The sequence below is a fragment of the Streptomyces sp. NPDC096012 genome (assembly GCF_040426375.1).
In the GTDB taxonomy this organism is placed as follows: domain Bacteria; phylum Actinomycetota; class Actinomycetes; order Streptomycetales; family Streptomycetaceae; genus Streptomyces.
This window is the reverse complement of record NZ_JBEOTD010000001.1, coordinates 145,626-202,723: the sequence shown is the minus strand read 5'-3', so window position 1 is coordinate 202,723 and position 57,098 is coordinate 145,626. Positions and strand designations below refer to the sequence as shown.

Below are 57,098 nucleotides of genomic sequence, written 5' to 3'. Positions count from 1 at the left end.
AAGATCGCGGGGGCGTTCGCCGGCGCGATGTGGGAGGCGTGGGGAGTCGGACAGGCGTACGCGGCGGCCGGGACGAACTGACCGGAATCCGGCGCCTCCGGGCCACCCCGCCTATCGTTGTACAGCGCGGCCGCGGCGAACGACGGGGCGGCCGGGGAGGAGCGCCACGATGACCGTCCTTCACGACAGGATCGAGATGGCCGACGCCGACGCGAACACCGAGGCTTTGGACGAACTGTTCGAGCGCCTGGAGCGGATGCCCGTCCCCGAGGGGTTCAAGGTCGAGATCGTCGGGGGCTACGTCTTCAGGGCGCCACAGCGGGACACTCACTGGACCATCATCCGCCGTATCGTGCGGGCGCTGGAGGACAGGTTCGGGATGGACGTCAAGGCCTTCTCCGACGTCCGTATCGACTTCCCGGGCGACGAGAACGGCTTCTGTCCCGACGTCGCCCTGCTCAAGGACACGGCGGAGAAGGACGACACCGGCCACTGGCGTCACCAGGACGTCGAATTCGTCGCCGAGGTCATCTCCAAAGGCACGGCCTTCAACGACTACGGCCCGAAGAAGGCCGCCTACGCGGAGGCAGAGGTCCCCCTCTACCTCATCGCCGACCCCTACCGGGGGCGCTGCTTCATCCACAGCGACCCCAAGGACGGCACCTACACGACCGAGACGCGGGTGGACTTCGGCACCGACCTCGACCTGACCGGCACGGTGCTCGACCTCGTCCTCGCGACCGGCGCCTTCCCACGCGACTAGGCGGGCACCCCGGCCCGGGCCGGGGTGCCTCCCGGCTCGTCCGCGGCGCCTTGCCGGCTCGTCCGGGGCGGCAGCGCGGGGCCCGTTCGGCGTCGGCCTCGACGATCGCCCTTGCCTTGAGCGCACTCCAAGCCGTTGGCTTGAGGACCATGGAGTACACGCAGCTTGGACGCACGGGCCTCAAGGTCAGCCGACTCGTCCTCGGGACGATGAACTTCGGGCCGCAGACGGACGAAGCCGACAGCCACGCGATCATGGACGCGGCGCTGGACGCGGGCATCAACTTCTTCGACACGGCGAACGTCTACGGATGGGGCGAGAACAAGGGGCGCACCGAGTCCATCATCGGGAACTGGTTCGCCAAGGGCGGTGAGCGGCGCGACAAGGTCGTCCTCGCCACCAAGGTCTACGGCAACATGGGCACCGAGGGCGCGCCCTGGCCGAACCACGACAAGCTCTCCGCGCTGAACATCCGGCGAGCGGTGGACGCCAGCCTGAAGCGGCTGCAGACCGACTACATCGATCTCTACCAGTTCCACCACGTCGACCGCAGCACCCCCTTCGAGGAGATCTGGCAGGCGATCGACGTCCTCGTGCAGCAGGGGAAGATCCTTTACGTCGGGTCCTCCAACTTCCCCGGTTACAAGATCGCCCAGGGCAACGAGATCGCGGCCCGCCGCGGCACCATCGGCCTCGTCAGCGAGCAGTGCCTGTACAACCTCGCCGAGCGGCGCGCCGAGATGGAGGTCATCCCGGCCGCGCGGGACTACGGCGTGGGGGTCATCCCGTGGTCGCCGCTGCACGGAGGCGTGCTCGGCGGTGTGATCAAGAAGCAGGTCGAGGGCGGCCGCCGTGCCTCCGGACGGGCCGCCGACGCGCTCGCCGACCCCGCCACCCGGGCCCGGATCCAGTCCTACGAGGATCTGCTCGACAAGCACGGCCTGGAGCCCGGCGAGGTCGCCCTGGCGTGGCTGCTGACCCGGCCCGGCGTGACCGGACCGATCGTCGGCCCGCGCACCGCCGGGCAGCTGGAGTCGGCGCTGCGGGCCGTGGAGCTGGAGCTGGGCGAGGAGCTGCTGACCGGCCTCGACGAGATCTTCCCGGGCCCGGGCCCGTCCCCGGAGGCCTTCGCCTGGTAGACCGACGGCGCCGGAGCCCCGCACCACCGGAGCCCGGCACCACCGGAGCACCGCCGGTACCGGAAGTCCCGCCGGTACCGGCGAGAAGCCCGGTCGGCACCGGCGAGCACGGCGTCCGTGAGGGCGAGGGGAACCGCGCGACCGGCCGCACGGCCCGCGGCCGGGCGGCGGCCGCGGCTCCCCGCCGCTCCTAACGAAGCGCCGAAGCCAGGGCCACCACGACGAACATCAACACAAGCGCACCGGCCATGATCCGGTTCCGGGTTTTCGGGTCCACGTATTCGAGACTAACCGGCCCCGCCCAGTGCCCAGCGGGCGACCGCCTCGTACCGGGGCTGCTCGCCGGGCACACCGGACGTCGGCAGGTTGCTGCGCACCAGCGCCAGGTCGGCCACCTGCCAGGCCGGGCCGGTGAAGTCGCCGAGCAGGTCGACGTAGGGCCGTACGTCGACCGCGTCCCGGCCGCGGGCCAGTGTCAGATGGGCCTTGTAGCGGCGGTGTTCGCCCATCGGCACGCCGGCCTTGCGGGCCGCCGCCTCGGCGCGGTCGGCCAGCAGGCGCATGGCCTCCAGGTCGCCGCGGGCCCCCACCCACAGGGCCTTGCCGTGTCCGAACTGGCCGCCGCCGGACAGGGCCAGCTCGAAGGGGTGGGTACGGTGGGCCGCGCGGGACAGCCGGTCCGACAGGGCGGGCAGGAGGTCGTCGGCGACCTCGCCGTAGAAGGCGAGCGTGAAGTGCCAGCCGGCGCGGGCCGTCCAGCGCAGGCCGTCGGCCCCGGGAAGCCGCCTCAACCGGGCTACCTCGTCGGCCAGTTGACCGATGACGTCCTCCGGGGGCAGCACGGCGGCGAAGAGTCTCATGCCTTCACCTTCGCAGACCGGCCTGGGCATGATGGGGCCCATGACGATCACCATCCGCGCAGGCGGCCCCGACGACGTCCCGCTGATCCTCGGCATGCTCGACAGTTCCGTGGAGTGGCTCGTCTCACAGGGGCGTACCCGGCAGTGGGGCACCGATCCCTGGTCGAAGGACCCGAAGGCGGTGGCGATCGTCGAGCGGTACGCCACCCAGGGCACGCCCTACATAGCCGAGGTGGACGGCGCGCCGGCCGCCACCCTCACCCTGACCGACGCTCCCGGCAGCTACCTGGAGCCCGCCGACGAACCCGAGCGGTACATCCACCTGCTCGCCTCCGACCGCCGGTTCAAGGGCCGGGGCGCGGGTGCCGCACTGCTCGCCCACGCGGCCCGGGTGACCCGGGAGGCGGGGATCTCCCTGCTCCGCGTGGACTGCTACGCGGGCGACGACGGCAAGCTGGTCGCCTACTACGAGCGCAACGGCTTCATCCGGACCGAGCCCTTCCGCCACGGTGCGGACGAGTGGCCGGGCCAGGTGCTGGCCCGGAGGGTCCTGTAGCGGACCCTCCGGGAGGCGCGAAGCGCCCCGAGCCGCCGAAAGCCGCCGGGGCCCTCGACCCTCAGGCCGTCCCCGGCACGGCTCAGGCCGCCGTCGCCATTTCTCCCCGCACGCGCGGGACGAAGCGGACCTGGGGGTGGCCACGGTGCCAGCCCACGGCCAGGCGCAGGTCGCCGATGCGGGCGAGGACCAGGCCGATCGCGGCCGCGGCCACCACGGAGACGATGCCGCCGGTGGCGAAGCCGACCCGGGCGCCGTAGGTGTCGGTGACCCAGCCGACCACCGGTGCGCCCAGCGGCGTACCCCCCATGAACACCATCATGAACAGGGCCATCACCCGGCCGCGCATGGCCGGGTCGGTGGCCATCTGCACGGCCGTGTTCGCGGTGACGTTCACCGTGAGGCCGAAGATCCCGATCGGGACCATGAGCAGCGCGAACAGCCAGTACGACGGCGCCGTCGCGGCCACGGTCTCCAGCGCGCCGAAGGCCAGCGCGGCGGCGGTCAGGACCCGCAGCCGGGCCGTGCCGCGCCGGGCGGCCAGCAGGGCGCCGACCAGTGAGCCGGCCGCCATCAGCGTGTTGAGGAGGCTGTAGCCGCCGGCGCCGACGTGGAAGACGTCGTCCGCGTAGGCCGACAGCCACACCGGGAAGTTGAAGCCGAAGGTGCCGATGAAGCCGACGAGGACGATCGGCCAGATCAGCTCCGGCCGCTTGGCCACGTAGTTCAGGCCCTCCCGCAGCTGGCCCTTGCCGCGCGGCGCCCGCCTGCCGGCGTGCAGTTCGCGGGCGCGCATCAGCAGCAGGCCCGCCATGGGTGCGGCGAAGGACAGGCCGTTGGCGAGGAAGGCCCAGCCGGTGCCCACCCCGGTGATCATGAGACCGGCGACGGCGGGGCCGACCAGACGGGCGGACTGGAAGTTCGCGGAGTTCAGGCTGACCGCGTTCTGCAGCTGCTCGGGGCCGACCATCTCGGAGACGAAGGACTGCCGCGCCGGGTTGTCGATCACCGTGGCGAGGCCGACGGCGAAGGCGGCGACGTAGACGTGCCAGACCTGGACGTGGCCGGAGAGGGTCAGGAAGGCGAGCGCGAGACCGGTGAGGGCCATCGCCGACTGGGTGACCAGCAGCGTGGGCCGCTTGGGCAGGCGGTCCACGAGGACGCCGCCGTAGAGGCCGAACAGGAGCATCGGCAGGAACTGCAGGGCCGTCGTGATGCCGACGGCCGCGGAGGAGCCGGTGAGGCTCAGGACGAGCCAGTCCTGGGCGATGCGCTGCATCCAGGTGCCGGTGTTCGAGACGACCTGGCCGAGGAAGAAGAGGCGGTAGTTCCGGATCCTCAGCGAGCTGAACATCGAGGATCTGCGGGCGGGCGGGGTAGTGGTGGACGGTGCGGGGGCGGAAGTTGCTCCGGATCCCGTACTCAAAAGGGTCGCCTCCTCGAATGGCTTGCTTACAGGTGTGCGAGCTTCTCCAGCACGGGGGCGGCGGCGCGCAGTGTGGCCCACTCGTCCTCGTCGAGCTCCTCGACGAGGCCGGCCAGGAACGCGTTGCGCTTGCGGCGGCTCTCCTCGAGCATGGCCTCGGCCTGCTCGGTCTGGGTGACGACCTTCTGGCGCCGGTCCTCCGGGTGCGGCTCCAGCCGGACCAGCCCCTTGGCCTCGAGCAGCGCGACGATGCGGGTCATCGACGGCGGCTGGACGTGCTCCCGGCGGGCCAGCTCACCGGGGGTGGCGGGACCGCAGCGGAACAGGGTGCCGAGCACCGACATCTCGGTGGGGCTCAGTGACTCGTCGACCCGCTGGTGCTTGAGGCGACGGGACAGCCGCATCACGGCGGAGCGGAGGGCGTTCACGGCGGCAGCGTCGTCGCCATGCGTAAGGTCCGGCATGTTCCTTAGCGTAACTCATTACTCTGACTAAAGACCACCGGGGACGCGCGCGCCGTGCCCGTGCCTTCGGCCATCGAACCCTTTGATCACCCATAAGAGTGAGTCGGCTCCGGAAAGACAGGCATCGGGCGGCCGGATGTGGCGACCCTCATAGCCATGGGGACCAGCGTGCTCAGCCTGCGGATAGACGGGGAGCTGCTCGAAAGGCTCCGGCACCACGCGGCGAGAAGGGGAATGAGCGTGCAGGACTATGTGGTCCGCACGCTCGTACGAGACGACTTCGACGAACGGTTCCAGGCCGCCGTCGAGGAGACGGAGAGGTTCTACGGCGTCCGGTGACGCCCGCCGTCGATCGGCGGGCGCCAGGGGTCGGGCCGGCCGGGCCGGCCGGCCGTTCAGGCCAGCCGGGACGACCGCTCCGGCCGACCGCGACGACCGCTCAGGTCAGCCGCGACGACCGCTCAGGCCGGCCGCGACGACCGCTCAGGTCAGCCGCGACGACCGCTCAGGCCGGCCGCGACGACCGCTCAGGTCAGCCGCGACGACCGCTCGGGCCGGCCGGGCCGATCGCTCAGCCCGGCCGCATCAGCCGCTCGAGTCGGCCGGATCAGGTCAGTCCCAGGGCCGGCATCAGGTAGTAGAAGGCGAAGACCGCCGAGACGACGTACATCGCGACCGGGATCTCCCGGGCCCGTCCGGCGGCCAGGCGCAGCACCGTGAAGGTGATGAAGCCCATGCCGATGCCGTTGGTGATCGAGTAGGTGAACGGCATCATCAGCATCGTGATGAAGGCCGGGATCGCGATGGTGTAGTCCTCCCAGTCGATCTCCTTGATGGAGTTCGACAGGATCAGGAAGCCGACCGCGACCAGCGCCGGGGTGGCCGCCTGGGACGGGACCATCGTGGCGATCGGGGTGAGGAAGAGCGCCAGGGCGAAGAGACCGCCGGTGACTACGTTCGCCAGGCCGGTGCGGGCACCCTCGCCGACGCCCGCCGTGGACTCCACGAACGCGGTGGTGGCCGAGGAGGAGCTGGCGCCGCCGGCCGCGACCGCGAGGCCGTCGACGAAGAGGACCCTGTTGATGCCGGGCATGTAGCCCTGGGCGTCGGTCAGCTTGGCCTCGTCGCTGATGCCCATGATCGTGCCCATCGCGTCGAAGAAGCACGACAGCAGGACCGTGAAGACGAACAGGACGCCGGTGAGCACGCCGACCTTGGAGAAGCCGCCGAAGAGGCTGACCTTGCCGACCAGGCCGAAGTCGGGGGTCGCCAACGGGTTGCCCGGCCACTTCGGGACGGTGAGACCCCAGGACGGGACGGTCGCGACGGCGTTGATGATCAGCGCGAGGACGGTCATGCCGACGATGGAGATCAGGATCGCGCCCGGCACCTTGCGGACCATCAGCGCGAAGGTGAGCAGCACGCCCAGGACGAAGACCAGCACCGGCCAGCCGGTGAGGTGGCCGCCCGTGCCGAGCTGGAGCGGGACGGTGGTCTGGGCGGCGTCCGGCATCCGCGTGACGAAGCCCGAGTCGACCAGGCCGATCAGCATGATGAACAGGCCGATACCGATCGCGATCGCCTTGCGCAGGCCGAACGGCACGGCGTTCATCACGCGCTCGCGCAGGCCCGTGGCGACCAGCAGCATCACCACGAAGCCGGCCAGCACGACCATGCCCATGGCGTCCGGCCAGCTCATCCGGGGTGCCAGCTGGAGCGCGACGACCGAGTTGACGCCCAGGCCGGCGGCGAGCGCGATCGGCACGTTGCCGATGACGCCCATGAGCAGCGTGCTGAACGCGGCCGTCAGCGCCGTGGCGGTCACCAGCTGGCCGTTGTCCAGGTGGTGCCCGTACATGTCCTTCGCGCTGCCGAGGATGATCGGGTTCAGCACGATGATGTACGCCATCGCGAAGAAGGTGGCGAAACCGCCGCGGACCTCACGGGCGAGGGAGCTGCCCCGCTCGGAGATCTTGAAGTAGCGGTCGAACGGGCCGAAGGCCGGCGCACCGCCCGGCCTTTCGGGGGTGGGGACCTTGGCAGGTGCCGAGGTGGACATGCGGGACCTCATCACCAACGGGGTTCCCCCGAGCCTCGTTGGACTTTCATACGAGCGGAAGTGGCCAGAGACAAACGGTTTCAGTATGAACGTATGAGGGCGAGATCGCTATCTCCGCGCGTAGAACCGGTCGCGTCCCGATCGCCTCGTAAGCTGTCCCCCATGACCAAGTGGACCCCGACGCACGAAGCGCCCGAGCCCCTGGAGGGCCCCGTGGTGGCCACCATCACCGGCGGCACGATCGTGTGGTTCGTGCTCTTCCTGGTCCAGCTGCCGTTCTACGGCTGGTTCGCGGACCACGACCGGCAGTGGTGGGTGTGGACCTGTCTGGCCGGGGGCGGACTCGGGCTGATCGGCATCTGGTACGTCCGCAGGCGCGACGCGGCGATCAAGCGGGACGCCGCCCTGGAGTCGGTGCGGGCCAAGTAGCCGTGGTCGGCAGGCGTACCGGCCGTAGCGGCCGTACGACCGGCGCATGACCCCGTTCCTCCCCCTCTCCTCCCCAGGTCGGAACCCGACCCGGACTTCCCGGCTCTCGGCAGGTGAAGGCGCAGATCCACACGTAACGTCGGATACATGTCGCACATCGACGCGGGCGCCGAGCTGGACCCCGTGCATCCCGTGCCCCTGCCCAAGGCGCCGGCCACCGGGCTGACCCTCGCCGAGGTCGCGGAGCGCGTGGCGCGCGGGCAGGTCAACGACGTGCCGGTGCGCAGCAGCCGGTCGCTGGGGGAGATCGTCCGTGCGAACGTCTTCACCCGGTTCAACGCGATCATCGGTGTGCTCTGGGTCGTCATGCTGTTCGTCGCGCCGATCCAGGACAGTCTCTTCGGCTTCGTGATCCTCGCCAACACCGGGATCGGCATCATCCAGGAGTGGCGCGCCAAGCAGACCCTGGACTCGCTGGCGGTGATCGGGGAGTCCCGGCCGACGGTCCGCCGGGACGGGGTCACGACCGAGGTGCCCACCAGCGAGATCGTGCTGGACGACCTCATCGAGGTCGGCCCCGGCGACAAGATCGTCGTCGACGGAGTGTGCGCGGAGGCCGACGGCCTGGAGATCGACGAGTCGCTGCTCACCGGTGAGGCCGACCCGGTCGTCAAACGCCCCGGCGACCCGGTCATGTCCGGCAGTTTCGTGGTCGCGGGCGGCGGTGCCTTCGAGGCCACCAAGGTGGGCCGCGAGGCCTACGCCGCCCAGCTCGCCGAGGAGGCCTCCCGCTTCACCCTCGTCCACTCCGAGCTGCGCACCGGCATCTCCACGATCCTGAAGTACGTCACCTGGATGATGGTGCCGGCCGCGATCGGCCTGGTCGTCACCCAGCTCGTGGTGAAGAACAACGGGCTGAAGGACGCGGTGGCCCGCACGGTCGGCGGGATCATCCCGATGGTCCCGGAGGGGCTGGTCCTGCTCACCTCCGTCGCGTTCGCCATCGGGGTCATCCGGCTGGGCCGCAAGCAGTGCCTCGTGCAGGAGCTGCCGGCCATCGAGGGCCTGGCCCGCGTCGACACCGTCTGCCTGGACAAGACCGGCACGCTCACCGAGGGCGGCATGGACGTCACCGGTCTGCGGCCGCTGAACGGGGCCGACGAGTCGTACGTGCGCCGGGTGCTCGGCGCCCTCGGCGAGTCCGACCCGCGCCCCAACGCCTCCCTCCAGGCCATCATCGACGCCTACCCCGACAGCGAGGACTGGCGCTGCGTCGAGTCGCTCCCCTTCTCCTCCGCGCGCAAGTACAGCGGGGCGGCGTTCAGCGAGGGCGACGGTGAGACCAGCGCCTGGCTGCTGGGCGCACCGGACGTCCTCCTCTCCGACGGCGACCCGGCCCTGGCCGAAACCGAGCGCCTCAACGAAGCGGGCCTCAGGGTCCTGCTGCTGGCCCGCGCGCACCGCGACCTGGACGACCCGGAACCGGCCAGGGGCGCCCGCCCGACCGCCCTCGTCGTCCTGGAGCAGCGGCTGCGGCCGGACGCCTCCGACACGCTGCGCTACTTCGCGGACCAGAAGGTCAACGCGAAGGTGATCTCCGGCGACAACGCGGTGTCGGTCGGCGCGGTCGCCGGCAAGCTGGGCCTCGCCGGTGCGGTGGTGGACGCGCGGCAGCTGCCGGCGGAGCGGGCCGGGATGGCGCGGGCGATGGCCGAGGCGACGGTGTTCGGGCGGGTCACGCCGCAGCAGAAGCGGGAGATGGTCGGCGCGCTCCAGTCCGACGGGCACACGGTCGCGATGACCGGCGACGGCGTGAACGACGTGCTCGCGCTCAAGGACGCCGACATCGGCGTGGCCATGGGCTCGGGTTCGGAGGCGACCCGCGCGGTGGCACAGATCGTGCTGCTCGACAACAGCTTCGCGAGCCTGCCGGCGGTGGTGGGCGAGGGCCGCCGGGTGATCGGCAACATCACGCGCGTGGCGACCCTGTTCCTCGTGAAGACGGTCTACTCGGTGCTGCTGGCCGTGCTGGTGGTGTGCTGGCAGGTCGAATACCCCTTCCTGCCCCGGCACCTGACCCTGCTGTCCACCCTCACCATCGGCATCCCGGCCTTCTTCCTGGCGCTGGCCCCGAACAGGGAGCGGGCCAGACCGCACTTCGTCCGCCGGGTCATGCGGTACTCGGTCCCGGGCGGAGTGGTGGCCGGGGTGGCGACCTTCGTGACGTACCTGATCGCCCGCCACCACTACACCGGCCCCGGCCAGCTGGACGCGGAGACCAGCGCGGCCACCCTGACCCTGTTCCTGGTCTCCATGTGGGTCCTGGCGATCATCGCCCGCCCCTACACCTGGTGGCGGGTGGCCCTGGTGGCCGCGATGGCCGCCGCGTTCGTGGTCGTCCTGGTGGTACCGGCCCTGCAGAGCTTCTTCGCGCTCAAGCTGGTCGGCGTGACGATGCCGTGGACGGCGGTCGGGGTGGCGGTGGTGGCGGCGGCCGCCCTGGAGTTCGGGTGGAGGTGGGTCGACCGCCGCTTTTCCGACTAGCGCCGGGATCAGACCACGGGCCACATGGACTTGCCGGGCGCCAGGCCCCCCTTGCCGTTGCCCGCGTACAGGCTCAGCTCGCCGTTGACCTCCATGTAGGCGAAGTCGTCGTTGCCGTCGCCGTTGAAGTCGCCGGACAGCACCGGCCGGTAGCTGGTGAAGTCGTCCTTGGGCCACATCGACCGGGCCTTGTCAAAGGTGCCGTCGGCCTTGCCCGGGTAGAGGCCCAGGGTCCCATCGGACGCGACCGCGGCGATGTCCTCCCAGCCGTCGCCGTTGAAGTCACCCGTGGCGATGTGCTCCTTCTTCCAGGTCTTGTCCGGCCACATCGACTTCTTCTGGTTGACCAAATTGCCGTCCGCGTCCCGCTTGAAGCTGTAGAGGGAGCCGTCGCCCCACTGGACGAGCAGGGTGTCACGACCCTTGACGGAACTGTGCAGGACGGCGGCCGGACCGGCGTCCTTCCAGGCCGGGTCCGTCCAGAGCCTGTGCCTCGTCCACCGGCTCACCGGCCTCGGCCGCGGTATCTCCCGCCGTGAGACGAGGAGCAACGTGCCGTCCTCCAAGACCTCGACGATCTCCGGCCCGGCGACGGCGGGGTCGAAGTCACCCGCGAGGATCGCCCGCGCCGAATCGCCGCCGATGCCGGCCAGCTGGGTGCCGAACTGCAGCGTGCCGTCCGGGCGGGCGTAGAACACCTGGACCGACCCGTCCTGCATGGCGGACACGACGTCCGTGCGGCCGTCGCCGTTGAAGTCGGCGGCCGACATCGCGCCCCGCGTGGACTTCTGATGAGTGATCATGCGTACCCGCTGGACCCAGTCCGCGATGTCGTCCACCCGCGTGGCCACGGCTCCGGTGCGCGTCTCGTCAGTGTTGATGCAGCCGCCGCCCCAGGAGCGGGTGACCACGGCCGTCACGTCACCGTGCGCGTCCAGCACCGGCCCGCCCGCGTCCCCCGGGCACACCGCACCGCCGGATGCGGGCGAGAGCGCGAGCGTCGCGGCGCCGACGCCGTCCACGCCGAAGGTGTCGGAATGCGCCTTCAGCGGGGCCCACTCCGTCTTGGTGCGGCCGTACCCGACCACCGTGAGCTGCTGGCCCTGCGTCGGTGCCGTTGTGGTCACCTTGGCCTCGGAGATGTCCGGGAAGGGGCCCGCCAGCGGGTTCTCGACCTTGTCCGGGTCGTCGATGCGCGCCATGACCAGGTCGCGATCAGGGTGCGGGACCAGTTGCAGCACCTGCTGCTTCTCCTGCGCCGCGGTCGCGGTGGGCGTCAGACCATCGGCGCTCACCAGCGTCGGATACGGCGGCTTGCCCGCCTTCGGCTTCGTCGCGTGCTGCGGGTCGGCCGCGAAGCAGCTGGCCGAGGTGAGCACCCACTGGGCGTCGACCAACGTGCCGGAGCAGGCGCGTTCGTTGTCCTTGCCGAAGTCGACGTGCAGCTTCACGGTGAACTTGTCGCCGTCGTCCGGGATCTGGTCGCCTACGACGGACTGGGCGGGCGAGGCGCCTAGGAGCCCGGCGGCGAGACCCGCCGCCAGAGTCCCGGCGACCCACGCTGTGCGCTTCCGGCTCGAACGGGAATGTGTCACGTTTCCTCGAATCACAAGACGTGCCCTGCGGGTGCAGAGGCCGGTGGGGCCCGTGCGGGCGTGTCACGCACGGGAGGGGGAACCGTCAGCCGGTCACGCGGAGTTCGACCAGCACCGACCGAGCGCCACCGACGGTGCCCTCGCCCACGGACTCGAAGCCGCCCTTGGCGACGTTGACCGTCGTGGTCTTCCCGTCGGCGGTGAGGTTGGCGCTGACCGGATGGTCGGCGGCCTCCACGGCGAAGACACGTGGGAGTTCGAGGGTGAGGCGACCGGTCTTGGCCGTGGCCCTGAAGCAGTAGGTGCCCTGCCGGCCAGTGGAGTCGTCCTTGACGGTGAGCACCCGGATCTGCTGGGCCGCCTGGTCGCAGTCGGCGAGCAGGATGTGCCCGTCGCCCTTCTTCAGCTTGATGCCCTTCTCGGCCAGCACGCGGTCGGCCCCCGGATACCCGTAGTCCTCGACCGCGACGGGCGGGGCCGAGTCGGACGGCGTGGGGGGCGGGTCGTCGGCCGCGGCCACGGACACACCCGTGAGCGTGGCTATACCGGCCACGCATGCGGACACCACTGTTTTTCGGGCACGGAAAGGCACTGGGGAGCCCCTTCAGGAAGTTTTTCTCGAAAAAGAGATGACCTCAATTGCGGGCATGCCGGCAGCACGGAAGATGTCGCAAAACAGCCCCCCGCAATCAAAAGAAGAAGGGCACAAAAAGGCCCAGCTTGAGACGCTGCTGGTCAGGCAGCGGAAAAGACAGGCCACAGGTTAGTCAAAGACAGATCATGCGTCAACGCGGGATCTTCACGCTTCCCCCAACGAACAGTCATGACTGAGGGTGCAGTTGCCTACATACGCGTACGAACCGGGCCATCGGTCCCCAGGACGCTCCACCGCTTCCATTCCTCGGTGAAATCCGATTAGTTGGGCAAAGATGCAGGACGCTACGCTGCCTTACTCCACACTCGGCGACTCGCATTCGGGGGCGTCGCCGATGACCGAGACAGGTGTTCAGTGAATCGAAGAACTGACCAGTTCGATAGCACCGGAAAAGTGACGCGTCTAATACGCCGAACGGCATTCACCCTGCTTCCTCTGGCCCTCACCGCCGGCCTGCTGGGCACGGCACCGACGGTGGCGGCAGCACCCGACGGCGGGGGTGTCCGGGCGGTCCCGGCGGCGCAGACCGGCGCCGAGCAGCGCGGCCTCGTGATCGACTACTGGAAGGAGGGCGGTCCCGGCGTCAAGGCCGCCGCCGAGGCGGCACTCACCGGCAGCGACGCCGACGTCCAGGCCTTCCTGGCCGAGGCCGACGACCTCTCCTTCCAGGATGAACGGGTCACCGCCGCCCAACTCGCCTCCGTCGGTGGCCCAGAGCTGCTGACGGCCGCCCGCCAGGCGCTGTCCGGAACGCCGGACGAGCTGCACGACTTCCTGGACGACGGCTGGGAAGACCCCATGGAGCAGGACAACCGGGTCCGGGTCGCCCAGATCGTCGACACCTCGGGCCCCAACGTGCAGAGTGCCGGCCGGGCGGCTCTCGCCGGCAGCGCCGACGACGTACAGAAGTTCCTCACCGAGGGCCGCTACACCCAGCAGGACGAGGACGAGCGGGTCCAGCTCGTCCAGATCGTCAGTGTGGGCGGGACCAACGTCCGGGCCGCCGGGCGCCTGGCGCTGAGCGGCACCACCGCGGACATCCACGAGTTCCTGGAGGTCGGTCAGTTCGTCGCCCGGGACAAGGACGAGGAACACGCCTCGGTCGCGGAGCTCGCCGAGCAGGCGAAGGAAGCGGGCCGGCAGGCCGCCAAGGCGACCGCTGCCGCCCAGGCCGAGTCCGCCAAGGCGGTCAAGGCCGCAGAGCTCGCCAAGAGCGCCGCCCTGGACGCCCAGGAGGAGGCGAAGGCCGCCAAGAACGACACGAACAAGGCCGCGCGCGCCGCCAAACGAGCCGCCACGGCGGCGTCACAGGCCGCGGCCTCCGCACAGCAGGCGATCGCCGCGGCCAACGCCGCGAACGACTCGGCGCGCGTCGCCGCCAACGCCGCCGCGCAGGCGGCGGCAGCCGCCGCCGGTGCCTCCCAGGCCGCGGCCCGCGCCCGCAACGCCGCGGCCGACGCCGCGGTGGACGCCAAGAACGCGAGCGCGGCGCGCAAGGCCGCGGAAGCCGCCGACAAGGCGGCCAAGGGTGCCGACGAGGCCTCCAAGGCCGCGGATCAGGCGGCCAAGGCCGCCGATGCCGCCGGTGACGCCGCCCATTCGGCGGCGAGCGCGGGCGACAACGCCAAGGCGGCGGCCGCCGCGGCCGACGAGGCGGGCAGCTACGCGGGCCAGTCGAGCGCCGAGGCCGCCGAAGCGCGTGCCGCCGCCGCGGCCGCCCGACGCCACGCCGCGGAGGCCAACCGCGCCGCCGCGGAGGCCGAGGCGCTGGCACGCAAGGCGGCGAAGGCCGCCCGGGAGGCCCGGGACGCCGCCACGTCCGCCGCCACCCACGCCCGGAACGCGGGCAAGGCCGCGAAGGAGGCGGCCGAACAGGCCGGCAACGCGGCCACGGCCGCGACGAAGTCCACCCAGCAGGCCAACGCCGCGACCGAGGCGGCGGACGCGGCCACGGCCGCTGTGTCCAAGGCACAGCAGATCCACGCGCTGGCTCGCGAGGTCGAGGCCGCCGAGCTGCTGGCCCGCACCAACGCCGGCATCGAACGCGCACGGGACGACAAGGACCAGGACGACGCCCGCACCGCCGCGCGGGCGGCGCTGGAGAAGGCCGCGAAGGACCGGCAGGCCGAGCGGGACCGTCTGGTGGCCGAGGCGGCCGGCTCCGGGGCCGATCTGGGCGCCGTCGCCCGCAAGGGCCGGGCGCTGGCCGTACGCGTGATGAAGGGCGGCACCGCCTGGGGCCGGGGGGCGGCCGAAGCCGCGCTCGGCGGGACCGACGAGGTGGTCATCGGCTACCTGCGCGACGGCTGGGACACCGCCGAGCAGCAGGACCAGCGGTCCTACGTGGAACGCCTGGCCGAGGAGAGCGAGAACAAGGCGGTTCGGGACGCGGCCGAGACCGCGCTCGAGGGTGACGCCGACGCGGTCCGCGCGTTCGTGGACGACGGTCAGTACCAGGTGGCCGGCGAGAGCATGCGCGTCGCCGTCGCCCAGGTGCTCGACGGAGCCGGCCCCGTGGTCACCGACGCCGGCCGCAAGGCCCTCGCCACCGGGGACCCGAAGAAATACAGCGAGTTCCTGCTCACCACGCAGCCCACCGCGCGGACCCAGGACGAGCGGGTCCGGGCGGCCCAGCTGATCGACGGCGGAACGCCCGAGGTGAAGTCGGCCGCGCGGATCGCCCTGGAGGGATCGCCGCAGGCCCTGCACGCCTTCATCGTCTCCGGGCAGTACCAGGCGCTGCGCAAGGACCAGTTGTCCGCCACCCATGTGGCCCAGGTGCAGAAGCTGATCGCGGACGCGGCGAAGGTCGCCGCCACCGCGCGGCAGGACGCCGCCACGGCCCAGAAGGTGGCCGCGACCGCCCGTAAGGCGGACATCGACGCCAAGAACTGGGCCAAGGCGGCGACCGCGGCCGAGGGCGAGGCACTGGACTCCGCCCACAAGGCCGACCAGTACGCCAAGGATGCCGAGAAGTCGGCGTCACAGGCCGCCGCGTCCGCGAGGACGGCCCGCGACGCCGCCAACCGCGCCGACCGCGACGCCTCGGACGCGGCCAGGTCGGCGGCGGACGCCACGTTGTCCTCGGAGGCCGCCCAGGTGGCCGCGTCGAACGCCTCCTACTACTCCGACCAGGCGTGGAAGTCCTCCGTCGCGGCGGGTAAGGACGCCGACGCCGCGATGAAGGCAGCGGTCGACGCGTTCAAGGTCTCGGTGCGCAAGTACCGTGAGGAGGCCGAGGTGCGGCGCAAGGCGGCCGTGGAGGCCAAGGAGAAGGCGAAGAACGACCCCGGCGCGCGGGCCCGTGAGTTGTACCGCTGTGGCCAGGCCGTGGTCCCCTGCGACCCGGTGGACTTTGCCCGCTGGTGTCAACACCAGGAGATCTACTGCGACATCCTGGCCCACAGCAAGGAGTTCAGCGACGCGGCCGAGCAGCTGTGGAATCTGGAGAAGGAGCTGCTGGGTCTCGGCCAGTACGAGGCCTGTATGGAGAAGAAGGACTTCGACTCCTGCAGCGGTCTCGTGGTGGACGCCCTGCTCAAGAGCAAGTTCAAGGTGCTGGACCGGGCCTACGAGGAACTGAAGCTCCTCAAGCGCGGCTGCAAGCTGGTCTCCAAGGTCTCCTTCGCGCGCCCCGCCGCGTTCCGGACCTCGGTCCGGGCCGCCGCCGGGAGCAACCCCGCCAAGTGCCTGGACGGCCTGAAGGACCACGACGTCTACGACCCCGTGACCGGCAACCGGATCACCGACATCGACCTCTTCGAGGGCGGTGTGATGTGGGAGCTGAAGTCGGCGATCTACGCTGACGACAAGTGGCTCGACGACAAGGTCGACAAGAAGCTCGCCGCATACCTGAAGTGCCGGGATCTGCTCCCCGGCTACGAGGGCGCGCCCATCGGCTTCCGCTTCACGCGGTCGGGGATGGACCCGCGCTTCCGCACGGCCTTGGAGCAGCGGTTCAAGGAGCTGCGGGAGAAGCACCCCGGCCTCGACCTCAGACTGGAGATTGCGGATTGAGTTACCCGTTCGAGTACGGCGACGACACGCTCTGGGACGCGGGATACCACAGCGGGCAGTTGTACCGGGCCCTCGCCGAGGGTGCGGCCGGGCTGCTGGAGGTGCCGTCGGGGCTGACCCCGGCCCCCCAGGGCGGCTGCACGGTGGACGGTGCGGAGTTCCAGGCCTTCACGCAGCGCTTGTACGACCTGCACGCCGACAGTTCCGCGGCAGTGCTGCGGGACCTTGCCCACGGCCTGCTCGTCACTTCGCTGGTCCTGCTGGACCGGACGGGCGGAGGGATCGCCGTACGGCCGCAGGACACGGCGGCCCTCGACGCGGCGAAGGCGGCGCTTGCCCGGACCATGGCGTCGTAGGAGCCGGAGGACCGTGACACGACCGGGGGCCGCTGCGGACGGCGGCCCCCGGTCTCGTGTGCGGCGGTCGGGTCCTACTGCACGTCGACGTAGTCGGCCGTGGAGTTGACCGTCGACGTGGTGGAGACGCCCGCGTAGCTGTAGCGGTAGTAGCCGTCGGAGCCGGCCGTCACCGTGGTCTTCAGGGCGCCCGTGGAGGACGACTTGATGGTCTTGACGGTGGTGTAGGTGGTGCTGCCCTTCTTGCAGAACTGCAGCTTGACCGACTGGGCGGAGAAGGCGATGTAGCTGCCGTGCTGCCAGTCGGCGCGGGTCAGCTTGCCGCTGACGGTGAGGGTCTTGCCCTTCTTCACCGGCTCGGGGGTGGCGTCGGCGGTGAGCTTGGCGGCGCGGAGGACCGGGATGGTGCCGAGGTCGTTCTGCCAGGTCTCGGAACCGTGGGAGTCGACGGCGAGGCCGCCCTCCTTCCAGGTTCCGGCGTCCGCGTTGTACAGCTCGCCGGCCGGGATGGAGATGCTCGCCGTGCAGGTGGCGTGGGTGGTGTCGACGTTCTTGCAGGTGCCCGGGTCGTCGCTGACGACCTCGGTGTCGGGGCTCTTCGCCGAGGTGCCGCGGTAGAGGACCGGGCCGGTCTCGACGTTCGTCATGGAGAGCGAGGAGGGGTGCGTGACGGTGTAGGTCGCCGTCACCTTGACCGTGGACGTCGCACCGATGGTGATCGCCTTGCCGCTGTTGACCTTCATGGCGGAGAAGGTGACGTTCGGCGTCGTGCCGGCCGCGTGGGCGGCGGGGACGACGAAGGCGGAGAGGGCCAGGGCGCCGGAGACGGCGGCCACGGTGGCACGTATGCGCATGTGCGCTCCCTTGGAGGGAGAAGTGATCGGAGTCGGTCGACTCAGGCGATCAGATCCATGAGGGGGGCACGGGGTTGTACGGCGAGGGCCGCGAGGTCCAGTTTTGGGTCGCGCATTACCAGGTCATGGCAGAAGTGAGAGGAAACGTTCCGGCTCCGGGTGCCGTACGAGCTCCTGGAGCCGGAGAGGTGCCGTGCCGCTTACCTCGCGTCGGCATACCTCACGTCGCCGGGGCTTGGGGGACGAGTTGTCTCAGTCCTGGCGATCAGCGCCGTTCAGTCGCGTGGTGCGCTGTCGATGGTGTCGGGGGTCGTGGCCGGGTCATGGAGCAGTTCCAGCACACGCCGCGGATCTGGGTGTTTGCCGGTTCCCGCACGGCTGACGGTGAAGATGGTCCGGGAGACGGGATGGACCAGTGGGTGCAGGCTGAGGGACTCGGTGGTGCCCGGCAGTGCCATACGGGGAACGAGGGCGGCACCCGCTCCTGCGGCCACCAGGGCCGTCAACACGGAGAATTCGCTGCTGCGGGCCCTGATGTCTGGGACGAAACCGGCCGCGCCGCAGGCACGTTGGATCATCTCGTAGCAGGAGGTATCCGGCCCCGGGCTCAGCCACGGCAGATGCGCTGTCCGGGACAGGTCCGCCGACTGCCCGGCCGCCAGACCCAGCGCGTCGGCCTGGTGGGGGTGCAGGGCGAGCAGCACCGGTTCCTCCATGAGGACGGCTTGCTCGCAGGCGGCGGGGAGGCTTCGCGGCAGCACGGTGTAGCCCTGGGCGGGACTGCGGCGTGGTGACACACACCAGCCCAGGTCCGCGCGTCGTCAGCTTTGAGTTATGACCGACGCAGCAGCGCCCGCTCCCCAGGAGCCCTCGCCCGTCCAGGCCGACGTCCGGGTGATGGGCGCGCGCGAGCACAATCTCAAGGACGCGGACCTGACGGTCCCGCGCGACGCAACGGTGGTCTTCACCGGCGTCTCGGGGTCGGACAAGTCTTCCCTCGCCTTCGGCACCCTCTACGCGCAGTCGCAGCGGCGCTACTTGGAGTCGGTGGCCCCGTATGCCAGGCGTCTGATCGACCAGGCCGGCGTCCCCGGTGTCGGCTCGATTACCGGGACGCCTCCGGCCGTCGCCCTGCAGCAGCAGCGCGGAGTTTTCGGGAGGTCCCGCCCTCAGTCGAACCAGCGGTCCCGGGCCAGCTCCTCCGTCCGGGACGGGTCCTCCAGCAGGGCGGCGACCTCGAAGCGGCGCGGCCACTGTCCCGCCGCCCAGGCCAGACCCGCGGCGACCCCCTCCAGCGTGGCCGCGTGCAGCACACCGTCGCCGGTCAGCCGCCAGTCGATCTCGACGCCGTCCACGACCAGTTCCCCGTGCTCGACGTAGGTCCGCGGCGTACGCGGCCCGAGCAGGACCCGCACCGGGTCCGGTACGCCGTGCTCGGTGCCCTCGGAGTGCACCTCGCCGGTGACGGACTCGCTCAGCCGCCGCACCTGGAACAGCTCGGCCAGTTCGGCGGCCCGGGACGGCCGCACCGGCAGCAGCGGCACCCCGGAGGTGAACGGCAGCAGATCGGGCGAGTCGACCACGACCGCGTCGGCGGCGTCCACGACCCGGGTCCGGCCGTCGACGACGGCGCGCAGCTCCTCCGGCAGGGTCACCCGCTCCGGGTCCAGCTCGGCCAGCGCGCCGTACAGGCCGTGCAGTTGGGCCGGGGTGACCGGCCGCTCCGGGTCGGCCAGCCGGTCCAGCAGTTCGGCGGCGCCGCCGGGCTCGTCCAGCAGGGCGGCCACGGAGGTCCGCACTCCGAGCGCCCGCAGCACCTGCTCGTCCTCGAAACCGGTGGCGTCGGCCTCCTCGTACAGGCCGCGCAGCAGCGGGTCACCGCCGGCGGCGAGCAGGCCGGCCGGGCGCCGGCCGTCCAGCACCGGGTGCCCGCGCAGCCACCACGCGGTGTACGGCCGTACGACCTCGTGCGTGCCGTCGGGCAGCAGGACGCGCACGGGCTGGGTGAGGGCGTCGCGCAGCGGTGGGCGGGCGAGCAGCGTGAGCGCCTCGGGCCAGTGCTCGTCGTCCACCAGGTCGAGGTCGCGGACGGCGACGAGTTCGGTGGCGACCGGCGGCACCGGAGTGTCCGGGAACCGGTCGAGGACGTCCTCGCACCACACGTCCACGGCGTCCAGCAGACCCGCGTCGTCCGGCTCGGCGAAGTCGCCCTCGCGGGGCTCCAGTTCGTCCGGGTCGAGGACGACGTCGGTGGCGCGGACCAGTGCGAACCCGGCGAGCACCCCGCAGGCGGTCAGCGGTTGTTCGCCCCACTTCGCCGCCAGGTCCTCGTCGACGGCGGCCAGTTCACCCTCGCGGATCACCCGGGCGAAGGGGCTGCCGGGGAAGACCAGTTCACCCGCCGGGGCGAGTTCGCCGTCCTCGTCGGGCAGGGCGAGGGCGCCCAGCCACGGCTCGTCACCGGGCTCCAGGCCGGCGTCCCGGACGAGCGTCAGCACGGTGTCGGCCAGTTCCTCCGCGTCGGGGGCGTCCTCCTCCCACAGCGCCCCGCCCTCGTCGTCCAGCGAGGCGGCGACGGCGGCCCGCACCTGCGGGGTGGTGAGCACCGCCCGCGGGCTCGCGGGCAGCGCGCCCAGCTTCTCCAGCAGCCGGTGCGCGGCGTCCGCGTGCGCGATCTTCAGCCCGAGCCGCCCGAGGACGTCCGGGTCGAGCGGGGAGGCGTCCGGGGTGGGCAGCAGCACCTGCCGCGGTCCGATGGCGGTCCGGCCGTCCGCGAGCGGCACCGGCAGCCCGGAGAGCCGGTCGGGGTCGACTCCGGCGAGGCTGTCGTACAGCCGCCACCACCAGTCGGCGTCCTTCTCCAGGCCGGCGAGCCGGTCGATGGCGTCGGCGAGCGGGAGCCGGGCGACCCCGAGGCCGCGCAGCTCGGCGCGGCGTTCCAGACCGGCGGGGAGCAGGGTGGGCAGCACCTCGGCGAGCACCCGCACGGTGTCCGCGCCGGCCCCCTCCACGATCTCCGCGTCCCTGGGCCGCAGCGCGTCGGGCAGCTCCTCGTCGCCCCCGGGATCGACCGCCGGGGGCAGGAAGGCGGTACGGGGCAGCCGCTCCAGGATCGCCTGGCGCAGCGCTCCGTCGAGTTCGCCCCTGCCCAGCGGACCGGGCACCAGGTCGACGGCCCCGTCCGTCACCGGCCGCCAGCCGGCGAGCAGTTCGGTGTAGGCGTCGGCCGCGCGCTGCACCAGGAAGTCGGTGAGCGGTCCGGGCGCCGCGTGCCGGCGGGTGGTGTCGAGGGGGAAGGAGGCGATGAGCAGGGCGGGCACCCCGAGCGGCTCGTCGCTGGGCGTGGGCGCGTGCAGGACGGGGGCGCTGCGCGGCCGCATCGGCCGCCCGCCCTCGTCCTCCGGTACGGCCCAGGTCACCGACCAGTGGGGGCGCAGCCGCTCCTCCACCGGCCGGTCGGCGAGCAGTTCGGGGGTGAGCGGCCCGTCGGCGGCGGCGGTGCGCCAGCGGGTGGTGCCGTCCCGCGAGTCCTCCACGACGGTGACGGCGCCGTCGGCACGGCGGCGCAGCGTGCGCGCGTCCGCGTCCCCGACCTCGACGACGACCTCGGCGAGGCCCGGCAGGGCGAGGAGCAGCGTGTCGTCGACGGCGTCGAGCAGCCGCTCGGCGAGGTCGGTGGCGGCCGCGTCCCGCAGGGGGAGGATGACGGCGGTGTCGTACGGGTCGGGGGCGGTGCCCTCGGCGGCGAACGGGAGACGCAGGAGCGGCACGTGTCCGTCCCGGCGGCGGACCTCGTCGCCGAGTCCGGGGCTGTGCCTGGCGGTCTCGGCGGCCTGCTCCCGCGCCTCGGTCAGGGACCAGCGGACCCCGCCGTGCCGGCCCACGATCGCGGGCTCGTCGGTGACGGAGAGCACGGCGGCGAAGCCGACGCCGAACCGGCCGACGGCCCCCTGGGTGCTCTCGCCGTCCCGCTTGGCGGAGGCGCGCAGCGTGGACAGCGACTCGACACCGGTGGCGTCCAGCGGAGCACCGGTGTTCGCGGCGACCAGCACGCCGTCACGGAGGGTGAGCCGCAGCCGGCCGGGCACCCGCGCGCGGGCGGCCGCGTCGGCGGCGTTCTGGGCCAACTCGACCACGAGCCGGTCCCGGTAGCCGCCGAGGACCAGGTCCTCCTCGGCGTTGGCGTCCTCGCGGAAGCGGGCGGGACTGGTGGCCCAGGCGTCGAGGACGCCGCGGCGCAGACGGGCGGTGCCGAAGGGGTCGGCGCCCTCTGCCGCCGGCCGCACGTACTTGCTGCTCACGTTCACTCTCCTCGTCTCCGTGGGGACGAAGGTACAGCGCGGGCGGGCGGCAGGCCGAAGGGGCGTGGTGGCCGTCCGGCCGCAGGTCATCAGTGGGCGCGGTGCGGGTAAGCGGTACGAGCCCGATCTCTTCGCACGAAAGGGGCGCTGTCCCATGGCCCGGACACAGGACGTCGTCGAGCTGATCCTCCAGGACCACCGGCGTATGGAGGACCTCTTCCGCCGGATGCGCAGCGTGGAGGCGGACCGCGCCGGCGCGCTGGCCGAGTTCGCGGACCTCCTGGTCGCGCACGCGCAGGCCGAGGAGAGCGAGGTCTATCCCGCCCTCAAGCGGTACAAGGACATCGACGACGAGGAGGTCGAGCACGGCGAGCACGAGCACGACGAGGGCAACAAGGCCCTGCTGGAGCTGCTGCAGGTGCGGGACGTGGGCTCCGAGGAGTGGGACGAGAAGCTGGAGGAACTGGTGGAGGCCGTCAACCACCACGCCGACGAGGAGGAACGCACCATCCTCAACGGCGCGCGCGAGAACGTGGCGATGAGCCGGCGCGAGGAGCTGGGGGCGGCGTTCCTGGAGGAGCGTGAACGCCAGCTGAAGGCCGGCTGCGGCTCGATCGAGAACGTGCGCCGCATCGTCGGGTCCTGATCGTCGGGTCCCGATCGTCGCGCCGGGCCGGGCCGGGCCGGGCGAGGCGCGGGCCGGGGGTTCCGGTCGTCACGTGGGCCGGGCAGGGGGCGAGCACCGCGCCCTGCCCGGCCCACGGGCGCCCGCCGCCGTCAACGTCCCGGTCCAAGGGCGTCCGCCGCCGTCAGCGTCCCGGCCCACGGGCGCCCGCCGCCGTCAGGGTCCCGGCCCGCAGGCGCCCACCTCCCTCAGCGTCCCGGCCCGCAGGCACCCGCCGCCGTCAGGGTCCCGGCCCGCAGGCGCCCACCTCCCTCCGCGTCCCGGCCCGCAGACGCCCACCGCCGTCAGGGTCCCGGCCCCGGGTCCGGCTGTACGGCGCGGCCCAGGCCCGCGCGGGCCGCTTCCAGTTGGGCGGCGAACGCGATGCCCAGGAACAGCGCGACGCCCGTCAGGTTGGCCCACAGCAGCAGGGCGACGAAGGCGGTCAGTGGCCCGTACACGGCGCCGAAGGACCCGCTGCGGGAGACGTAGAGGGCGAGCAGCCAGGTCGCGGTGACCCACAGCACCAGGTGGACGGCGGAGCCGAACGCCAGCCAGGTGTACCCGGGCTGGTCCCGGCGCGGCGACCAGCGGAAGACGGCGGCGGAGGCGACCCAGGCGAGCGCCGTTCCGACCGGCACCCGCAGGGCGCCCCACCACCCCCCGGGGCCGGGCCGGCCCAGTGCCTCGGTCGTCGCGGCGCCGACGGCCTCGCCCGCGACCAGGACGAGGAAGCCCAGCACCATCGGAATGCCCGCGGCGAAGGCGAGGAGCACCGCCCTGCCGTACTTGCGCGGGAAGGGCCGGTCCCGTTCGATGCCGTAGATGCGGTTGGCGCCCCGCTCGACCTGGCCCATCGCGGAGGCCAGGTTGAGGACGGAGAAGGCCAGCCCCAGGCAGAGCGCGACCTTCCCCCACGCGTCGGAACCGGCGGTGCGGCGGGTGCCGCGCAGCGCGTCCTGGATCACGTCCCCGCCGGCGCCCGGCGCGATCCTGCTCAGGGTCAGCTCGATGACGCGCCCCGCGCTCTCGGTGTGGGCGGCCGTGGCGAGGCCGACGAGCGCGATGACGAACGGCACCATGCCCAGCACGATCTGGAAGCCGAGGGCCCGCGCGTTGGTGAAGCCGTCGGCGTAGCGGAACCGGGAGAAGGCGTCGAGCAGCAGCCGCGCGCCCCCGTAGCGCCGCAGCGCCGCGAAGGCCTCGTCGCCGGACAGCTCGTCCCCGATCATGTCCCGCGTCTGCGGAACGTGTACCACCGTGCCCATCGTCCGCTGCCCCCCTCACCTGCCCGTGGTCACCTGTGTGCGGCCCGCCGTCACCGCGGCTCCGGGTGGGTGCCGGGGCCGTCGCCCGGACCGGCCAGCGGCGTCGGCGACAGGGCGGTGGGTTCCTCGCCCGGCTCCAGCAGCGTGTCCGCCGCACCGACGATCAGCGGATCCGGGGTGCCCACCGCGCCGCGGTCCTTGGCCGGATAGTCGAAGCGGTCGAGGAGGCTGCGCATCGCCTCCAGCCGGCCGCGCCGCTTGTCGTTGTTCTTCACGACCGTCCACGGCGCGTACGGCGTGTCCGTGGCCCGGAACATGTCGACCTTGGCCGCGGTGTAGTCGTCCCAGCGGTCGAGGGAGGCCAGGTCGGTCGGGGAGAGCTTCCAGTGGCGCACCGGGTCGACCTGGCGGATCGCGAACCGGGTGCGCTGCTCGGCCCGGGACACCGAGAACCAGAACTTCACCAGCAGGACGCCGTCGTCGGTGAGCAGCCGCTCGAACAGCGGGGCCTGCCCGAGGAACTGCCGGTACTCGGCCTCCGTGCAGAACCCCATGACCCGCTCGACGCCCGCCCGGTTGTACCAGGAGCGGTCGAAGAAGACGATCTCGCCGCGGGCCGGCAGCTCCGTCACGTACCGCTGGAAGTACCACTGTCCCGCCTCGCGCTCGGTCGGCTTCTCCAGCGCCACCACGCGGGCCCCGCGGGGGTTGAGCCGCTCGGTGAACCGCTTGATGGTGCCGCCCTTGCCGGCCGCGTCCCGCCCCTCGCAGACCACGACGAGCCGCCGGCCGGTGTCCTTCACCCAGCGCTGCAGCTTGAGCAGCTCGATCTGGAGGATCCGCTTCGTCCGCTCGTACTCGCGCCGGCCGAGCGTGCGGTCGTAGGGGTGGTTCTCCCGCCAGGTCTCGATCGGCCGGCCACCGGCGTCCAGGAGTATCGGCCGCTCCGGCTGCCGGTCGTCCACCTCCAGCCCGTGCAGCAGACGGCTCTCCTGCACCGGGCCGCCGGCCTCCGCGTCCCACGTCACCTGCTCGTGCTCGGCCACCGCACCTCTTCCGCCTCGCCGGGGCCACCCCGCCGGGCCCCGCCGTGTCCCCCTCCACGTGCCCGCCCCGGGCGGACCCAGTCCCGGGGCCCGCCCGACCGGCGACCGCGACCCGCGGGCCCTGTACGGTCTCTACGGTCGTTTCCGCCCGTACGTGCGAGACAGGAAGGCGATCACGTGGCCGAACTGCGGCTTGGACCACTGCTGAGGTACACCGACGACTCGTGCGCGACCGTGTGGGTCGAGGCGAGCCGGCCCTGCACGGCACGGGTGCGCTGCTCGAACGGCGCGGGCGGCACCGCCCCCACCTTCCAGGTGTCCGGGCACCACTACGCGCTCGTCACGGTGACCGGACTCGAACCGGGCACCTCACCGTCGTACGAGGTGTTCCTGGACGACACCCCGGTCTGGCCGCTGCCCGACTCGCCTTTCCCGCCCTCCGTCATCCGGGCGCCCGCCTCGGGCGACGGTGTCCGCGTGACCTTCGGCTCCTGCCGCTGGGCGGCGCCCCCGGCCGACGGCAAGGACCCGGTCGGCGCGGACGCCCTCGACACCCTCGCCGTCCGGCTGGCGGCCGACCCCGACGCCGAACGCCCCGACGTCCTGCTCCTGCTGGGCGACCAGGTGTACGCGGACGAGACCTCCGAGGAGACCCGGCGCTGGCTGGCCGGACGCCGCGACCTCGACCGGGCACCCGGGGCCCAGGTCACCGACTACGAGGAGTACTGCCGGCTCTACTACGAGTCCTGGCTCGACCCCGAGATCCGCTGGCTGCTGTCCACCGTGCCCAGCTTCATGATCTTCGACGACCACGACATCGTGGACGACTGGAACACCTCCGCCGCCTGGCTCGCCGACATGCGCGCCACCGACTGGTGGCAGGAGCGGCTGATGAGCGGCCTGATGTCCTACTGGGTCCACCAGCACCTGGGCAACCTCTCCCCCGCCGAACTGGCCGACGACCCCACCTGGGCCGCCGTCCACGCCACCGCGGACGGCACCGACGCGGTGCGCGCCCTGGCCGAGCGGGCCGACGCCGACTCCGCCCCGGTCCGCTTCAGCTACCGGCGCGACTTCGGCCGGGTCCGGGTCGTCATGGTGGACTCCCGGGCCGCCCGGGTCCTGGCCGAGGACCACCGCGCCATGCTCGACCCGGGCGAGGCCGGCTGGCTGCGCGAGCAGGTGCTGTCCGGCCCGGGCTCCTACGACCACCTGCTGCTCGGCACCTCCCTGCCCTGGCTGCTGCCGCACCTGGTGCACGACACCGAGACCTGGGACGCGGCCCTGTGCGCCGGGGAGCGCGGCACCCGCTGGGCCCGCTTCGGCGAGTACCTGCGGCGCCGGGCCGATCTGGAGCACTGGGCGGCCTTCCCGCGCTCCTTCGCCGACCTCGCCGCGGTGATAGCCGAGGCCGGCTCGGCGCCGGATGCCCCCGCGAGCGTGTGCGTCCTGTCCGGCGACGTGCACCACGGCTACGTCGCGCGGGCGTCCTGGCCCTCCGGCGGCCCCGGCATCCCCGTCGTCCAGCTCACCTGCTCGCCGGTGCACAACTCCGTGCCGCTGATGATGCGGGTCGGCTTCCGCCTCGGCTGGAGCGCGCCGGCCCGCGCGCTGGGCCGGCTGCTCGCCCGCCACGGCCGCTGCGAGCGGCCTCCGGTCACCTGGCGCAAGCGGGGCGGCCCGTGGTTCGGCAACCAGCTCATGACCCTGACCCTGCGCGCCCGCGCGGCCCACCTCCGCCTGGAACGGACGGGCCCGGACACGGCGTTGCACACCGTGCACGAAGCCGAGCTGACCGCCGGGTAGTTCAGCGCCGGGCGGCGTACCCCACGAACTCCGCCCAGGTCCCGGGACCGACGGTGAGGACGGCTCCGCCGGTCTGCTTGGAGTCGCGGATGTGGATGGTGGTGGGGGTGGGGGCGATCTCCAGGCAGGAGTCGCCTTCATTGCCGTCGCTGTAGCTGCTCTTGAACCAGTTCAGGGCTACTTCGACGCAGGAGTCGCCGTCGGGACCACTGCTGTGGCTGCTCTTGAACCAGCGGATCATGTTTCTCCCAGCAGGTGCTCAATGAGGGCCAGCGACTCTCCAGGGGGGAGGGCCTGCGCCCGGATGGTGCCATACCGCAACTCCAGGACGCGCAGCTCCCGCAGGTTCGAAACGGTACGACCGCTGAACGCGCCGTCGGACCGCCCGACGGCCGTGCCGTCCTCGAACTTGAGCACCTCGATCCTTCCGCTCATGCCCGGGTGAGGAGCGCTGTCCATCGGCATCACCTGAAGCGTGACGTTGTTGAACTGCCCGATATGCATCAGGCGTTCGAGCTGCTGTTGCCGCACCATTGTGCCTCCGACTCTGCGGCGCAGCGTCGCCTCTTCCAGGACGAAGCTCAGCGCAGGCGCGGGCGTGCGCTCGAAAATGGACTGCCGAGCCATGCGAGCGGCCACCCTTCGCTCCAGATCCCTCGGCGGGTATGCGGGCTGCCAGCACTCCAGCAGAGCACGCGAGTAGTCGGGGATCTGCAGGAGACCGTGAATGTTGCTGGCCTCGTACACGCCGATCTCGACCGCCTTCGCCTCCAGCGCCGCCAGATCCCGAACCTTCTTCGGATACCGGACCTTCTCCACGTCCTCCTTCATCGCGGAGAGCAACCCGCCCGCGCGCAGGACCTTGTCCGCCTTGTCCAGGTACTCGGGGCGGGGGATCCGCTTGCCGCCCTCCACCTTGTAGACCAGGTCCTCGCCGTAGCCGACGGCCTTGCCGAAGTCGGCCGCCCGCATCCCCACCGCCTCGCGCCGCAGCTTCAGCTGGCGGCCCACCGTGGCGATGACGGCGATCCCCCAGTCGTCGTCCGGGTCGACCTCCCACCCCGGCTCCTCCTCCTCCTCGCTCACACCGCGCCCCCTTCGCCGACAGTCCGGACAGCGCCGGACAAACGCCGGACAGTGACCGTACGCAACCATCTCGTCACTGTTCACGGTAGGCACGCACGGCCACGCTGAGTGATGTGAACCAGGAAATCTCCACCCCCGTCCCGAACGTGACCGTGCACCTGTCCCCCACGCCCCGGGGAGCCCGTCTGGCCCGCCTGCTGGCGACGGAGCAACTGCGTGCGTGGGGGCTGCCGTTGGACCCGGCGGCGCTGATCGTGGCGGAACTCGCCGCCAACGCGGCCACGCACGGCCGGGCCACGGGACGGGACTTCCGGCTGACGCTCTACGTCGTCGCCGAGACGCTGCGCATCGAGGTCACCGACACCCGGGGTGACCGGAACCCGGTTTCCGGGCGACCGGCACCGGACGCGGAGACCGGGCGGGGCCTGCTCCTCGTGGACGCGCTGGCCGACCGCTGGGGGACCGCACCGGGGCCGGCGCCGCGCAAAACGGTGTGGGCGGAAGTCCGCGTCGGACCGTCACCCGGGACTCCGTGCTCCGGGACTCCGTGCTCCGGCCGCTCGGGCGGTCCACCCCAAGAACTTCCTGGTGAAAGAACCCCACCGAACCCCACCCCGCCCTCCCGCGGTGGCAAGCTCACCCGCGAGGGTGAATATGCCAACTCGGCTTGCATTACGACCCGTTGCGCGCTCTACGCTCGGCACGAAAGCGAAGCCACCGCACAAATGCGGCGGCCCCCGGCCGGGACTAGCGATCCCGATCGAGGGCCTGACCCCCTGGGAAGCAGGAACTTCCCGAGGGCTTGACCACCAAGGAACAGAACTCCCCGATGGCCTGACCACCAAGGAACGAAACTCCCCGATGGCCGAGAAGAACCCTAGCGCTCCCCTGCGCTCCCGGTCCCGCATTGCCGGGAACAACCACCCGAACCGGCGGTCCCGCACCGCCGGGGTGGTCCACGAGAACTCCCGCCTCGCCGCCAACTTCACGGTGGTCGGCAACGAACTGCTCCAGCATCCGGAGCTGTCCTGCCTGGCCATCGGCCTGGGCGCGTACATCCAGTCGCTGCCCACCGGCGCCCCCGTCGACATCAAGACGCTCTCCACCCGCTTCACCGAGGGAGCGATCCGGGTGGCCCGGGCGCTGCGGGAACTGGAGGCGGCCGGCTACCTGCGCCGCGACCGCGTCCGCACATCCGACGGCCGTATCGTCACCGTCACGGTCTCCCGCAACCAGCCGGGCCGCCGCACGCGGGCCGACGCCCCCGCCGCCGAACCGCAGCCGGACCCACACCCGGACCCGCAGCCCCCTCAGCGGCCACATCTGCCTCCGCCGTCCCCCTCGGGGGCTGGACACCCGCACCTGCCACCCCACGCACAGCCGCCGACCTCGCAAGCACACCTGCCAGCCCACGCACAGCCGCCCACCTCGCAAGCACACCTGCCAGCCCACGCACAGCCGCCCACCTCGCAAGCACACCTGCCAGCCCACGCACAGCCGCCCACCTCGCAAGCACACCTGCCAGCCCACGCACAGCCGCCCGCGCCCTCGCAACCGCGGAGAACGTCGCAACCGCCGGGCCCTGCGCAGTCACCGCCCCGCCCGCGGAAGGCCCCGCGCAAACCGCTGCCCCCGGTGCCGCAGCCGTCCTGCCCCGCCCCGAAGCTGCTCCAGCTCGCCACGGAGCTGCTCGCGGATCTGCGCCGCCGCGACTGCCGCCTGCTGCTCAGCGAGACCGACGCGGCGCACTTGGCCCCCGGCGTCGGCGCCTGGCTGGAGAGAGACCTGAGCCCGGCCGACGTACGCCGTGCGCTGACGGCGGACCTGCCGACCGAGCCGCTGGTCCGCCCGGCAGCCCTCCTGGCCCACCGCCTGGCGGTGGGACTGCCACCGCTGCCCCCGTACCGGGCACCGGCGCCCCCACCCCCCGTCCGGCACCCGCTCCACGAGTGCGACGGCTGCGACCGCCCGTTCCGCGGCCCCGCCCCCGGCCGCTGCCGCGACTGCCGATCCGATCTCGGCGAGGCCGCCTAGCAGGAAAGCGGCGATCCTCCGGGCACGGCGAGGACGTGACCATCGCGGACCGGACCACCTCCACGGCCGGTCTGCCGCTCCACGAGTGAGCCGGCCCCCGGCGGGAGGGCCGGTTCGTCAGGAGTGGCCCAGTTCCGCCGTCGTCTCGTCGTCGGTCTCCGGGACCGAGCCCGAGTCGCGCGCCGGGCGGAGCGGGAAGGGGTCGACGCGGGTCTCGTCGATGACCGGCTGGGCCGGCTGCGGGGGCTTCGGCATGACCGCGGCCTCCGAGTGGGCGCCGCAGCCGTAGGAAAGGGAGACCACGCGGCCGTCCGCCGGGGAGAACTCGTTGGCGCAGATGCCGAAGGCCTGGCCGAGGGAGCCGCCGATCGGGGTGAGGAAGCCGCAGGTGGCGCAGGTGGCCGGCGCCGCCTGGGCCATCGGGGTCTGGGAGCCGAAGGACTCCTCCCAGCGGTCCGCGGCGACGTGCAGGCCGTACCGGGACAGGACCCGGGCACGGCGCATGCCCAGTTCCTCGGCCACCGAGGCGATCGAGCCCCGGGACGGGACCACCGGCTGGTGGGCGGGGGTGCCCGCGGTGACGTCGGCGTCCTCCGCCTCCGCCAGCTCCGCCAGCTCCCCGGAGACCGGTGAGTCCGGCGCCGGCTCGTCCTCGCCGGTGTAGCCCGGCTCCAGGCGCAGGTCGTCCTGGTCGGTGGGGAGCAGATCGCCGGGGCCGAGGTCGCCGGGGCGCAGCCGCTCGCTCCACGGCACCCACTCGGGGGCCAGGAGGGCGTCGGAACCGGGGAGGAGGACGACCTCGTCGAGCGTGACGAGCTTGGCGCGCGAGGCGCGGGCCACCGTCACCGCCCAGCGCCAGCCCCGGTAGCCCATGTCCTTGCACTCGAAGTAGTGCGTGACGACGCGGTCGCCCTCCGACACCAGGCCGGCGTGCTCGCCGACCACGCCGGGGGCGGCGGCCTCCTCGGCGGCGGTGCGGGCGAGATCGACCGCCTCGGCGCACAGACGGTCGGGGGTGCGGCTTCGCGTGGTCGCTGCGCTCACAGGTATCGCTTCTCTCCTACGCCGTCTCATCGAGTGCGGCTGCCTCCGGCGGGTTGGCGGACGGAGCGGACCGGGGGACCGCATCGACGTCTGCTTCCGCGCGCTCGGGCGCACCTCTGCCATCCATTCTGCGTTATGGCTGAGATACGCACGCTACACCGAACGAGATTCGTTACCGCTACGTGGCAGGTTTTCCCGCCCGGCAGCCCGCCACGCCCGGCGCCCGGGTGAGGGCTCCGCCGGGCGCGGCGCCCCGGGAACACAGCGCGTCATCGGCTTCGGTCCGCCGCCACACGTGTTGTAACCGCACTATCGACCGCCTTCTCGGGGCACTATGAACGTCGTGGCAGCCCCGGACAAGGCGAGTGGTCGTGGCGGCGGTGCGGCTCGCGTGGGCGACACCGTCCGCTCCGTCGGGCGTGCCCTGCACTTTCCGGTCACCGGCACCGCGCGGGGCATCCGCAAGGCCACGCACGCGAACGGCGCGGGCGAGTCGGGCCTGGGCAAGCTGATCGAACTGCACGCGGTGAACGGCGCGGGCGACGTGATGATCACCGTGGCGCTCGCGTCCACGGTGTTCTTCTCGGTCCCCACCGACGAGGCGCGCGGGCGGGTCGCCCTCTACCTGGCGATCACGATGGCGCCCTTCACCGTCCTCGCCCCCGTCATCGGCCCGCTCCTGGACCGGCTGCCGCACGGGCGGCGCGCCGCCATGGCCGCGGCGATGCTGGCACGGGCGCTGCTCGCGCTGATCATCTCGGGTGCCGTGGCGAGCGGGAGCCTGGAGCTGTACCCGGCCGCGCTGGGCGTGCTGGTGGCGTCCAAGGCCTACGGGGTGGTGCGCAGTGCCGTCGTGCCGCGACTGCTGCCGCCCCGGTTCTCGCTCGTGAAGGCCAACTCCCGGGTCACCCTGGCCGGCCTGCTGGCCACGGGTGCCGCCGCGCCGATCGCGGCGGGACTGCACGCCGTCGGTGACCCCTGGCCCCTGTACGGCGCCTTCGTGATCTTCGTCGGGGGCACGGTCCTGTCGTTCTCGCTGCCGCCCGAGGTGGACTCGGCGGGGGGCGAGGACGTGGCGCTCCTCGCGGCCGACGCGGAGCATCTGCACGGGCGGCGCCGCAAGGAGGCCAGGCGGCCGGGGCTGCGGACGGTGGGGCCCGCCGTCACGCACGCGCTGGGCGCCAACGCGGCTCTGCGCTGCCTGTCCGGGTTCCTGATCTTCTTCCTGGCCTTCCTGCTGCGCGAGCACCCGCTGACCGGGGAGAGCGCGGCGGTCTCGCTGGGGATAGTGGGGGTCGCGGCCGGTGCGGGCAACGCGCTCGGCACGGCCGTGGGGGCATGGCTGAGATCACGCGCCCCGGAGGTCATCATCGTGACGATGGTGGCGGTGGTGCTGTGCGTGGCGGTGGTGGCCGCGCTGTTCTTCGGCGCCTTCCTGGTGGCGGTCCTGGCCGCGGTGGCCGGGTTCGCGCAGGCGCTGGCGAAGCTGGCGCTGGACGCGCTGATCCAGCGGGACGTGCCGGAGCTGGTGCGCACCTCGGCGTTCGCACGCTCGGAGACGCTGCTGCAGATGGCCTGGGTGTTCGGTGGCGCCGTCGGCATCGTGATGCCGCTCAACGGCTCCCTCGGTCTCACGGTGGGCGCCGCGTTCGTGGCCGTCGGCTGGCTGTCCACCCTGAAGGGGCTCCTCGCCTCGGCCCGCCACGGCGGCCGGTCCCAGGCCCGAGTGGCCTGACGGGCGCGATGCCGGGGCTCCTCGCCTCGGCCCGGCAGGGCGGCCAGCACCGGGCCCGAGTGACCTGACGGGCGCGATGCCGGGGCTCCTCGCCTCGGCCCGGCAGGGCGGCCAGCACCGGGCCCGAGTGACCTGACGGGCGCGGCGCCGGGGCTCCTCGCCTCGCCCGGCACGGCGGCCGTTCCGGGCCCGGGTGGCCCGACGGGCGCGGTGCCCGGCCCCGCGCCACCGGCCCGGCCGGTCCGACGCGGGGTGCGCGGCCCCCGCGCCGGGGGCACGCCCGGCCCGCCGGACGGGGCCCGGCCCCCGTGCGACGGGCACGGCTGGCGTAACGAACCGGGCACGCCGCACCCCACGTGGGCGGACGGCTCCGGGCGCCCGATAGCCTTCCGTCATGACCACGCTGCCCCGCGGCGAAGCCGCTGATGCACACAAGGGTGTGCGACGCCGCCGCGCCGTCGCCGCCGCCGGCGCCGTTTCCGCCGGACTGCTCGTCCTGTCCGCCTGCGACAAGCCGACGCCCGTCGCGACCGTCACCGTCGGCCGTGACTCGGTCAACTCCGAGGCGATCTGCTACAACGACGGCAAGGCGCTGGACACCAAGTCGCTGACGGAGTGCGCCAAGAAGGCCGAGTCCGCCAAGACCATCAAGGTCGACCAGGACGAGACGGTCCGCTTCGGCGTCGACCCCAAGATCGCGGACGCCGGCTGGACGATCCTCGTGAACGGCCGCCAGTTCACCGACACCAGCAAGAAGACCTACCGCACGATCCCGGGCAGCGCGTTCTTCAACGAGCAGTACGGCACCCAGGGCGCCACCAACACGGTCCTGATCCAGATGGGCAGCAACCCGGCCAAGGGTGTGTGGTCCTTCAAGCTCAAGAAGGCCTGACCACGAATTCCCCACGCGTCCTCGTGGCCACCGCGGTCCCCGCCGAACGGGACGCGGTGGCAAGGGCGTTCCCGGAGGCCGCCGAGGACGTGCGGCTGCCGGGCGCCCTGCTCCGCCGCACGGCGGCGGGCTGCGACCTGCTCGCCGCCGGAGTCGGGCCGGCCCTCGCCGCCGCCTCCACCGCCGCCGCCCTGACCGCCGCCGCGCTGGCCGGCACACCGTACGGCCTGGTCGTCTCGGCCGGGATCGGCGGTGGCTTCGCACCCGGGGCACCCCTCGGGTCGCTCGTCGTCGCCGACGCGATCACCGTGGCCGACCTGGGTGCCGAGAGCGCCGACGGCTTCCTGCCGGTCACCGAACTGGGCTTCGGGACCGTCACCCACCTGCCCCCGCCGTCGCTCGTGCGCATCGCGTCCGAGGCCACCGGCGCCCTCACCGGCACCGTGCTGACCGTCTCCACCGTCACCGGCACCGCCGCCCGGGCCGCCGAGCTGACCGCCCGGCACCCCGGCGCGCTCGCCGAGGGCATGGAGGGGTTCGGCGTGGCCGAGGCCGCCACCGCGCACGGGGTGCCCGTGCTGGAGGTCCGCGCGGTCTCCAACCCGGTCGGCCCGCGCGACCGTGCCGCCTGGCGCGTCGGCGACGCCCTCACCGCCCTGACCGAGGCCTTCGGGAAGCTCGCGCCCGCATTGGAGAGTTGGACATCGGTATGACGACCAGTGAGCAGCAGACCCTGCAGATCGCGTTCTCACCCTGCCCGAACGACACCTTCGTCTTCGACGCCCTCGCCCACGGCCGCGTCCCCGACGCGCCCGCGCTGGACGTGACCTTCGCCGACATCGACATCACCAACGGCATGGCCGAGCGCGGCGAGTACGACGTGCTGAAGGTGTCGTACGCCGTCCTGCCGTACGTCCTCGACGAGTACGCGCTGCTGCCGTGCGGCGGTGCGCTGGGCCGGGGGTGCGGGCCGCTCGTGCTGACGCGGGAGCCGGGTGCCGATCTCTCCGGCCGCACGGTGGCGGTCCCGAGCGAGAAGTCGACCGCCTACCTGCTGTTCCGGCTCTGGGCCGCGGACACCCTGCCCGACGACGTCGGCGAGGTCGTCGTCATGCCGTTCCACGAGATCATGCCGGCCGTGCAGGACGGCAAGGTGGACGCCGGACTGGTCATCCACGAGGCCCGCTTCACGTACCGGAACTACGGCCTGCACAAGCTCGCGGACATGGGTGAGCACTGGGAGCGGACCACCGGCCTGCCGATCCCGCTGGGCGCGATCATCGCCAGGCGCTCGCTGGGCGCCGAGGCGCTGGCCGGACTCGCCGAGGCCGTCCGGGCCTCCGTACGGGCGGCCTGGGACGATCCCGAGGCCTCCCGGCCGTACGTCATGGCGCACGCGCAGGAGATGGACCCGGCCGTCGCCGACCAGCACATCGGCCTGTACGTCAACGAGTTCACCGCGGGCCTGGGCGAGGACGGTTACGCCGCCGTCCGCGGGCTGCTGACCCGTGCGGCGGCCGAGGGGCTCGTGCCCGCCCTCGGCCCTACGGCGCTCGCTTTTCCGTAGGGCCCGGGACGCGTCCGTTCCCCGGAGGCGGGGTCAGACGTCCAACTGGTCGGCGACCGCGCGGAGCAGGCCGGCGATCTTCTTGCCGGAGACCTTGTCGGGATAGCGGCCCTTCTCGAGCATGGGCGTGATGTTCTCGAGGAGGGTCGTCAGGTCCTGCACGATCGAGGCCAGCTCGTCCGGCTTCTTGCGCTGGGCTGCGGCGACCGAGGGCGTCGGGTCGAGCACGGTCACGGACAGGGCCTGGTCGCCGCGCTGACCGGCGACGACACCGAACTCCACACGCTGTCCCGGCTTGAGCACGTCGACTCCGGCGGGGAGAACCGAGGAATGGACGAAGACGTCACCGCCGTCGTCGCGGGAGAGAAAGCCGAAGCCCTTCTCACTGTTGAACCACTTGACCTTGCCAGTCGGCAAAGCACACACTCCCTCGATCCGTCCCGGACTGGCCGGACGCCTGTTGAACTGCCGTTGAGACAGCCTACCGGGGGTCTCTCCAGGGAGACATGCCTTAAAACGACAGTGAGCTCCTGTCTGTGTCGACAGAGGCTCAAAGTGATGGGGGAAGTGTCAGGCGCTACCCGATGTGCCGGCAGGGAGTCGCGCGGGAGACTTGAAGAGCCTTGACAATGGCACTTCTCCACTCTCCCCCTCGGCCTGACGAGCCTTGGCCACGAAGAGCAGATCCTCAGTGACGACGGCAGGACGTCCACCAGGCAGCGACAGCCACAGAGGGGTGCCGGAAGGGCCGGCCAGGGAGTCAAGGACTTCCAGAAGGGGCTATCAGATGACCGCTGGGAGGCACTCGGGCAACTTCACTCAGGGAGCCATCGAGGGGGCGCGGCCACGAAGCCGTCGAGGGAGGGCCGGGCAGCGTCCTGGCTGGACGCAGCCCGGTACCGCACGGCGCGAGATTCCCGGCCGCGGTGGACCTTGCTCCTGAGGAATAGCAGGACCTTTTCTTTGTACCTCACTACTTTTACAGCGCCTCAAGCCCTTTCAGGACTGCCGGAACATCATCCGCACCCAATTCCCTCGATTCAGGGCTGATCCAGTGCGCCGGTACGTTATGGCCAGTCAGTAGCCGGCCCATCTTCTCTTCCTTGTTGAGCTTCAGCTCTTGCGTCATGGCCTGAATGTCCCCAAGGTCCATGATGATACCCAGTCCCGCATTCGGAATCGCATCACTCCACACCCAGACCTTCACCTGATAGCCCCGGAGGAATTCTCTACGGTCTTCCTGGTCTTTGACTGCCCAGACTTCCCCGTACTTCTTACCCGTATCCCACAGGGCAGGGCTCAACCGTTGCGCCTCTTGCCTTTCCAGAAGGGAGCGCCACAATGACCGCAGCGAGCAGCACCGGAAAGCAGACTCTTGGCACCTGTACGGCTTTCCGCCCCCTCAGCCTTGGGGGCGGGCTTGATCCGGTCCACCAGATATTCCCACTGCTCCATTGACGCCAGGGGGTTCGCGGGGAGGATCACCGGCTCCCCCTGGTCATCCAAGACAGCCTCACCCTTGTACGTGTAGATACCGGGAACCCAAGAGGAGCGGATGAATTTGTTGACGATGGTGGACTGCCATCGAGTCCCCTTGGTTTCCTCACCTTTCAGCTTCCGCAGGTGGTCTCCCCAGGTGAGCAGGCCACGGCCGTTGAAGTCTCGCGCAATCCGGTGTGTGGAGTGACCCTCACTGATTCGCCGGAAGATCTCTTCCACGATGGGGTGGAAGTCCTGGTCAATCTCCAGGACCTTCCTCTTGCCACCCTCTACGGCCTTGATGCGGTAGCCGGTAGGCGGAGCACCCGTGAGCCATGAACGGTTCTCCAGACGGCTCTGTACGCCGTTGAGGATGCGTGCCTGGATCGTGTCCCACTCGGCCTCGGCGAAGACGGCAGTCATGCGAGCCATCATCTTGCCCTGGGGAGTCGAGAGGTCGAAGCCCTCTTCCACACAGACGATGAACTTCCCGTTTTCCTGCGCCCACTCCAACAGTTCATTGAAGTGCGTTGAGCGACGGGTGAGCCTGTCCATCCTGGCTGCAATGATCACGTCGAACTCGTCAGCTCGGGACGTGAGCCACTTCCCCAGTTCGGGCCGCTTGAAGGGCGACATGGAGCCCGAGACGTCCGCGTCCTCCGCCTCCCCCACCAGGACGCCGGACACGTGTGGAGAGCTGACATGGTGTCGGATCACGCCACGCTGCCACTCGATGGACGTGGAACCGTCCGAGTCGGCAGACAGTCGGAGACAGCCGAGGTAGCGCAGGCCAGGTGTCATGACGGCGAGGTTAGCGAGGTATGTGTGCCTGGCCAGCTGACTTCACTTTGTCGTCAGGCACGCCTCGTCCTCGTACCCGTCGGGAAAACCGCTCGCAAACGGCTCCTCACAGCACTGGAGCGGGTCGGCCGTGGCCCGCCCCATACCGAGCGCCAACAAGCGCTGACGGTCTTCGCACGGGTGACAAGACGTCCCCCGGTCGTTCTCCCGCGCGGGGAACTACCCTGGTCCGGTGCCCGACAACACCCAAACGAATTCCGCCGCGCCCGGTGACCGGCTGATCCGCGCCGGTGCCGTCGTCTTCTTCATCGGAGCCGCGGCCACGCTCGTCACAGTGGCTCCGCTGTTCTTCGGCGCGAAGCCATTTCCGACCTACATGTTCGGCTTGAGCATGCTCATGGCGGTGGGGTTCCTCATCGCCGGGGCGGGAGTCCTCCGCTCGATCTCCGCGGGCCGCCGCCAGGCGGGGGGCCCGGGGGAGGGGGTTGGGCGTTAGGCGTTGGGCGGGGGCTGCCGGGCGTTAGGCGTTGGGCGGGGGCTGCCTGGCCTTAGGCGTGTGGCGGGGGCTGCCGAGCGTTGCCCGGTACGACGTCAGGGGCGGGGGTGCCGCCCGGTGCGGCGTCAGGGGCGGGGGTGCCGCCCGGTGCGGCGTCAGGGGCGGGAGTGCCGCCCGGTGCGGCGTCAGGGGCGGGGAGTGCCGGGGGCCAGGCGTTGGGCGGGGGTGCCGCCCGGTGCGGCGTCAGGGGCGGGGGGCCGGGAGGTACTCGGTCAGCCAGTCGGGGAAGGCGTCGAGGTCGTCCAGTACGACGTCGGCTCCGGCCGCGCGCAGTTCGTCGGCGGGGCAGGGTCCGGTCGCCACGGCCACCGACAGCGCGCCCGCCGCGCGGGCTCCGCGCACGTCACCGGTGTGGTCGCCGACGTACACGGTGGCGCCGTACTCGCGCAGCGCCTGCGCCTTGCCCTCGGCCCACAGGTCGCCGACGACCACGTCCGGCTCGATGCCGAGGTGGGACAGGTGCAGCTTGGCGTTCGGCTCGTACTTGGCCGTGACGACCAGCGTGCGTCCGCCGGCCGCCCGCACCGCGTCCATCGCCTCGGCGGCGCCGGCCATCGCGGGGCTCGCGGCAACGGCGATCGCCGGGTACATCTGCCGGTACAGGTCGGCCATCGCCGGGACGTGCTCGGCCGGGAACCAGTTGATCAGCTCGTCCGCGAGCGGCGGGCCCAGCCGGGTCACGGCGAGATCGGCGTCGATGTAGGTGCTCGTCCGCTCCGACAGGGCCAGGTAGCAGGCACGGATACCCGGCCGGGAGTCTATGAGGGTCATGTCGAGGTCGAACCCGACGGTGAGCGAGGCGGCAGAGGTCATACCGCCCATTGTGCGGGGCGGCTCCGCCGGGGGGGCCGGGGGTGGGCCCGGTGGGTGCTCGGCTCCGCCGGGGGGCCGGGAGTGGGTCCGGTGCGTGTTCGGCTCCGCCGGGGGGCCGGGGAGCCCGGTGCCTGTTCGGCTGCGGCTCCGTCGGGAGCCGAGGGGTGGGCCCGGTGCGTGTTCGGCTGCGGATGCGTGGCGGCTGGTCGCGCAGTTCCCCCCGCCCCTGGGTGGGACCGGACCACGCCGACTGGATCGGCACCGCAGGCGCCCCGAAGGGGCGCGGGGAACTGCGCGAGAGGCCACCACCGACCCGCACCCGAACACACACCACAACCACCCCCAAAGGGGCGCGGGGAACTGCGCGAACGACCACCACCGACCCGCACCCGAACACACACCACAACCACCCCCAAAGGGGCGCGGGGAACTGCGCGAACGACCACGACGGACCCGCAGTCGGAGACGGGCGGCCGGTAGCCGGTGGTGTCATCTGCGTTGGGAGCGCCACGCCAGGTACAGCGCCGACGCGACCGCCGCCCCCCTGACGACCCACGGCCAGGTCTCGGCGACGGCCTCCGACATGTGCCCCTGGGCGATCGGTTCGCCCCAGCGCCCGTCGTTGCGGCCCCACAGCCATACCACCCCGGCCGCGACCGCCGTGCCGGGCAGCACCATCACCGCCCACTTGGTCTCCGCGGCCGTCAGCCGCCGCGAACCGTAGGCGATCAGCCACCCCAGGAGCAGCGCGAACCAGTTGCCGAGCACCGCGCCGGCGACCAGCGCGGCGGCGGCCAGCAGCAGGAGCGGGTTGGACCAGCCCGCGGCGGGCCTCGGCAGCAGACGGCGCGCGGGAGTCTTCGCCGCAGCCGGAGCCAGATCGGCAGCCGCAGCCCCAGCCGCAGTCGGGTCCGCGGCCCCCGCGGCAGCGACCGCGCGTCGGCCGAACAGGCGACGGCGCACCGCGGGGCCCGCCGCCGGCGCCGCCTCGGCCGGTCCCCCCGCCGCCGACTCCACGGCGCTCCCCTCTTCCGCCTCCTTCGGCGGCCGCCTGAGCAGCTCGGGGATCTCCACACCCCCGACGAACCCGGGCACCGAGTCGATCTCGCCGAGGGAAGCGCCCGAGCCGAAGGGACCGCCGCTCACCCGCCACCAGTCGGTCGGTACGGCGCCGTCCCCCAGTTCGTGCGCGGGGGCGAGGTGCGGCGGGGAGGGCGCGGCGCGCGGGGCCGGGGGTTCGGGCTCGGCCGGGCGCGGCCGGGGCACGACCCGGCGCAGCCCCTTGGGCCGTTCCTCCTCCGGAGGCCGCTTCCGGGGCGCGGGCTGCACGGGTACGGCTGCCGTGGGCGGCCGCGGGCCGCGGCCGCCGTCCGCGGGGCCGCCCGCCGCCTCGACGACCTCGTCCGGACTGCCCAGGTGGTCCAGGATGCGGCGGACCGCGGCGGGCGAGTCCACGGTCGCCTTGGCCCGGCGCCGGTCGATCTCGTCGCGCAACTGCGACACGAGCCGCATCCGCGTGGCCGACGGCAACTGCCGCTGGTGAGCGACGTCCCCGACGCGGCTCAGATACTCGTAGACGACCTGGTCGCTCTCGATCCCCACGGAACCCCTCCGGGGTGCACGCCGACTGATACCCCGCCAAGGACGGTACCGCGTGTCCCCGACCCCCCGAAGCCGGTACACCGCCCCGCCCACCACCCACACCCGACGACCGCCCACCCCGTCACCCCGACCAACCGGACCGCCAACCCCCCGAAGCCGGTACACCGCCCCGCCCACCGCCCACCGCCCACACCCGCCGACCACCCACCCCGTCACCCGGACCAACCGGACCCGCCGACCACCCACCCGGTTCGCCCCGACCAACCGGACCCACCGACCACCCACCCCATCGCCCCGACCACCCACACCCCCCGACCACCCACCCGGTTCGCCCCGACCAACCGGACCCACCGACCACCCACCCCATCGCCCCGACCACCCGCACCCACCGACCACCCACCCGGTCGCCCCGACCACCCGCACCCACCGACCGCCCCGCGCACCGGGTCCGGACGGGCGGGGATGTCCGCTACCGTTGGCCGGATGAGCCCCGAGGCCCACTCAGCCCCCCGCTCCCTCGCGGAAGCGCTCCGTGCCAGGGACGACGCCTCCCTGGGCGCGTTGCTGCGCAGCCGCCCGGATCTCATCACCCCCGTCCCCACCGACCTCACCCAGCTCGCCACCCGGGCCGGTACCCGCGCCTCGGTGCTGCGGGCCCTGGAGCGGCTGGACCGGTTCGCGCTGCAGACGGCGGAGGCGCTGGCCGTGGCCCCGGACCCGGCGCCGTACGGCACGCTGCTCGGGCTGATGGCCGGGGACGGCGGGGACCCGGCGGTCGCCGCCGCGCTGCCGCGCGCCGTCGGCACCCTGCGGGAACAGGCGCTGGTGTGGGGCGACGACGACCGGCTGCGGCTCGTGCGCACCGCCCGGGAACTGCTCGCCCCGTCGCCGCAGCACCCTTCACCGACCGGCCTCGGGCCGACCGTGCAGGAGGCCACCTCGGGCATGTCGCCGGGCCGGATCCAGGAGATCGTGACGACGGCCGGGCTGCCCTCGACGCACGACTCGGTGTCCGCCGTGGCCGCGCTCACCGCGCTGTTCACCAGCCGGAAGAAGATGGCCGCCCTGCTCGCCGGCGCCCCGGAGGCCGCGCGGGAGGTGCTGTCCCGGCTGGTGTGGGGGCCGCCGTACGGCCAGGTGACCCCGGACCCGGCCGCGCATCTGCGCTGGCTGCTCGACCGGGGCCTGTTGTTGCCGACCGGTCCCGGCACGGTCGTACTGCCCCGCGAGGTCGCCCTGCACCTGCGCGAGGGCCGCGCCCACCGGACGACCGAGCCGCTGCCGCCCGCCGTGAGCGCGGCCGCGGCCCACAGTCCGCAGCTGGTGGACGCGACGGCGGCCGGGCAGGCCTACACCGCCCTCGCCACCGTGGAGGAACTGCTGAAGGACTGGGACGAGGGCGGTCCGGCCGTACTGCGGGCCGGAGGGCTGAGCGTGCGGGACCTCAAGCGGACCGCCGTGGCCCTGGACGTGTCGGAGCCGGTCGCCGCCTTCTGGGTCGAGCTGGCCTACGCGGCCGGTCTGCTCGCCTCCGACGGCGAGGCCGACGAGCGGTACGCGGCCACCCCCGCCTACGACGAGTGGCGGGAGCGGCCCGCCGCCGAGCGCTGGGCCCACCTCGCGGAGGCCTGGCTCGCGGGCACCCGCACACCGGGGCTGGTCGGCGGCCGGGACGCGAAGGACCGCACGCTCTCGGCGCTCGGTCCCGGTCTGGACCGCTCGGCCGCGCCCGAGGTACGGCACCGGGTGCTGACCCTGCTGGCCGGGCTGCCGCAGGGCACCGCCCCCGACACCGAGTCGGTGCTGGCCCGGCTGCGCTGGGAACGGCCGCTGCGCGGTCCGCAGCGCGACGAGGACCTGCGGATCCGGCTGGCCCGCTGGACCCTGTCGGAGGCCGAACTGCTGGGCGTGACCGGCCGCGGCGCCCTGTCCGCCCCCGCCCGCGCACTCCTGGGCACACCACCGGCACCGGCGACACCGGCGGTCTCCGCCGATTCCGGGCGCGGGCCCGGGAAGGGGGCGGGGACCGGGTCCGCCACGACCGGCTCGCCCACGGCCGCCACGCCCACGACGGGCTCCCGCGCGACCGGCCCCACGGCCCCAGGCCCCGCGACCGGCCCCACGTCCGCAGGCCCCGCGACCGGTCTCGCCGAGCCCGTCGGGCCCGGTGACAAGCTGCCGGTGCACCATCACCGGCCGCCCGCGTCGCACGCGGTCCTCTCCCCCGCCGAGCAGGCGAAGGCCACGGCCGCCGCGGTCCGGCTGCTCGCACCGCTGCTCCCCGAGCCGCTGGACCACGTCCTGCTGCAGGCCGACCTGACGGCGGTGGCCCCGGGCCCGCTGCAGCGCCCGCTCGCGGACGTGCTGGGTGTGCTCGCCGAGGTGGAGTCCAAGGGCGGGGCGACGGTCTACCGCTTCACCCCGGCCTCGGTGCGCCGCGCGCTGGACGCCGGCCGGACCGCCGCCGAACTGCACGCGTTCCTGACCCAGCACTCCCGCACCCCGGTGCCGCAGCCGCTGGCGTACCTGATCGACGACGTGGCCCGCCGGCACGGGCATCTGCGGGTGGGCGCGGCCTCGGCGTACGTGCGCTGCGACGACGACGCGCTGCTGAACGAGATCGTCGCCGACAAGCGGTCCGCCGCGCTGGGCCTGCGCCGCCTCGCCCCGACCGTGCTCGCCGCCCGGTCCGACCCGGCCTCGCTGCTGGAGGGGCTGCGTGCGATGGGCTACGCGCCGGCCGCCGAGTCCGCCGAGGGCGACGTCCTGATCACCCGGGCGCACGCCCACCGCACCCCGCCGCGCACCGCCCCCGACCCGGTGCCCGACGGGCCGCCGCCGCCCGACGGCACGCTCCTCGGGGCGGCGATCCGCGCGATCCGGGCCGGTGATCTGGCCGCCACCACCCCGCGCAAGACCACCGGCACGGTCCTGGCCGGCGGTGAACTGCCCCGCACCTCCTCCGCGGAGACGCTGGCCACCGTGCAGGCCGCCGTCCTCACCGGCGAGTCCCTGTGGATCGGCTACGTCAACGCCGAGGGCTCCGCGAGCCAGCGCGTCATCGCCCCGGTCCGGGTGGAGGGCGGCTTCGTGACGGCGTACGACCACACGGCCGACGAGGTCCGCACCTATCCCCTGCACCGGATCACCGGGGTGGCGGAGCTGGCGGACGACTGAGGCCGCTTCGGCGGCCCCCTCCTGATCATCCGCCGGTAGGGCACACTGGAGGTTTGGCCGTGCCGAAGGGAAGTACATAGGTGAACGGACCACTGATCGTCCAGTCCGACAAGACTCTGCTCCTGGAAGTGGACCACGAGCAGGCCGACGCGTGCCGCCGGGCCATCGCGCCGTTCGCCGAGCTGGAGCGGGCGCCCGAGCACATCCACACCTACCGGGTCACGCCGCTGGGCCTGTGGAACGCTCGCGCGGCCGGGCACGACGCCGAGCAGGTCGTGGACGCCCTGGTGGAGTTCAGCCGCTACCCCGTGCCGCACGCGCTGCTCGTGGACATCGCCGAGACGATGGACCGCTACGGCCGCCTGACCCTCTCCAAGCACCCCGCGCACGGTCTGGTGCTGACCACCACCGACCGGCCGGTGCTGGAGGAGGTCCTGAAGTCCAAGCGGATCGCCCCGCTGGTCGGTACGCGGATCGATCCGGACAGCGTCGCCGTGCACCCCTCCGAGCGCGGGCAGATCAAGCAGGTGCTGCTCAAGCTGGGCTGGCCGGCCGAGGACCTCGCCGGTTACGTGGACGGTGAGGCGCACCCGATCGAGCTGCTGGAGGACGGCTGGAGCCTGCGGCCGTACCAGAAGCAGGCCGTGGAGAACTTCTGGCACGGCGGCAGCGGCGTCGTCGTGCTGCCCTGCGGCGCCGGCAAGACGCTGGTCGGCGCGGGCTCGATGGCGCAGGCGAAGGCGACCACGCTCATCCTGGTGACCAACACCGTCTCCGCGCGGCAGTGGAAGCACGAGCTGGTGAAGCGGACCTCGCTCACCGAGGACGAGATCGGCGAGTACAGCGGGACGAAGAAGGAGATCCGGCCCGTCACCATCGCCACCTACCAGGTCCTCACCACCAAGCGGAAGGGCGTCTACCCGCACCTGGAGCTGTTCGACTCCCGGGACTGGGGCCTGATCGTCTACGACGAGGTGCATCTGCTGCCGGCGCCCGTCTTCAAGTTCACCGCCGACCTCCAGGCGCGGCGCAGGCTCGGTCTGACGGCCACCCTGGTGCGCGAGGACGGCCGCGAGTCGGACGTGTTCTCGCTGATCGGGCCCAAGCGGTTCGACGCTCCGTGGAAGGAGATCGAGGCGCAGGGCTACATCGCGCCCGCCGACTGCGTCGAGGTGCGGGTGAACCTCACCGAGTCCGAGCGGCTCGCCTACGCCACCGCGGAGACCGAGGAGAAGTACCGCTTCTGCGCCACGACCGCCACCAAGCGGAAGGTCACGGAGGCCATCGTCCGCCGGTTCGCCGGGCAGCAGATCCTGGTCATCGGCCAGTACATCGACCAGCTCGACGAGCTGGGCGAGCATCTGAACGCCCCGGTGATCAAGGGCGAGACGTCCAACGCGCAGCGCGAGAAGCTCTTCGAGGCCTTCCGCCAGGGCGAGATCAGCGTGCTCGTCGTCTCCAAGGTCGCCAACTTCTCCATCGACCTGCCCGAGGCCACGGTCGCCGTCCAGGTGTCCGGGACCTTCGGCTCCCGCCAGGAGGAGGCCCAGCGGCTGGGCCGGGTGCTGCGCCCGAAGGCCGACGGCCACCAGGCCCACTTCTACTCGGTGGTCGCCCGCGACACGCTCGACCAGGACTTCGCCGCCCACCGCCAGCGCTTCCTGGCCGAGCAGGGCTACGCCTACCGGATCGTGGACGCGGACGAGATCCTGGCCGAGGGCACGGGCTGACGCGCCCGGCGGCCGAGGACCGGCGCCCCCGCCAGCAGTGCGAGCCCGAGCAGCGCGTACGGCGACGCCAGGGGCTGCTGCCACCACGGGAAGTGCAGGTCGCGGTCGCCCTGGTGGGGCAGCAGCCAGAAGGTGCGGGCCGTGAACGCCGTGGCCGTCAGGGCGGCCAGGCGGATCCGGCCCTCACCGAGGAGTACGGCGATCAGCGGCACGCACCACACCCAGTGGTGGGACCAGCTGATCGGGGAGATCAGCAGGGCGGTGAACGCGGTGAGCGGGATGCCGTGCCGGTCCTCGCCGGCGCGTACCGCCAGCCACAGGCCCGCCGCGCCGACGGCCGCCGCCGGGAGCGCCCAGGCGAGGCCGGGCGCGGGGTCGCGGAGGGCCCGGGCGAGCAGTCCCTGCAGGGACTGGTTGTCGACGATCCACACCTTGCCCACCCGGCCGGTCTCGTACAGCCGCCGGGTCCAGAAGTCGGCGCTCGCCGCGGGGAGCAGCAGGCCGCCGAGCACGGCGGTGCCCGCGCAGGCCGCCGCCGCCGTGAGCGCTTCCCGTCGGCGTCCGGTGAGGAACAGGTAGGGCACGAACACGGCCGGGGTGAGCTTGATGCCGGCCGCGATGCCGAGGGCCACGCCCTTGCCGCGGGCGGTCGGGGGCCGGGTGAGGTCCCACAGGACCAGGCAGGTCAGGGCGAGGTTGATCTGGCCGAACAGCAGGGTCTGGAAGACGGGTTCGAGCCAGAGGGACAGGGCCGCGGCCGCGCAGAGCAGGGGCGTCGGCAGGGGGGTGCTCGGGGCGGACCGGAGGGTGGGCCCGGCGGACAAGGGGGTGGGCCCTGCGGCCAGGGGGGTGCTCGGGGCGGCCAGGGGGGCGGGCCGGGCGGCCAGGCGGGCCGAGAGGGCGATCAGCAGGACGAGCAGGAGCGTGTTGCCCGCGAGGAAGGCCGCCTTCAGCGCCGGGACGGGCAGCCAGGTGGCCGGGACGAACAGGATCGCCGCGAAGGGCGGGTAGGTCGCGGGCAGCTGCCACCGGGTGACGGTGAAGCCGTAGAGATCGTGGCCGTGGGCCACGGCCGCGCCCTCGGCCCGGTAGACGAGCAGGTCGGCCATGGGCGGGTGGCGGACGGCGCACAGTGTGACGAAGGTGAGGAGCGAGGCGAAGGAGAAGACGAGGAGGAGGGCTGCCGTCCGTTTCCGCACGGAGGCGACCCTATGCCGTCACCTGCGGCGTACGCCCGCTTCCTCGCCGTACTCCCCCAGGATGACGACGCCGAACGCCGCCTGCGCGAACACCTTGATGGCCCGCAGGGCGTTGCCGACGACGTGGGGGTGGGGCCCGTCGACGGCCGTGGCACCGGTCGGGGGACGGACGGGGGCTGGGTGGATGGTTGCTGCGCTCATGTCTCCATGGTGGAACTTCGGGCACGCGTCCGGCATCGGTCCGGGGGGTCGTTTTCGATGGGCGCCGGGTAGGCCTCGGGACGGACCCCGGCCCCTACGCCGGGCGTGCCCTTCCCCTAGGGGACGAGGCCGGGCGACCAGGTGCCGGACACGTGGAGCACGTGGGTGCCGACGCGTGGAGGGCGCGGGTGGTGGCGGACGCGTGGCAGACCGGGCACGAGGAGGCCCACGAGGGGGCCGCGGAAAACGCGTTGGCTCCTGCCCGGGCCCCTGCCCTAGAATCTCCGCTCTTGCCCGCCTCCCCTCAGGGAGTGCCGCCGCCCGGACGGAAACCGGGCGGCCCCGTCATGCGCCGTCATGCCCTGTCATGGAAGAGCAGCTCCGGAGGCACCCCCTTGTCCACCCCCGCCCACGGCCCGCTGACCGACCCGCCCGCCGGGCGAGCGCCGGCCGATCCGCTCACCGAGCAGACGGCGACCGACTCGCTCATCGGGCAAGCGCCGGCCGACCCGCTCGCCGGGCGAGCGCCGGCCGATCCCCTCGCCGATCCGCTGGCCCGGGAACGTGCGCACCTCGCCTCCTCCCGCGCCGCCCTGCGCGCCATGCGCGAGGACGTGGAGGCGCTGGACATCAAGGACGTCACCGCGAACTGGGTCAACGCCGAGGTGCTCGCCCGGCAGATCGACGACCGCATCAAGGCGCTGGCCGACCTCAGCGACACCCCCCTGTTCTTCGGGCGGCTGGACTACCTGCACGCGCCGGGCGCCGAACAGGCCGAGGGAGCCGACGGGGAGAGGTTCTACATCGGGCGGCGGCATGTGCACGACGGCGACGGCGACCCCATGGTCATCGACTGGCGTGCGCCGGTCTCGCAGCCGTTCTACCGGGCCTCCAGGAAGGACCCCATGGACGTGGGGCTGCGCCGCCGCTTCGGCTACACCGGTGGCGACCTGACCGCCTACGAGGACGAGCACCTGTCCGACCCGGAGGATCCGGCGGCGGCCACCGCCGGCAAGCTGCTCCAGCGGGAGATCGAGCGGCCGCGCGTCGGCCCGATGCGGGACATCGTCGCCACCATCCAGCCCGAGCAGGACGAGATCGTCCGCTCCGGTCTGTCCGGCACGGTCTGCGTGCAGGGCGGTCCGGGCACCGGGAAGACCGCCGTCGGCCTGCACCGGGTCGCCTATCTGCTCTACGCCCACCGGGAGCGGCTCGCCCGCACGGGCACGCTCGTCATCGGCCCGAACAAGTCCTTCCTGCACTACATCGAGCAGGTGCTGCCCGCGCTCGGCGAGCTGTCCGTGCGGCAGGCCACCGTGGACGACCTGGTCGGGCAGGTGGAGGTGCGTGGCGCGGACGAGGCGGCCGCCGCGGTGGTCAAGGGCGACGCCCGGATGGCCGAGGTGCTGCGCCGGGCCCTGTACTCCCACGTGCGCCTGCCCACCGAGCCGGTCGTCGTGGTGCGCGGCTCGCGGCGCTGGCGGGTGCCGGCGTACGAACTGGAGCGGCTGGTGGGCGAGTTGCTGGAGCGGGACATCCGCTACGGCGCCGCGCGCGAGGCCCTGCCGCAGCGGATCGCGCACGCGGTGCTGGTGCAGATGGAGCGGGCCGGGGAGGCGCCGGACGACCGGGTGCAGGACGCCGTCGCCCGCAACAGCGCGGTGAAGGCGGCCGTGAAGGACACCTGGCCGGTGGTCGACCCGGCGAAGCTCGTGCTGCGGCTGCTGTCCGACGCGGACTTCCTCGCCGAGCACGCCGACGGTGTGCTGTCCGCGGACGAGCAGAAGACGATCCTGTGGGCGAAGCCGGCGCGGACGGTGAAGTCGGCCAGGTGGTCGGCGGCGGACGCGGTGCTGATCGACGAGGCGACCGATCTGATCCAGCGCACGCACTCGCTCGGCCATGTCGTCCTGGACGAGGCGCAGGACCTGTCCCCCATGCAGTACCGGGCGGTCGGCCGCCGCTGCACGACGGGCAGCGCGACGGTGCTGGGCGACCTGGCGCAGGGCACGACGCCGTGGGCGACCCGCGGCTGGGACGAGGCCCTCGCCCACCTCGGCAAGCGGGACGGGCACATCGAGGAGCTGACCGCGGGCTTCCGTGTCCCCACGGACGTCATCGCCTACGCCTCCCGCCTGTTGCCCCACATCGCACCCGGCCTCACCCCGGTCGCCTCGGTCCGGGAGAACCCGGGCTTCTTCGAGATCCGTACGGTCACCGAGCCGGCCGAGACCGTCGCCGCCTGCACCCGGTTGCTGCGCCACGAGGGCTCGACGGGTCTGATCGCCGCGGACGCCCGGGTGCCGGCGCTCGCCGAGGCGCTGACGGCTGCCGGGATCACGTATCTCGCACCCGGCGAGGAGACCACCCGCGAGACCCGCCTCACCCTCGTCCCGGCCTCGCTCGCCAAGGGTCTGGAGTACGACTACGTCGTCCTGGACGAGCCGCAGGCCGTGGTCGACGGCGAGCCGGACGAGCGGACGGGGCTGCGCCGGCTGTACGTGACGCTGACCCGCGCGGTGTCGGGCCTGATCGTGACGCACACGGCACCCCTGCCCGCCCAGCTGTCCTGAGCCCGGGCCGACGGCCGCTCGGACCGACGGCCGCTCGGACCGACGGCTGCGGCTGCGGGGGCCGATGACTCCGGGGCGGCTGCGGCTGCATCTGCGGCTGCGGAGGCCGATGACTCCGAGGCCGATTGCGGCTGCGGCTGCGGCTGCCGCTGACTCCGAGGCGACTGCGGCTGCGGCTGCGGCTGCGGCTGCGGAGGCCGATGACTCCGGGGCGACCACTCAGGGGACGACAGCTCCCGGACGGTGACGACGGCTCGGGGGCGACGGTGGCCCGGGAGGCGACGGTAGCCGCCGGAGGCGCGGCCCCGGAGACGGCGGCGGCCCCGGAGACGACGGCGGCCCCGGAGACGACGGCGGCCCCGGAGACGGCGGCGGCCCCGGAGGCGGCGGGGCTACTGCCCGTCCAGCACCTTCCGCCACTGGGCGACGGCCTCCGTGGAGACCGGACCGGTCCACCCGGAGGGCCGGGCCGCGCCGCCGATGTGGAACGCGTCGATCCCCGCGTCGCGCAGCGGCCGTACGTGCTCCAGGCGGAGTCCGCCGCCGACGAGGAGCGTCTGCTCGTAGCCGGGCTCGCCGCGCCGGGCGCCCTCCGCGAGCAGCGTCGCCAGGCCGGCGTCCACCCCCGTGGCGGAGCCCGCCGTGAGGTAGGTGTCCAGGCCGGGCAGGTCGGCGAGCTGCTTGCGCAGGGCGTCGCGGTCGGCGGCCCGGTCGATGGCCCGGTGGAAGGTCCAGCGGCAGCCGCCGAGCGCACCGACGACCCGCTCGACGGCCGCCACGTCGAGTCCGCCGTCCGCGTCGAGGAACCCGAGCACGAACTGGCCGGCCCCGGCCTCCCGCAGCTCGCCCGCCACCCGGACCAGCCGCTCCACGTCACCGGCCGCGAAGCCGTCCGCCAGCCGGAGCATCACGCGCAGGTCGATGTCGACGGCGGCACGGATCGCGGCCACGGTGGCGGGAGACGGGGTGAGCCCGTCGGCCGCCATCTCGGTGACCAGTTCCAGCCGGTCGGCGCCTCCGGCCTGGGCGGCGACCGCGTCCTCGACGTCGAGGGCGATCACCTCCAGGACTGCACGCTTGCTCATGGCACCCCATTCGTCGGGCATACTCGGGCGGCTATAGGTCTAGTCCAATTTAAGGGTACGCCCGCCCCGGAACGCCACACCCCGCCGACCGGCCGTTCCCCGCCGAAGACGTCCGGCCGTGCGATCGGGGACCACCGTCACGGAGGAATCGCCACCGGTCACGGCGGACGGGAAGAATGAGCGGCATGGCCGACCTCGACGCCCTGCGCCTCCGTTTCGCCCGCGCGCTGGAAGCAGCCCGCGCCCCCGGCGGCGGCCCCGACCCCGCCCCGTACGCCGACAACCTGCTCGCCCGCTGGCAGGAACCGCAGCGCCGGTACCACACCCTGGCCCACCTCACCGCGGTGCTCGACCACATCGACGTGCTGGCCGAGCACGCGGCCGACCCGGACGTCGTCCGCCTGGCCGCCTGGTTCCACGACGCCGTCTACCTGCCCGACCGGTCGGAGAACGAGGAGCGGTCCGCGCGGCTCGCCGAGCGTGCCCTGCCGGAGGCGGGGGTGGCGCAGGACACGGTGGCCGCGGTGGCGCGGCTGGTCCGGCTCACCGTCACGCACGATCCGGCCGGCGACGACCGCGACGGCCAGGTGCTGTGCGACGCGGACCTCGCGATCCTGGCCGCGCCCCCGTCGGCGTACGCCGTGTACACCGCCGAGGTCCGCGCGGAGTACCACTTCGTCCCGGCCGACGCCTTCCGGCAGGGACGTTCGGCGGTCCTGCGTCAGCTCCTCGACCTGCCCGAACTGTTCCGCACCCGCTACGGCCGGGAGCACTGGGAGGCCACCGCACGCCACAACCTCGCCGCGGAGCTGGAATTGCTGTCGACCTGAGCGGTCCGGCCTCCATAGGGTGCGCCCATGCGACCGATAAGCGGGGACGATGTTGACAGGGCCGTCGCGAGCTGTGTGGCGGCACTGCGGCCGGCGGTGGACCGGGACTGGGAGGGGACCGGGGCCGGACGGCTGGAGTGGAGCTGCCGCAGGACGGCCGAGCACATCGCGGGCGCTCTCATGGCCTACGCGGGCCAGTTGGCGGGCCGCGCCCAGAAGGCGTACGCCCCCTTCGGCATCACCCTGGACGAGGGCACCGGCAACGCCGGCCTGCTGCACGTCGTCGAGACCACCGGCGTGCTGCTCGCCACGACCGTGCGCGCCACACCGCCCGGCGTCCGCGCCTTCCACCCTTCCCCCTTCGGCACCGCCGACCGCGAGGGCTTCGCGGCGATGGGCATCACCGAGGCGCTGCTGCACACCCACGACCTGGCCGAGGGCCTCGGCCTGGACTACGAGCCGCCGGAGGACCTCGTCGAGTCCGTCCTGGCCTGGCTCTTCCCGCAGGTCCAGCCGGGACCCGCGCCCTGGCCGACGCTGCTGTGGGCCAGCGGCCGCGGCGACCTGCCCGGCCGTGCCCCGGTCACCGAATGGCGCTGGCACAACAACCAGGTCATCCCCGCCGAGCGCCTCACCCTCACCGGGATCCGCCCGGCCGTCGCCCGCGATCTGCGCCTGGGCGGCGACGGCGGCCTCGACTGGCTCGGGGGCGGCCCGTACGAGGGCACCCGGGATGCCGCCGGCTTCCTGGTGAAGGCGTACGAAGCGGGCGTGCACCGCCCGGAGTTCGGCGTCTTCGCCCTCGTACGCGAGGAGGACGGCCGCGCGGTCGGCGGCATCGGCTTCCACGGCGCCCCGGACGAGGAGGGCCGCGTCGAGATCGGCTACGACCTCGTCGAGGGCGCCCGCGGCCGCGGCTACGCCACCGAGGCCGTCATCGCGCTGACCGAATGGGCGCTGGCCCGGGCGGACGTCGACGTGGTCCTCGCCACCGTCGAGCACGACAACGCGGCCTCCCAGCGCGTGGTGGCCCGAGCGGGCTTCACCCGGGCCACCGTGGAGGAGGAACGGACCGCCCGCGACGACCACGGCGTGGACACCGGGCTGCGGCTCTACATCCGCCGCGCCTGACGCCCCTTCGGCCTGCGCAGTCCCGACGCGCGCAGCAGCCGCACCACCTCGCGGCTGCTGACCCGCACCGCCCCGGCGGCCACGGCGTCCGGGTACCGGTGCGAGGGCAGGTCGTAGTGGTCGCGCTCGAAGGCCTGCCGGGGTACGCCCAGCCGCTCGGCGAACCGGTGGAGTTCGTCGTACGACGTGTCGCTCACCAGATGCGACCACATGCGCCCGTGGCCGGGCCAGGTGGGCGGGTCGATGTACACCGTCACGGGCGCCTCACGAGGACGCCGCCCCGCCCGCGGCCGAGCCCAGTGAGCCCACCGCGGCGACCTTCACGCCCGCCTTGTGGCACACCCAGTGCGGGTCGGGGCCCAGTTCGGGCTCCACGTCCAGGGCGTGCGGGTCGCCCGTGCCGCACACCGGGCACAGCGGCCAGCGGCCGTACCGCTCCAGCAGCGCGTCCTGGACGTCCTGCGCGACCAGTCCGGCCACGTAGGCGGCGCCCTCCGGCCACTGCTCGACCCACCAGCGCCGCTGGGCGACGGAGTCCTCGACCAGGGAGACCACGTCCGCCTCCGCCACCTGGCGCGCGACCAGATCGGCGAGCACCAGGGCGCGGGCCGCGTGCAGCACCTGCTCGAGAGGATTGACGGGCTCCATGGAACCTATTGTGCGCACTCTTGACCACGAGACGGAACCGAAAATATCTTTCATGCGTGACCCTGGACATGAAGGAAAGTTTCGGAAGTCCCGGCGGTTCGCTCGCCGCCAAGGTGCGTACGCTCGCCCCCTCCATGACCCGGTCCATGCAGCGCGTCGCCGAGGCCGTGGCCGGTGATCCGGCCGGCTGCGCCGCCCTGACGGTCACCGGTCTCGCCGAGCTCACCGGCACCAGCGAGGCCACGGTCGTCCGCACCGCCCGTCTCCTCGGCTACCCCGGCTACCGCGACCTGCGCCTGGCCCTGGCCGGGCTGGCCGCGCAGCAGCAGTCGGGCCGGGCACCCGCGATCACGACCGACATCGCGGTGGACGACCCCCTGGCCGACGTCGTGGCCAAGCTCGCCTACGAGGAGCAGCAGACCCTCGCCGACACGGCCGCCGGACTGGACACCGGGCAGCTGGGCGCGGCCGTCACCGCGCTGGCGGGCGCCCGGCGCACCGATGTGTACGGCATCGGGGCGTCCGGTCTGGTCGCCCAGGACCTCACGCAGAAGCTGCTGCGCATAGGCGTCATAGCCCACGCGCACAGCGATCCGCACCTCGCGGTGACCAACGCGGTGCAGCTCCGCTCGGGCGACGTGGCCATCGCGATCACCCACTCCGGCTCGACGGGGGACGTCATCGAGCCGTTGCGGGTCGCCTTCGAGCACGGGGCCACCACGGTGGCCATCACCGGCCGGCCCGACTCCCCGGTCACCCAGTACGCCGACCACGTCCTGACCACGTCCACCTCGCGGGAGACCGAGCTGCGGCCGGCGGCGATGTCCTCGCGGACGAGTCAGCTGCTGGTGGTGGACTGCCTGTTCGTCGGAGTGGCCCAGCGGACGTACGAGACGGCCGCGCCCGCGCTGGCCGCATCCTACGAGGCGCTGGCCCATCGGCACCGCAGTGCCGCGCGCTAGACCGTAGGACTGCGCGCGCTAGACCGTAGGACTGAACGGAGCGGGCATCTGCGGGTCGGATGTGGCTGATCGCGCAGTTCCCCGCGCCACCAGGGAATTGCATCCGACCCGCACCGGAAAGAGCCACCCCCCATGACCTCTCAGAATCTGCGCTCCGAGATGGCCCTGCTGACCACCGAGGCCTTCCGCGCCGAACTCGCCGAGATCGACCGCCTGCCCACCCTCGACATCGCCCGCCTGATGAACGGCGAGGACACGGAAGTGCCGCGAGCCGTCGCCGGCCGGCTTCCGCAGATCGCCGCCGCCATCGACGCCGTCGCCGAACGCATGGCCCGCGGAGGACGGCTCGTCTACGCGGGCGCCGGGACCGCCGGCCGGCTCGGTGTGCTGGACGCCTCCGAGTGCCCGCCCACCTTCAACACCGATCCCGCCCAGGTCGTCGGCCTGATCGCGGGCGGCCCGACGGCCCTGGTCACCTCGGTGGAGGGCGCCGAGGACTCCAAGGAGCTGGCCCGCCAGGACCTGGACGCGCTGAAACTCTCCCCCGCGGACACGGTGGTCGGCGTCTCCGCCTCCGGCCGCACTCCGTACGCCCTGGGCGCCGTCGAGCACGCGCGTGCCGTGGGCGCCCTCACCATCGGCCTCGCCTGCAACGAGGACAGCGCGCTCGCGGCCGCCGCCGAGCACGGCATCGAGGTCGTCGTCGGCCCGGAACTGCTCACCGGCTCCACCCGGCTGAAGGCGGGCACCGCCCAGAAGCTCGTCCTGAACATGCTCTCGACCATCACGATGATCCGGCTCGGCAAGACGTACGGGAACCTGATGGTCGACGTGCGCGCCTCCAACGACAAACTCCGGGCCCGCTCCCGCCGGATCGTGTCCCTGGCCACGGGAGCGGACGACGAGGAGATCGAGAAGGCCCTCACCGAGTGCGGCGGCGAGGTGAAGAACGCGATCCTCGCCCTCCTCGCCGGCGTCGACGGCCCGACGGCCGCCCGCCTTCTGGAGGAGTCCGGCGGCCATCTGCGCGCCGCGCTGGCGCACACGGCCGGCTGACCCGCACGCTCAGGGCGTGCGCAACGACCCCGCCTCCACCGCGACCGCCGTCCTCGCCCGGGTCGGCGGCCCGGCCAACGTGACCTCCGTGGCCCACTGCATGACCCGGCTCCGGCTGGGGCTGGCCGATCCGGCGGCGGCCGACGAGGCGGCCCTGCGGGCCGTGCCCGGCGTGCTCGGAGTGGTGGACGGCGGCCACGCCTGGCAGATCGTCCTCGGGCCCGGCGTGGTCGACCAGGTCACGGCGGCGGTGGAGACACTGCTGACCAACCCGCCGCCCGCCGACGGCACTCCCGCCGACGGGCCGGGGCCCACCACGCCACAGACCGTCGGCGCGCCCCTCGACCGGCCCGGGCCCAGCGGTCCAACGGCCGGCGCCCGGGCCCCCCTCGGCCCTTCCGGGCCCACCCCGTCACCGGCCGTCGACAGCACTCCCGCCGATCACTTCGAGCCCACCACGCCCCAGGCCGGCGGCGGCATTCCCGCCGACCGGCCGGAGCCCACCGCGCCGCAGATCGTCGGCGCCCCTCTCGACCGGCCCGGGCCCACCGGTCCAACGGCCGGCGCCCGGGCCCCCCTCGGCCCTCCCGGGCCCACCCCGTCACCGGCCGCCGACAGCACTCCCGCCCACCACTTCGAGCCCACCACGCCCCAGGCCGCCGACAGCACCCCCGCGGACCACTTCGAGCCCACCGCGCCACAGACCGTCGGCGCCCCTCTCCACCGTCCCGGGCCCAGCGGTCCAACGGCCGGCGCCCGGGCCCCCCTCGGCCCTTCCGGGCCCACCCCGTCACCGGCCGCCGCCGGGGCCCGGCGGCGGGTGGGGTGGTTCGGCGGAGCCGCGGAGGGCCGAGGCGGGTCGCGGGGCGGGTCGCCGCGGGAGCCGTCGGGGCAGCGGGAGGCCACGCCGTTGCAGGCCGGGCTGCGGCGCGTCGCGAGCGTCTTCGTGCCGCTCATCCCCGCCCTGATCGGCTGCGGCATCCTCGCCGGGGTCAACGGGCTGCTGCTGAACGCCGGCTGGCTGCCCGGGCTGACCACCGCCCTGGCGGCCGTCGCCTCCGCGTTCATGGCGCTGATCGCGGTGTTCGTCGGCTACAACACGGCCAAGGAGTTCGGCGGGACGCCCGTGCTGGGCGGCGCGGTGGCGGCCGTCGTCGTGTACCCCGGCGTGGCGAAGGTGAGCGTGTTCGGGACGCACCTGTCGCCCGGGCAGGGCGGCGTGCTCGGCGCGCTCGCGGCGGCGCTGCTGGCGACCCGGGTGGAGAAGTGGTGCCGGGGCCGGGTGCCGGGCGCCCTGGACGTCCTCCTCACCCCCACGGTCACCGTGCTCGTCTCCGGCCTGGTGACCCTGTACGGGCTGATGTACGCGGCCGGGGCGGTGGCCTCGGGCATCGGCGCGGGCGCCGACTGGCTGCTGGTGAACGCCGGTGTGGTGGCCGGACTGGTGCTCGGCGGTCTCTTCCTGCCGCTGGTCATGCTGGGCCTGCACCAGGCCCTCATCCCCATCCACACCACCCTCATCGAGCAGCAGGGATACACCGTCCTGCTCCCCCTGCTGGCCATGGCGGGCGCGGGCCAGGTGGGCGCCGCCCTCGCGGTCTACGTCCGGCTGCGCCACGACGTCTCCCTGCGCACGACGATCAGGTCGGCGCTCCCGGCCGGTCTGCTGGGCGTCGGCGAACCGCTGATCTACGGCGTCTGCCTGCCGCTCGGCAGACCCTTCCTGACGGCCTGCGCCGGCGGGGCCGCGGGCGGCGCCTTCGTCGGCTTCTTCGCGATGCTCGGCACCAAGGTGGGGGCCACGGCGATCGGCCCGTCGGGCTGGGCCCTGTTCCCGCTGCTCGCGGGCGACAGGGGGCCGGGGCCGGCGGCCGCCGTCTACGGCGGCGGGCTGCTCACCGGTTACGCGGTGGGCTTCGCGGCGACGTACCTCTTCGGCTTCGCCCGCCGCACGAGCGGGTAGCGCCCGCAAGGGGTGTGCGCGGCCCGCGAGAAGAGGGTGCGGGCGGGCCGGTCGTGGCGGGATGGCGGGCACCATGCCGGAAGAGGCGAGCGCGGCCCCCGAGAAGACGGCGCGGACGGCCCGGGGGCCGGT

The 57,098-nt window shown here is 72.9% G+C and carries 49 protein-coding genes and 2 pseudogenes (1 of these 51 only partly in view); 27 read left to right on the top strand and 24 right to left on the bottom strand.

Going from position 1 to position 57,098, the window contains the following annotated elements:
- From ABVB68_RS01000 to ABVB68_RS00990, 3 genes are all read left to right on the top strand, one after another.
- On the top strand, positions 1-81 hold the 3' portion of the coding sequence (locus tag ABVB68_RS01000) for a GDSL-type esterase/lipase family protein (RefSeq protein WP_353598873.1). It extends 606 nt beyond the left edge of the window; only the last 81 of its 687 coding nucleotides appear in the window; its start codon lies off the left edge, out of view; its stop codon occupies positions 79-81.
- An 88-nt stretch (positions 82-169) separates the two neighbouring features.
- Positions 170-763: a Uma2 family endonuclease gene (locus ABVB68_RS00995; protein ID WP_353598872.1), complete on the top strand. Its 594-nt coding sequence runs from the start codon at positions 170-172 to the stop codon at positions 761-763.
- A 149-nt stretch (positions 764-912) separates the two neighbouring features.
- Positions 913-1,902 carry an aldo/keto reductase gene (locus ABVB68_RS00990; RefSeq protein ID WP_353598871.1) on the top strand — a complete coding sequence of 330 codons (990 nt, stop codon included), beginning with the start codon at positions 913-915 and terminating at the stop codon, positions 1,900-1,902.
- Between the two features lie 287 nt (positions 1,903-2,189).
- On the opposite strand, the gene thpR is transcribed toward ABVB68_RS00990, so the two are convergent.
- Positions 2,190-2,762, bottom strand: a complete 573-nt coding sequence (gene thpR, locus ABVB68_RS00985) for an RNA 2',3'-cyclic phosphodiesterase (RefSeq protein WP_353598870.1) — start codon at positions 2,760-2,762, stop codon at positions 2,190-2,192.
- 40 nt (positions 2,763-2,802) lie between these two features.
- On the opposite strand from thpR, the gene ABVB68_RS00980 reads away from it, so the two are divergent.
- Positions 2,803-3,318 carry a GNAT family N-acetyltransferase gene (locus tag ABVB68_RS00980; protein WP_353598869.1) on the top strand — a complete coding sequence of 172 codons (516 nt, stop codon included), beginning with the start codon at positions 2,803-2,805 and terminating at the stop codon, positions 3,316-3,318.
- A gap of 82 nt (positions 3,319-3,400) precedes the next feature.
- On the opposite strand, the gene ABVB68_RS00975 is transcribed toward ABVB68_RS00980, so the two are convergent.
- The gene (locus ABVB68_RS00975; protein WP_503005969.1) at positions 3,401-4,672 is read right to left on the bottom strand and encodes an MFS transporter; all 1,272 of its coding nucleotides are present in this window, start codon (positions 4,670-4,672) and stop codon (positions 3,401-3,403) included.
- A 98-nt stretch (positions 4,673-4,770) separates the two neighbouring features.
- Entirely contained in the window at positions 4,771-5,208 is a 438-nt protein-coding gene (locus ABVB68_RS00970) for a MarR family winged helix-turn-helix transcriptional regulator (RefSeq protein ID WP_353598866.1), read from the bottom strand.
- Between the two features lie 150 nt (positions 5,209-5,358).
- Between ABVB68_RS00970 and ABVB68_RS00965 the strand changes: the two genes are divergently transcribed.
- Entirely contained in the window at positions 5,359-5,547 is a 189-nt protein-coding gene (locus ABVB68_RS00965; protein WP_353599138.1) for a ribbon-helix-helix protein, CopG family, read from the top strand.
- A gap of 268 nt (positions 5,548-5,815) precedes the next feature.
- Here the strand turns inward: ABVB68_RS00965 and ABVB68_RS00960 are convergent, their stop codons facing one another.
- Positions 5,816-7,267: an NCS2 family permease gene (locus ABVB68_RS00960; RefSeq protein ID WP_353598865.1), complete on the bottom strand. Its 1,452-nt coding sequence runs from the start codon at positions 7,265-7,267 to the stop codon at positions 5,816-5,818.
- A 162-nt stretch (positions 7,268-7,429) separates the two neighbouring features.
- Here ABVB68_RS00960 and ABVB68_RS00955 point away from each other — a divergent pair, with 162 nt between their 5' ends.
- Positions 7,430-7,696, top strand: coding sequence for a DUF2530 domain-containing protein (locus ABVB68_RS00955; RefSeq protein ID WP_353598864.1), 267 nt, complete (start codon positions 7,430-7,432; stop codon positions 7,694-7,696).
- Positions 7,697-7,843: 147 nt separating this feature from the next.
- The gene (locus ABVB68_RS00950) at positions 7,844-10,240 is read left to right on the top strand and encodes an HAD-IC family P-type ATPase (protein WP_353598863.1); all 2,397 of its coding nucleotides are present in this window, start codon (positions 7,844-7,846) and stop codon (positions 10,238-10,240) included.
- 8 nt (positions 10,241-10,248) lie between these two features.
- On the opposite strand, the gene ABVB68_RS00945 is transcribed toward ABVB68_RS00950, so the two are convergent.
- Together ABVB68_RS00945 and ABVB68_RS00940 are read right to left on the bottom strand one after the other, a co-directional pair.
- The gene (locus tag ABVB68_RS00945) at positions 10,249-11,835 is read right to left on the bottom strand and encodes an FG-GAP-like repeat-containing protein (protein WP_353598862.1); all 1,587 of its coding nucleotides are present in this window, start codon (positions 11,833-11,835) and stop codon (positions 10,249-10,251) included.
- A gap of 85 nt (positions 11,836-11,920) precedes the next feature.
- The gene (locus ABVB68_RS00940; protein WP_353598861.1) at positions 11,921-12,388 is read right to left on the bottom strand and encodes a hypothetical protein; all 468 of its coding nucleotides are present in this window, start codon (positions 12,386-12,388) and stop codon (positions 11,921-11,923) included.
- A gap of 495 nt (positions 12,389-12,883) precedes the next feature.
- On the opposite strand from ABVB68_RS00940, the gene ABVB68_RS00935 reads away from it, so the two are divergent.
- On the top strand, positions 12,884-16,507 hold the full coding sequence (locus ABVB68_RS00935; protein ID WP_353598860.1) for an ALF repeat-containing protein: 3,624 nt from the start codon (positions 12,884-12,886) through the stop codon (positions 16,505-16,507).
- Positions 16,504-16,863 carry a DUF6086 family protein gene (locus ABVB68_RS00930; protein ID WP_353598859.1) on the top strand — a complete coding sequence of 120 codons (360 nt, stop codon included), beginning with the start codon at positions 16,504-16,506 and terminating at the stop codon, positions 16,861-16,863. The genes ABVB68_RS00935 and ABVB68_RS00930 overlap by 4 nt, the downstream gene beginning before the upstream one ends.
- 74 nt (positions 16,864-16,937) lie before the next feature.
- Here ABVB68_RS00930 and ABVB68_RS00925 read toward each other — a convergent pair whose 3' ends face one another.
- The 3 genes from ABVB68_RS00925 to ABVB68_RS00910 all read right to left on the bottom strand — a co-directional run bounded on the left by ABVB68_RS00925 (position 16,938) and on the right by ABVB68_RS00910 (position 22,018).
- Entirely contained in the window at positions 16,938-17,717 is a 780-nt protein-coding gene (locus ABVB68_RS00925; protein WP_353598858.1) for a hypothetical protein, read from the bottom strand.
- Positions 17,718-17,992: 275 nt separating this feature from the next.
- Positions 17,993-18,478, bottom strand: a complete 486-nt coding sequence (locus ABVB68_RS00920) for a LysR substrate-binding domain-containing protein (RefSeq protein WP_353598857.1) — start codon at positions 18,476-18,478, stop codon at positions 17,993-17,995.
- A 408-nt stretch (positions 18,479-18,886) separates the two neighbouring features.
- Positions 18,887-22,018 carry a sacsin N-terminal ATP-binding-like domain-containing protein gene (locus ABVB68_RS00910; protein WP_353598856.1) on the bottom strand — a complete coding sequence of 1,044 codons (3,132 nt, stop codon included), beginning with the start codon at positions 22,016-22,018 and terminating at the stop codon, positions 18,887-18,889.
- A gap of 154 nt (positions 22,019-22,172) precedes the next feature.
- Between ABVB68_RS00910 and ABVB68_RS00905 the strand changes: the two genes are divergently transcribed.
- Positions 22,173-22,664 carry a hemerythrin domain-containing protein gene (locus ABVB68_RS00905; RefSeq protein WP_353598855.1) on the top strand — a complete coding sequence of 164 codons (492 nt, stop codon included), beginning with the start codon at positions 22,173-22,175 and terminating at the stop codon, positions 22,662-22,664.
- Between the two features lie 323 nt (positions 22,665-22,987).
- On the opposite strand, the gene ABVB68_RS00900 is transcribed toward ABVB68_RS00905, so the two are convergent.
- Complete coding sequence (locus ABVB68_RS00900; RefSeq protein WP_353598854.1) at positions 22,988-23,950, bottom strand: YihY/virulence factor BrkB family protein; 963 nt, start codon at positions 23,948-23,950, stop codon at positions 22,988-22,990.
- Positions 23,951-24,000: 50 nt separating this feature from the next.
- Positions 24,001-24,978: a polyphosphate kinase 2 gene (gene ppk2, locus ABVB68_RS00895; protein WP_503006001.1), complete on the bottom strand. Its 978-nt coding sequence runs from the start codon at positions 24,976-24,978 to the stop codon at positions 24,001-24,003.
- 195 nt (positions 24,979-25,173) lie between these two features.
- On the opposite strand from ppk2, the gene ABVB68_RS00890 reads away from it, so the two are divergent.
- Positions 25,174-26,802 carry an alkaline phosphatase D family protein gene (locus ABVB68_RS00890; protein ID WP_353598853.1) on the top strand — a complete coding sequence of 543 codons (1,629 nt, stop codon included), beginning with the start codon at positions 25,174-25,176 and terminating at the stop codon, positions 26,800-26,802.
- Position 26,803: 1 nt separating this feature from the next.
- Here ABVB68_RS00890 and ABVB68_RS00885 read toward each other — a convergent pair whose 3' ends face one another.
- Together ABVB68_RS00885 and ABVB68_RS00880 are read right to left on the bottom strand one after the other, a co-directional pair.
- Positions 26,804-27,043, bottom strand: coding sequence for a DUF397 domain-containing protein (locus tag ABVB68_RS00885; RefSeq protein WP_353598852.1), 240 nt, complete (start codon positions 27,041-27,043; stop codon positions 26,804-26,806).
- On the bottom strand, positions 27,040-27,888 hold the full coding sequence (locus ABVB68_RS00880; protein WP_353598851.1) for a helix-turn-helix domain-containing protein: 849 nt from the start codon (positions 27,886-27,888) through the stop codon (positions 27,040-27,042). The genes ABVB68_RS00885 and ABVB68_RS00880 overlap by 4 nt, the downstream gene beginning before the upstream one ends.
- 113 nt (positions 27,889-28,001) lie before the next feature.
- Between ABVB68_RS00880 and ABVB68_RS00875 the strand changes: the two are divergent.
- Together ABVB68_RS00875 and ABVB68_RS00870 are read left to right on the top strand one after the other, a co-directional pair.
- A pseudogene (locus tag ABVB68_RS00875) lies at positions 28,002-28,457 on the top strand (ATP-binding protein); the annotation flags it as partial.
- Positions 28,458-28,749: 292 nt separating this feature from the next.
- Positions 28,750-29,922, top strand: coding sequence for a helix-turn-helix domain-containing protein (locus tag ABVB68_RS00870; RefSeq protein ID WP_353598850.1), 1,173 nt, complete (start codon positions 28,750-28,752; stop codon positions 29,920-29,922).
- Positions 29,923-30,039: 117 nt separating this feature from the next.
- Here the strand turns inward: ABVB68_RS00870 and ABVB68_RS00865 are convergent, their stop codons facing one another.
- Positions 30,040-30,966, bottom strand: a complete 927-nt coding sequence (locus ABVB68_RS00865; protein ID WP_353598849.1) for a DUF3027 domain-containing protein — start codon at positions 30,964-30,966, stop codon at positions 30,040-30,042.
- Between the two features lie 334 nt (positions 30,967-31,300).
- Between ABVB68_RS00865 and ABVB68_RS00860 the strand changes: the two genes are divergently transcribed.
- From ABVB68_RS00860 to ABVB68_RS00845, 4 genes are all read left to right on the top strand, one after another.
- The gene (locus ABVB68_RS00860) at positions 31,301-32,701 is read left to right on the top strand and encodes an MFS transporter (protein ID WP_503005964.1); all 1,401 of its coding nucleotides are present in this window, start codon (positions 31,301-31,303) and stop codon (positions 32,699-32,701) included.
- 394 nt (positions 32,702-33,095) lie between these two features.
- Positions 33,096-33,593 carry a DUF2771 domain-containing protein gene (locus ABVB68_RS00855; RefSeq protein WP_353598848.1) on the top strand — a complete coding sequence of 166 codons (498 nt, stop codon included), beginning with the start codon at positions 33,096-33,098 and terminating at the stop codon, positions 33,591-33,593.
- Positions 33,590-34,306 (top strand): futalosine hydrolase, encoded by a 717-nt coding sequence (locus ABVB68_RS00850; protein ID WP_353599135.1) that lies wholly within the window; start codon positions 33,590-33,592, stop codon positions 34,304-34,306. The genes ABVB68_RS00855 and ABVB68_RS00850 overlap by 4 nt, the downstream gene beginning before the upstream one ends.
- The gene (locus ABVB68_RS00845) at positions 34,303-35,160 is read left to right on the top strand and encodes a 1,4-dihydroxy-6-naphtoate synthase (protein WP_353598847.1); all 858 of its coding nucleotides are present in this window, start codon (positions 34,303-34,305) and stop codon (positions 35,158-35,160) included. Before ABVB68_RS00850 ends, ABVB68_RS00845 begins: the two co-directional genes overlap by 4 nt.
- 33 nt (positions 35,161-35,193) lie before the next feature.
- Here ABVB68_RS00845 and ABVB68_RS00840 read toward each other — a convergent pair whose 3' ends face one another.
- From ABVB68_RS00840 to ABVB68_RS00830, 3 genes are all read right to left on the bottom strand, one after another.
- Positions 35,194-35,577, bottom strand: a complete 384-nt coding sequence (locus tag ABVB68_RS00840) for a cold-shock protein (RefSeq protein ID WP_353598846.1) — start codon at positions 35,575-35,577, stop codon at positions 35,194-35,196.
- 562 nt (positions 35,578-36,139) lie between these two features.
- Positions 36,140-36,463, bottom strand: a complete 324-nt coding sequence (locus ABVB68_RS00835; RefSeq protein ID WP_353598845.1) for a hypothetical protein — start codon at positions 36,461-36,463, stop codon at positions 36,140-36,142.
- Positions 36,460-37,440 carry a recombinase family protein gene (locus tag ABVB68_RS00830; RefSeq protein ID WP_353598844.1) on the bottom strand — a complete coding sequence of 327 codons (981 nt, stop codon included), beginning with the start codon at positions 37,438-37,440 and terminating at the stop codon, positions 36,460-36,462. The genes ABVB68_RS00835 and ABVB68_RS00830 overlap by 4 nt, the downstream gene beginning before the upstream one ends.
- Positions 37,441-37,672: 232 nt before the next feature.
- Here ABVB68_RS00830 and ABVB68_RS00825 point away from each other — a divergent pair, with 232 nt between their 5' ends.
- Entirely contained in the window at positions 37,673-37,936 is a 264-nt protein-coding gene (locus ABVB68_RS00825; RefSeq protein WP_353598843.1) for a hypothetical protein, read from the top strand.
- Positions 37,937-38,179: 243 nt separating this feature from the next.
- Here ABVB68_RS00825 and ABVB68_RS00820 read toward each other — a convergent pair whose 3' ends face one another.
- Positions 38,180-38,809 carry an HAD family hydrolase gene (locus ABVB68_RS00820; protein ID WP_353598842.1) on the bottom strand — a complete coding sequence of 210 codons (630 nt, stop codon included), beginning with the start codon at positions 38,807-38,809 and terminating at the stop codon, positions 38,180-38,182.
- Positions 38,810-39,298: 489 nt separating this feature from the next.
- On the bottom strand, positions 39,299-40,411 hold the full coding sequence (locus ABVB68_RS00815) for a hypothetical protein (protein WP_353598841.1): 1,113 nt from the start codon (positions 40,409-40,411) through the stop codon (positions 39,299-39,301).
- A 483-nt stretch (positions 40,412-40,894) separates the two neighbouring features.
- Here ABVB68_RS00815 and ABVB68_RS00810 point away from each other — a divergent pair, with 483 nt between their 5' ends.
- Both ABVB68_RS00810 and ABVB68_RS00805 read left to right on the top strand, forming a co-directional pair.
- The gene (locus tag ABVB68_RS00810) at positions 40,895-43,588 is read left to right on the top strand and encodes a helicase C-terminal domain-containing protein (RefSeq protein ID WP_353598840.1); all 2,694 of its coding nucleotides are present in this window, start codon (positions 40,895-40,897) and stop codon (positions 43,586-43,588) included.
- Between the two features lie 80 nt (positions 43,589-43,668).
- A complete protein-coding gene (locus ABVB68_RS00805) occupies positions 43,669-45,318 on the top strand; it encodes a DNA repair helicase XPB (RefSeq protein WP_353598839.1) in 1,650 nt (549 codons plus the stop codon).
- Here the strand turns inward: ABVB68_RS00805 and ABVB68_RS00800 are convergent.
- Together ABVB68_RS00800 and ABVB68_RS00795 are read right to left on the bottom strand one after the other, a co-directional pair.
- Positions 45,270-46,517, bottom strand: coding sequence for a glycosyltransferase 87 family protein (locus ABVB68_RS00800; protein ID WP_503005961.1), 1,248 nt, complete (start codon positions 46,515-46,517; stop codon positions 45,270-45,272). The genes ABVB68_RS00805 and ABVB68_RS00800 overlap by 49 nt on opposite strands.
- 18 nt (positions 46,518-46,535) lie before the next feature.
- A complete protein-coding gene (locus ABVB68_RS00795) occupies positions 46,536-46,718 on the bottom strand; it encodes a hypothetical protein (protein WP_353598838.1) in 183 nt (60 codons plus the stop codon).
- A 488-nt stretch (positions 46,719-47,206) separates the two neighbouring features.
- On the opposite strand from ABVB68_RS00795, the gene ABVB68_RS00790 reads away from it, so the two are divergent.
- Entirely contained in the window at positions 47,207-49,291 is a 2,085-nt protein-coding gene (locus ABVB68_RS00790) for a HelD family protein (RefSeq protein ID WP_503006000.1), read from the top strand.
- Between the two features lie 392 nt (positions 49,292-49,683).
- Here the strand turns inward: ABVB68_RS00790 and ABVB68_RS00785 are convergent, their stop codons facing one another.
- Positions 49,684-50,376 carry a copper homeostasis protein CutC gene (locus tag ABVB68_RS00785; RefSeq protein ID WP_353598837.1) on the bottom strand — a complete coding sequence of 231 codons (693 nt, stop codon included), beginning with the start codon at positions 50,374-50,376 and terminating at the stop codon, positions 49,684-49,686.
- Positions 50,377-50,561: 185 nt separating this feature from the next.
- Here ABVB68_RS00785 and ABVB68_RS00780 point away from each other — a divergent pair, with 185 nt between their 5' ends.
- Entirely contained in the window at positions 50,562-51,206 is a 645-nt protein-coding gene (locus ABVB68_RS00780; protein ID WP_353598836.1) for an HD domain-containing protein, read from the top strand.
- A 27-nt stretch (positions 51,207-51,233) separates the two neighbouring features.
- Positions 51,234-52,337: a GNAT family N-acetyltransferase gene (locus tag ABVB68_RS00775; RefSeq protein WP_353598835.1), complete on the top strand. Its 1,104-nt coding sequence runs from the start codon at positions 51,234-51,236 to the stop codon at positions 52,335-52,337.
- On the opposite strand, the gene ABVB68_RS00770 is transcribed toward ABVB68_RS00775, so the two are convergent.
- Both ABVB68_RS00770 and ABVB68_RS00765 read right to left on the bottom strand, forming a co-directional pair.
- Positions 52,319-52,594: a DUF4031 domain-containing protein gene (locus ABVB68_RS00770; protein ID WP_353598834.1), complete on the bottom strand. Its 276-nt coding sequence runs from the start codon at positions 52,592-52,594 to the stop codon at positions 52,319-52,321. The two genes, ABVB68_RS00775 and ABVB68_RS00770, sit on opposite strands and share 19 nt — an antisense overlap.
- A 7-nt stretch (positions 52,595-52,601) precedes the next feature.
- Positions 52,602-52,985: a DUF8819 family protein gene (locus ABVB68_RS00765; RefSeq protein WP_353598833.1), complete on the bottom strand. Its 384-nt coding sequence runs from the start codon at positions 52,983-52,985 to the stop codon at positions 52,602-52,604.
- 56 nt (positions 52,986-53,041) lie between these two features.
- Here ABVB68_RS00765 and ABVB68_RS00760 point away from each other — a divergent pair, with 56 nt between their 5' ends.
- The 4 genes and pseudogenes from ABVB68_RS00760 to ABVB68_RS00750 all read left to right on the top strand — a co-directional run bounded on the left by ABVB68_RS00760 (position 53,042) and on the right by ABVB68_RS00750 (position 56,966).
- Complete coding sequence (locus ABVB68_RS00760) at positions 53,042-53,947, top strand: MurR/RpiR family transcriptional regulator (protein WP_503005959.1); 906 nt, start codon at positions 53,042-53,044, stop codon at positions 53,945-53,947.
- Positions 53,948-54,079: 132 nt separating this feature from the next.
- Complete coding sequence (murQ, locus tag ABVB68_RS00755; protein WP_353598832.1) at positions 54,080-55,003, top strand: N-acetylmuramic acid 6-phosphate etherase; 924 nt, start codon at positions 54,080-54,082, stop codon at positions 55,001-55,003.
- A gap of 16 nt (positions 55,004-55,019) precedes the next feature.
- Positions 55,020-55,136: pseudogene (locus ABVB68_RS36835) on the top strand (PTS sugar transporter subunit IIB); the annotation flags it as partial.
- Positions 55,137-55,517: 381 nt separating this feature from the next.
- The gene (locus ABVB68_RS00750) at positions 55,518-56,966 is read left to right on the top strand and encodes a PTS transporter subunit EIIC (RefSeq protein WP_503005999.1); all 1,449 of its coding nucleotides are present in this window, start codon (positions 55,518-55,520) and stop codon (positions 56,964-56,966) included.
- Positions 56,967-57,098: the final 132 nt, after the last annotated feature.

Bases quoted from the DNA above. Each gene is read 5' to 3' on its own strand.
- ABVB68_RS00995 (WP_353598872.1), top strand. From the start codon at position 170: ATGACCGTCCTTCACGACAGGATCGAGATGGCCGACGCCGACGCGAAC.
- ABVB68_RS00990 (WP_353598871.1), top strand. From the start codon at position 913: ATGGAGTACACGCAGCTTGGACGCACGGGCCTCAAGGTCAGCCGACTC.
- thpR (WP_353598870.1), bottom strand. From the start codon at position 2,762: ATGAGACTCTTCGCCGCCGTGCTGCCCCCGGAGGACGTCATCGGTCAA.
- ABVB68_RS00980 (WP_353598869.1), top strand. From the start codon at position 2,803: ATGACGATCACCATCCGCGCAGGCGGCCCCGACGACGTCCCGCTGATC.
- ABVB68_RS00975 (WP_503005969.1), bottom strand. From the start codon at position 4,672: ATGTTCAGCTCGCTGAGGATCCGGAACTACCGCCTCTTCTTCCTCGGC.
- ABVB68_RS00970 (WP_353598866.1), bottom strand. From the start codon at position 5,208: ATGCCGGACCTTACGCATGGCGACGACGCTGCCGCCGTGAACGCCCTC.
- ABVB68_RS00960 (WP_353598865.1), bottom strand. From the start codon at position 7,267: ATGTCCACCTCGGCACCTGCCAAGGTCCCCACCCCCGAAAGGCCGGGC.
- ABVB68_RS00955 (WP_353598864.1), top strand. From the start codon at position 7,430: ATGACCAAGTGGACCCCGACGCACGAAGCGCCCGAGCCCCTGGAGGGC.
- ABVB68_RS00950 (WP_353598863.1), top strand. From the start codon at position 7,844: ATGTCGCACATCGACGCGGGCGCCGAGCTGGACCCCGTGCATCCCGTG.
- ABVB68_RS00925 (WP_353598858.1), bottom strand. From the start codon at position 17,717: ATGCGCATACGTGCCACCGTGGCCGCCGTCTCCGGCGCCCTGGCCCTC.
- ABVB68_RS00905 (WP_353598855.1), top strand. From the start codon at position 22,173: ATGGCCCGGACACAGGACGTCGTCGAGCTGATCCTCCAGGACCACCGG.
- ABVB68_RS00900 (WP_353598854.1), bottom strand. From the start codon at position 23,950: ATGGGCACGGTGGTACACGTTCCGCAGACGCGGGACATGATCGGGGAC.
- ABVB68_RS00885 (WP_353598852.1), bottom strand. From the start codon at position 27,043: ATGATCCGCTGGTTCAAGAGCAGCCACAGCAGTGGTCCCGACGGCGAC.
- ABVB68_RS00870 (WP_353598850.1), top strand. From the start codon at position 28,750: ATGGCCGAGAAGAACCCTAGCGCTCCCCTGCGCTCCCGGTCCCGCATT.
- ABVB68_RS00860 (WP_503005964.1), top strand. From the start codon at position 31,301: ATGAACGTCGTGGCAGCCCCGGACAAGGCGAGTGGTCGTGGCGGCGGT.
- ABVB68_RS00855 (WP_353598848.1), top strand. From the start codon at position 33,096: ATGACCACGCTGCCCCGCGGCGAAGCCGCTGATGCACACAAGGGTGTG.
- ABVB68_RS00845 (WP_353598847.1), top strand. From the start codon at position 34,303: ATGACGACCAGTGAGCAGCAGACCCTGCAGATCGCGTTCTCACCCTGC.
- ABVB68_RS00830 (WP_353598844.1), bottom strand. From the start codon at position 37,440: ATGACACCTGGCCTGCGCTACCTCGGCTGTCTCCGACTGTCTGCCGAC.
- ABVB68_RS00820 (WP_353598842.1), bottom strand. From the start codon at position 38,809: ATGACCTCTGCCGCCTCGCTCACCGTCGGGTTCGACCTCGACATGACC.
- ABVB68_RS00810 (WP_353598840.1), top strand. From the start codon at position 40,895: ATGAGCCCCGAGGCCCACTCAGCCCCCCGCTCCCTCGCGGAAGCGCTC.
- ABVB68_RS00795 (WP_353598838.1), bottom strand. From the start codon at position 46,718: ATGAGCGCAGCAACCATCCACCCAGCCCCCGTCCGTCCCCCGACCGGT.
- ABVB68_RS00785 (WP_353598837.1), bottom strand. From the start codon at position 50,376: ATGAGCAAGCGTGCAGTCCTGGAGGTGATCGCCCTCGACGTCGAGGAC.
- ABVB68_RS00780 (WP_353598836.1), top strand. From the start codon at position 50,562: ATGGCCGACCTCGACGCCCTGCGCCTCCGTTTCGCCCGCGCGCTGGAA.
- ABVB68_RS00775 (WP_353598835.1), top strand. From the start codon at position 51,234: ATGCGACCGATAAGCGGGGACGATGTTGACAGGGCCGTCGCGAGCTGT.
- ABVB68_RS00765 (WP_353598833.1), bottom strand. From the start codon at position 52,985: ATGGAGCCCGTCAATCCTCTCGAGCAGGTGCTGCACGCGGCCCGCGCC.
- murQ (WP_353598832.1), top strand. From the start codon at position 54,080: ATGACCTCTCAGAATCTGCGCTCCGAGATGGCCCTGCTGACCACCGAG.